Source organism: Micromonospora sp. NPDC018662, assembly GCF_044391475.1.
Lineage (GTDB): Bacteria > Actinomycetota > Actinomycetes > Mycobacteriales > Micromonosporaceae > Micromonospora.
In genome coordinates this window covers 431,990-488,527 of sequence record NZ_JBISAC010000005.1, presented here as the reverse complement: position 1 = coordinate 488,527, position 56,538 = coordinate 431,990, and the positions used below count along the sequence as shown (strand labels likewise).

At 73.6% G+C, this 56,538-nt stretch carries 43 protein-coding genes and 1 CRISPR repeat array (1 of these 44 running past the window's edge); of the genes, 30 read left to right on the top strand and 13 right to left on the bottom strand.

Annotated features, from left to right (window positions below):
- Window positions 1-59 precede the first annotated feature (59 nt).
- Window positions 60-3,490: a CRISPR direct-repeat array (repeat unit 37 nt; unit sequence CCAGCGTCGGCGGTCCGCCGTCGGCGAGGATCTCAAC).
- Window positions 3,491-3,868: 378 nt separating this feature from the next.
- The 3 genes from ACH495_RS18740 to ACH495_RS18730 form a co-directional block, all read right to left on the bottom strand.
- Window positions 3,869-4,318, bottom strand: a complete 450-nt coding sequence (locus ACH495_RS18740; RefSeq protein WP_396858976.1) for a hypothetical protein — start codon at window positions 4,316-4,318, stop codon at window positions 3,869-3,871.
- Between the two features lie 186 nt (window positions 4,319-4,504).
- Window positions 4,505-4,783, bottom strand: coding sequence for a hypothetical protein (locus ACH495_RS18735; RefSeq protein ID WP_396858975.1), 279 nt, complete (start codon window positions 4,781-4,783; stop codon window positions 4,505-4,507).
- A gap of 194 nt (window positions 4,784-4,977) precedes the next feature.
- Complete coding sequence (locus ACH495_RS18730) at window positions 4,978-5,466, bottom strand: DUF1772 domain-containing protein (protein WP_396858974.1); 489 nt, start codon at window positions 5,464-5,466, stop codon at window positions 4,978-4,980.
- 71 nt (window positions 5,467-5,537) lie between these two features.
- On the opposite strand from ACH495_RS18730, the gene ACH495_RS18725 reads away from it, so the two are divergent.
- A complete protein-coding gene (locus ACH495_RS18725) occupies window positions 5,538-6,470 on the top strand; it encodes an AraC family transcriptional regulator (protein WP_396858973.1) in 933 nt (310 codons plus the stop codon).
- A 39-nt stretch (window positions 6,471-6,509) separates the two neighbouring features.
- On the opposite strand, the gene ACH495_RS18720 is transcribed toward ACH495_RS18725, so the two are convergent.
- Window positions 6,510-7,577 (bottom strand): glycerophosphodiester phosphodiesterase family protein, encoded by a 1,068-nt coding sequence (locus tag ACH495_RS18720; protein ID WP_396858972.1) that lies wholly within the window; start codon window positions 7,575-7,577, stop codon window positions 6,510-6,512.
- A 152-nt stretch (window positions 7,578-7,729) separates the two neighbouring features.
- The gene (locus ACH495_RS18715; RefSeq protein ID WP_396858971.1) at window positions 7,730-9,964 is read right to left on the bottom strand and encodes a DUF4153 domain-containing protein; all 2,235 of its coding nucleotides are present in this window, start codon (window positions 9,962-9,964) and stop codon (window positions 7,730-7,732) included.
- A gap of 163 nt (window positions 9,965-10,127) precedes the next feature.
- Between ACH495_RS18715 and ACH495_RS18710 the strand changes: the two genes are divergently transcribed.
- The 7 genes from ACH495_RS18710 to ACH495_RS18680 all read left to right on the top strand — a co-directional run bounded on the left by ACH495_RS18710 (window position 10,128) and on the right by ACH495_RS18680 (window position 22,221).
- The gene (locus ACH495_RS18710; protein WP_396858970.1) at window positions 10,128-11,027 is read left to right on the top strand and encodes a lytic polysaccharide monooxygenase; all 900 of its coding nucleotides are present in this window, start codon (window positions 10,128-10,130) and stop codon (window positions 11,025-11,027) included.
- Between the two features lie 113 nt (window positions 11,028-11,140).
- Window positions 11,141-12,433, top strand: coding sequence for a hypothetical protein (locus tag ACH495_RS18705; RefSeq protein WP_396858969.1), 1,293 nt, complete (start codon window positions 11,141-11,143; stop codon window positions 12,431-12,433).
- Between the two features lie 471 nt (window positions 12,434-12,904).
- A complete protein-coding gene (locus ACH495_RS18700) occupies window positions 12,905-15,355 on the top strand; it encodes a glycosyltransferase (protein ID WP_396858968.1) in 2,451 nt (816 codons plus the stop codon).
- Window positions 15,352-16,995, top strand: a complete 1,644-nt coding sequence (locus ACH495_RS18695; protein ID WP_396858967.1) for a glycosyltransferase family 39 protein — start codon at window positions 15,352-15,354, stop codon at window positions 16,993-16,995. Before ACH495_RS18700 ends, ACH495_RS18695 begins: the two co-directional genes overlap by 4 nt.
- On the top strand, window positions 16,992-18,365 hold the full coding sequence (locus ACH495_RS18690; protein ID WP_396858966.1) for an alkaline phosphatase family protein: 1,374 nt from the start codon (window positions 16,992-16,994) through the stop codon (window positions 18,363-18,365). The genes ACH495_RS18695 and ACH495_RS18690 overlap by 4 nt, the downstream gene beginning before the upstream one ends.
- Complete coding sequence (locus ACH495_RS18685) at window positions 18,362-20,563, top strand: hypothetical protein (RefSeq protein WP_396858965.1); 2,202 nt, start codon at window positions 18,362-18,364, stop codon at window positions 20,561-20,563. Before ACH495_RS18690 ends, ACH495_RS18685 begins: the two co-directional genes overlap by 4 nt.
- Before the next feature lie 65 nt (window positions 20,564-20,628).
- Window positions 20,629-22,221 carry a DNRLRE domain-containing protein gene (locus tag ACH495_RS18680; protein ID WP_396858964.1) on the top strand — a complete coding sequence of 531 codons (1,593 nt, stop codon included), beginning with the start codon at window positions 20,629-20,631 and terminating at the stop codon, window positions 22,219-22,221.
- Window positions 22,222-22,231: 10 nt separating this feature from the next.
- On the opposite strand, the gene mgrA is transcribed toward ACH495_RS18680, so the two are convergent.
- Window positions 22,232-23,230 (bottom strand): L-glyceraldehyde 3-phosphate reductase, encoded by a 999-nt coding sequence (mgrA, locus tag ACH495_RS18675; protein ID WP_396858963.1) that lies wholly within the window; start codon window positions 23,228-23,230, stop codon window positions 22,232-22,234.
- A gap of 66 nt (window positions 23,231-23,296) precedes the next feature.
- Between mgrA and ACH495_RS18670 the strand changes: the two genes are divergently transcribed.
- The 9 genes from ACH495_RS18670 (at window position 23,297) to ACH495_RS18630 (ending at window position 33,010) form a co-directional block, all read left to right on the top strand.
- A complete protein-coding gene (locus ACH495_RS18670) occupies window positions 23,297-24,265 on the top strand; it encodes an aldo/keto reductase (RefSeq protein WP_396858962.1) in 969 nt (322 codons plus the stop codon).
- A 6-nt stretch (window positions 24,266-24,271) separates the two neighbouring features.
- Entirely contained in the window at window positions 24,272-24,769 is a 498-nt protein-coding gene (locus ACH495_RS18665; RefSeq protein ID WP_396858961.1) for a hemerythrin domain-containing protein, read from the top strand.
- 60 nt (window positions 24,770-24,829) lie between these two features.
- The gene (locus tag ACH495_RS18660; protein WP_396858960.1) at window positions 24,830-26,080 is read left to right on the top strand and encodes a sensor histidine kinase; all 1,251 of its coding nucleotides are present in this window, start codon (window positions 24,830-24,832) and stop codon (window positions 26,078-26,080) included.
- On the top strand, window positions 26,077-26,727 hold the full coding sequence (locus ACH495_RS18655) for a response regulator (RefSeq protein ID WP_396858959.1): 651 nt from the start codon (window positions 26,077-26,079) through the stop codon (window positions 26,725-26,727). Before ACH495_RS18660 ends, ACH495_RS18655 begins: the two co-directional genes overlap by 4 nt.
- 73 nt (window positions 26,728-26,800) lie before the next feature.
- Window positions 26,801-27,859, top strand: a complete 1,059-nt coding sequence (locus ACH495_RS18650; protein ID WP_396858958.1) for a hypothetical protein — start codon at window positions 26,801-26,803, stop codon at window positions 27,857-27,859.
- A gap of 71 nt (window positions 27,860-27,930) precedes the next feature.
- Window positions 27,931-29,379 (top strand): magnesium chelatase, encoded by a 1,449-nt coding sequence (locus ACH495_RS18645; RefSeq protein WP_396858957.1) that lies wholly within the window; start codon window positions 27,931-27,933, stop codon window positions 29,377-29,379.
- 2 nt (window positions 29,380-29,381) lie between these two features.
- Complete coding sequence (locus ACH495_RS18640) at window positions 29,382-31,334, top strand: VWA domain-containing protein (protein ID WP_396858956.1); 1,953 nt, start codon at window positions 29,382-29,384, stop codon at window positions 31,332-31,334.
- A 523-nt stretch (window positions 31,335-31,857) separates the two neighbouring features.
- Complete coding sequence (locus ACH495_RS18635) at window positions 31,858-32,412, top strand: hypothetical protein (RefSeq protein WP_396858955.1); 555 nt, start codon at window positions 31,858-31,860, stop codon at window positions 32,410-32,412.
- A gap of 121 nt (window positions 32,413-32,533) precedes the next feature.
- Complete coding sequence (locus tag ACH495_RS18630) at window positions 32,534-33,010, top strand: hypothetical protein (RefSeq protein WP_396859011.1); 477 nt, start codon at window positions 32,534-32,536, stop codon at window positions 33,008-33,010.
- On the opposite strand, the gene ACH495_RS18625 is transcribed toward ACH495_RS18630, so the two are convergent.
- The gene (locus tag ACH495_RS18625) at window positions 32,975-34,012 is read right to left on the bottom strand and encodes a GlxA family transcriptional regulator (RefSeq protein WP_396858954.1); all 1,038 of its coding nucleotides are present in this window, start codon (window positions 34,010-34,012) and stop codon (window positions 32,975-32,977) included. The genes ACH495_RS18630 and ACH495_RS18625 overlap by 36 nt on opposite strands.
- Before the next feature lie 53 nt (window positions 34,013-34,065).
- Between ACH495_RS18625 and ACH495_RS18620 the strand changes: the two genes are divergently transcribed.
- Complete coding sequence (locus ACH495_RS18620; protein ID WP_396858953.1) at window positions 34,066-35,349, top strand: MFS transporter; 1,284 nt, start codon at window positions 34,066-34,068, stop codon at window positions 35,347-35,349.
- Window position 35,350: 1 nt separating this feature from the next.
- Here the strand turns inward: ACH495_RS18620 and ACH495_RS18615 are convergent, their stop codons facing one another.
- A complete protein-coding gene (locus ACH495_RS18615) occupies window positions 35,351-36,064 on the bottom strand; it encodes an RICIN domain-containing protein (protein ID WP_396858952.1) in 714 nt (237 codons plus the stop codon).
- A gap of 57 nt (window positions 36,065-36,121) precedes the next feature.
- Window positions 36,122-36,406 carry a DUF427 domain-containing protein gene (locus tag ACH495_RS18610; RefSeq protein WP_396858951.1) on the bottom strand — a complete coding sequence of 95 codons (285 nt, stop codon included), beginning with the start codon at window positions 36,404-36,406 and terminating at the stop codon, window positions 36,122-36,124.
- Window positions 36,407-36,488: 82 nt separating this feature from the next.
- Here ACH495_RS18610 and ACH495_RS18605 point away from each other — a divergent pair, with 82 nt between their 5' ends.
- From ACH495_RS18605 to ACH495_RS18560, 10 genes are all read left to right on the top strand, one after another.
- The gene (locus tag ACH495_RS18605; RefSeq protein ID WP_396858950.1) at window positions 36,489-37,874 is read left to right on the top strand and encodes an FAD-binding oxidoreductase; all 1,386 of its coding nucleotides are present in this window, start codon (window positions 36,489-36,491) and stop codon (window positions 37,872-37,874) included.
- Complete coding sequence (locus ACH495_RS18600; RefSeq protein WP_396858949.1) at window positions 37,871-39,214, top strand: class I SAM-dependent methyltransferase; 1,344 nt, start codon at window positions 37,871-37,873, stop codon at window positions 39,212-39,214. The genes ACH495_RS18605 and ACH495_RS18600 overlap by 4 nt, the downstream gene beginning before the upstream one ends.
- Window positions 39,215-39,336: 122 nt before the next feature.
- Window positions 39,337-39,570, top strand: coding sequence for a zinc-ribbon domain-containing protein (locus ACH495_RS18595; protein ID WP_343443311.1), 234 nt, complete (start codon window positions 39,337-39,339; stop codon window positions 39,568-39,570).
- 256 nt (window positions 39,571-39,826) lie between these two features.
- Window positions 39,827-40,897, top strand: coding sequence for a hypothetical protein (locus ACH495_RS18590; protein WP_396858948.1), 1,071 nt, complete (start codon window positions 39,827-39,829; stop codon window positions 40,895-40,897).
- A 55-nt stretch (window positions 40,898-40,952) separates the two neighbouring features.
- Window positions 40,953-42,425, top strand: coding sequence for a hypothetical protein (locus ACH495_RS18585; RefSeq protein ID WP_396858947.1), 1,473 nt, complete (start codon window positions 40,953-40,955; stop codon window positions 42,423-42,425).
- A 92-nt stretch (window positions 42,426-42,517) separates the two neighbouring features.
- Window positions 42,518-44,071, top strand: coding sequence for a glycosyl hydrolase (locus tag ACH495_RS18580; protein WP_396858946.1), 1,554 nt, complete (start codon window positions 42,518-42,520; stop codon window positions 44,069-44,071).
- 140 nt (window positions 44,072-44,211) lie between these two features.
- Complete coding sequence (locus tag ACH495_RS18575) at window positions 44,212-46,437, top strand: trypsin-like serine protease (RefSeq protein ID WP_396858945.1); 2,226 nt, start codon at window positions 44,212-44,214, stop codon at window positions 46,435-46,437.
- Window positions 46,438-46,643: 206 nt separating this feature from the next.
- A complete protein-coding gene (locus ACH495_RS18570; protein WP_396858944.1) occupies window positions 46,644-48,911 on the top strand; it encodes a putative bifunctional diguanylate cyclase/phosphodiesterase in 2,268 nt (755 codons plus the stop codon).
- A gap of 55 nt (window positions 48,912-48,966) precedes the next feature.
- Window positions 48,967-49,725 (top strand): MerR family transcriptional regulator, encoded by a 759-nt coding sequence (locus ACH495_RS18565; protein WP_396858943.1) that lies wholly within the window; start codon window positions 48,967-48,969, stop codon window positions 49,723-49,725.
- Window positions 49,726-49,751: 26 nt separating this feature from the next.
- Window positions 49,752-50,036: a putative quinol monooxygenase gene (locus ACH495_RS18560; RefSeq protein WP_396858942.1), complete on the top strand. Its 285-nt coding sequence runs from the start codon at window positions 49,752-49,754 to the stop codon at window positions 50,034-50,036.
- Window positions 50,037-50,230: 194 nt separating this feature from the next.
- Here the strand turns inward: ACH495_RS18560 and ACH495_RS18555 are convergent, their stop codons facing one another.
- Together ACH495_RS18555 and ACH495_RS18550 are read right to left on the bottom strand one after the other, a co-directional pair.
- On the bottom strand, window positions 50,231-51,748 hold the full coding sequence (locus ACH495_RS18555; protein WP_396859010.1) for an SLC13 family permease: 1,518 nt from the start codon (window positions 51,746-51,748) through the stop codon (window positions 50,231-50,233).
- Between the two features lie 22 nt (window positions 51,749-51,770).
- Entirely contained in the window at window positions 51,771-53,312 is a 1,542-nt protein-coding gene (locus tag ACH495_RS18550; protein ID WP_396858941.1) for a gluconokinase, read from the bottom strand.
- 211 nt (window positions 53,313-53,523) lie between these two features.
- Between ACH495_RS18550 and ACH495_RS18545 the strand changes: the two genes are divergently transcribed.
- Window positions 53,524-54,678 (top strand): hypothetical protein, encoded by a 1,155-nt coding sequence (locus tag ACH495_RS18545; RefSeq protein ID WP_396858940.1) that lies wholly within the window; start codon window positions 53,524-53,526, stop codon window positions 54,676-54,678.
- Between the two features lie 21 nt (window positions 54,679-54,699).
- Here ACH495_RS18545 and ACH495_RS18540 read toward each other — a convergent pair whose 3' ends face one another.
- On the bottom strand, window positions 54,700-54,969 hold the full coding sequence (locus ACH495_RS18540) for a hypothetical protein (RefSeq protein ID WP_396858939.1): 270 nt from the start codon (window positions 54,967-54,969) through the stop codon (window positions 54,700-54,702).
- A 108-nt stretch (window positions 54,970-55,077) separates the two neighbouring features.
- On the opposite strand from ACH495_RS18540, the gene ACH495_RS18535 reads away from it, so the two are divergent.
- Complete coding sequence (locus tag ACH495_RS18535; RefSeq protein WP_396858938.1) at window positions 55,078-56,355, top strand: phosphotransferase family protein; 1,278 nt, start codon at window positions 55,078-55,080, stop codon at window positions 56,353-56,355.
- Here the strand turns inward: ACH495_RS18535 and ACH495_RS18530 are convergent.
- Window positions 56,352-56,538: the final stretch of a helix-turn-helix domain-containing protein gene (locus ACH495_RS18530; protein WP_396859009.1), read on the bottom strand. 674 nt of this gene lie beyond the right edge of the window; the window shows 187 of its 861 coding nt (coding positions 675-861); its start codon lies off the right edge, out of view; its stop codon occupies window positions 56,352-56,354. The two genes, ACH495_RS18535 and ACH495_RS18530, sit on opposite strands and share 4 nt — an antisense overlap.

The following is a 56,538-nucleotide window of genomic DNA, read 5'->3' as shown; positions in this document are numbered from 1 at the left end:
GCCGTCGGCGAGGATCTCAACATCGAGGATCACGTCGTGCCCGCGTTCAAGCGCGGCGTCCAGCGTCGGCGGACCGCCGTCGGCGAGGATCTCAACTGTGACTTCATCGACCCGCCTGCCATCCGATCGTGTACCAGCGTCGGCGGACCGCCGTCGGCGAGGATCTCAACATCGAGGATCACGTCGTGCCCGCGTTCAAGCGCGGCGTCCAGCGTCGGCGGACCGCCGTCGGCGAGGATCTCAACCCGTTCAACAGGTCGCGGGTACGCCGCCACTCCGCCTGGCCAGCGTCGGCGGACCGCCGTCGGCGAGGATCTCAACCTCATCTCGACGCGCACGTCTCCGTCGTCGCGGATGGGGCAGCGTCGGCGGACCGCCGTCGGCGAGGATCTCAACTGAGTCTCCGGCGGCACGTAGCCGCGTAGCGTCACCTCCAGCGTCGACGGACCGCCGTCGGCGAGGATCTCAACAGCCCGAAGGGAGAGGAGGTGTTCGAGGCGCTGCGGCCAGCGTCGGCGGACCGCCGTCGGCGAGGATCTCAACGGGCTTCCCGGGCCGATGCTGCCGGTCGCCGCCGCAGCCAGCGTCGGCGGACCGCCGTCGGCGAGGATCTCAACCCCCTCTCGGACCCGTACCCGCAGACGTCGGCAGCGCCCAGCGTCGGCGGACCGCCGTCGGCGAGGATCTCAACGACTTTCGCAGCACCAGGCGGATGCCGCGCGGGAAGTGCCCAGCGTCGGCGGACCGCCGTCGGCGAGGATCTCAACCAGCCGGGCCCGCACCTCCGCCGCGTGCGCCGCGGCGCCAGCGTCGGCGGACCGCCGTCGGCGAGGATCTCAACGGGCGTTCACGGCGACGAAGCGGCGCGGGCCGGGCCGCCAGCGTCGGCGGACCGCCGTCGGCGAGGATCTCAACCCGCCGCACGGCTGGCCGATGTGGACATGGTCGAGGCCAGCGTCGGCGGACCGCCGTCGGCGAGGATCTCAACGACAAGCAGATGTCGGCGGTCAGCGCGGCCACCCACCCAGCGTCGGCGGACCGCCGTCGGCGAGGATTTCAACATCACGACGCCGACGAGGCCGGGCAGCTGGGTGGGCAGCCAGCGTCGGCGGACCGCCGTCGGCGAGGATCTCAACACCGACTACCACCACCACGAGCGCGGCCCGTGCGACCTCCAGCGTCGGCGGACCGCCGTCGGCGAGGATCTCAACGCCGGCCGGCGGTCCGATGTGCAGCTCACCGGCGACGGCCAGCGTCGGCGGTCCGCCGTCGGCGAGGATCTCAACGCTTTCCGCCACGCCGACGTCCTGCGCCGCCTGGCCAGCGTCGGCGGTCCGCCGTCGGCGAGGATCTCAACGACTGGCTGATCGGGAAGACCGTGCCGGCCAGCAACCAGCGTCGGCGGTCCGCCGTCGGCGAGGATCTCAACGCGATCACGACCGGCGATGACGTCGCGGCATGGGGGGCCCAGCGTCGGCGGTCCGCCGTCGGCGAGGATCTCAACCGGTCTGCTGCGGCGTCCAGCACACGCCCTAGCAGCCAGCGTCGGCGGTCCGCCGTCGGCGAGGATCTCAACAGCACGTTCCGTGACGGCAAAACACCCCGTAGAACTTCCAGCGTCGGCGGTCCGCCGTCGGCGAGGATCTCAACCGCGAGCACTCGCGGCAGCTCAACGACCACCGCACCGGCCAGCGTCGGCGGTCCGCCGTCGGCGAGGATCTCAACGCTGTCCGGCCGGACGAGCCGCTCACCGGGCCGGGCCCCAGCGTCGGCGGTCCGCCGTCGGCGAGGATCTCAACCTGGACGGACTGGCCGAAGCGGAGTTCGTGATCGGACCCAGCGTCGGCGGTCCGCCGTCGGCGAGGATCTCAACACACCGCCCTCGACGCCCTCGACGAGGTCGACCGGGCCAGCGTCGGCGGTCCGCCGTCGGCGAGGATCTCAACTGAGTCGAGGCATGGCAAAGAGCCCCGACGGGCGGGGCCAGCGTCGGCGGTCCGCCGTCTGCGAGGATCTCAACAGGAACCGCACCACCGGCATCCGGCTGTGCGTCAACCAGCGTCGGCGGTCCGCCGTCGGCGAGGATCTCAACTCTCCGTCGTCGGACTGCTCAACCTGGCTGGATTCGACCAGCGTCGGCGGTCCGCCGTCGGCGAGGATCTCAACGGCGTCGAAGAACGGGTCGGAGGCTTGCGCGAAGCCAGCGTCGGCGGTCCGCCGTCGGCGAGGATCTCAACCTGACGCCGTCGACCGGACGCCCTCGGCGATCCACCAGCGTCGGCGGTCCGCCGTCGGCGAGGATCTCAACCTCCCAGAAGGCTTTTTGATCTCCGCCGACCTCCGCCCCCAGCGTCGGCGGTCCGCCGTCGGCGAGGATCTCAACGGCGGTGGCGCCGGTGCCTCGGTCGCCGTCCAACCCCAGCGTCGGCGGTCCGCCGTCGGCGAGGATCTCAACAGGTCCCGCCACGGCGTGATCAGCTCGCGGAGCTGACCAGCGTCGGCGGTCCGCCGTCGGCGAGGATCTCAACTTGCTGTCCGCGTCGCGGCGCTCCGAGTTCCCCGTCTCCAGCGTCGGCGGTCCGCCGTCGGCGAGGATCTCAACTCCGGGTGGGCGGCGACGCGCAGCTGCGGTGACCTCCAGCGTCGGCGGTCCGCCGTCGGCGAGGATCTCAACGCCCATCACCCGCACGAACTCGTTGACCGCGATCTCCCAGCGTCGGCGGTCCGCCGTCGGCGAGGATCTCAACTCCTGGTAGCGAAGAGTGCCCGGCGAGGTGCCGGCCCCAGCGTCGGCGGTCCGCCGTCGGCGAGGATCTCAACCTGAATACGGCAGAGGGGTCGGGGGCGCTCACCGCGCCCAGCGTCGGCGGTCCGCCGTCGGCGAGGATCTCAACTGGGCGAACCTGGGCATGGGCCGGCCCCAGGAGCTGCTGCCAGCGTCGGCGGTCCGCCGTCGGCGAGGATCTCAACATGCGCGGATGCCCATGCGGCTCCGAGGACGGGACCCAGCGTCGGCGGTCCGCCGTCGGCGAGGATCTCAACGGGATCTCTGCGGGCCCGGTCGACCCGGCGCAGTTCCACCAGCGTCGGCGGTCCGCCGTCGGCGAGGATCTCAACAGGTTGCCCTTGCCGAACGAGAAGTGCGCCTCGCCGCCAGCGTCGGCGGTCCGCCGTCGGCGAGGATCTCAACGGGGCCTGGTACACCGGTGACACGTCCGAGCTATCGAACCAGCGTCGGCGGTCCGCCGTCGGCGAGGATCGCAACACCGTGTCGACCGAGGAACTACACCCGGGGGGTGGTGGGCTGCGCCCGCCCTCCGCGGCGGGCGAGGATCGCAACTCGACGTACTGATTGGTGCCGTAGAAGAACGGGACCACCGCTGCGCCCGCTCTCCGCGGCGGGCGAGGAGCGCAACGCCTGGCCACGATGCAACTGACGTATAGGCCGCGCGGGCTGCGCCCGGCCTCCGCAGTGGGCGAGGCCCGCAACGAAGTCCACTCGTCTCACAGCTGTCTCACGAACGGCCCGGGAAGGCCCGACAGATGCCGGCGTAGCTCGACGGTCAGGATGGCGTTGACCTGCACTGATCGACATGCGCCGGTGTCGGCCGGCACCCCCCGATACGCCTACCAGGCCACTGGCAGTGTGGGGGTCAGGGGTTCGAGTCCCCTCGGCTCCACCCTTGGAACATCAGGTCAGCGGCCTGGTCGAGCAATCATCGACCAGGCCGCTGATCTCGTTCCGGCTCGGTGTCCCACCCCGCCGGCCTTCGATCAGGCTCCGGGAGACGGGCAAGCTTTCCGGGCGGATCACCGGGAACATCGCCGACTCGGACCTTGCTGCCCCAGCCGGCCCGACGAGCCTGCATCAGGTGTCGTACTCGCCGCTGTCCCAGGGTGCGGTGAAGGCCATGTAGTCGCCGGGCTCCAGGATGACCCACCATTCTTCGTCGTCCTCCTCAGGTGATTGAGGGATGAGGCCGAAGGTCGTACCGAACCGATCAGTCGTGAACGGTGCGACTTCGATGCGGCCGAACGTGACCTCGCCGAGTTCCTTCAGCCGGGCGTCGTACGTGGCCCGGCACGCCGCGTGGTCCATCCGAGCCCTGGGACCGAAGGCATCGATCCGGGCCTCCAGGAACCGGCCCTCGGTGCTGAAGAGGTAGAGGGCGACGAACTCCTGACCGTTGTCCTCCCGAGTGGCGGGCACGAACGGCGTGGTGAGGAAGAACTGCCTCCCATCGGTGGTGTGCCCCACATGCATGGCGTGATGGTCGTCGTGGTCGATGGCAAGGCGACTCGGCGGACTGCCCCTCATCCATTCTTCCTCTCCCTGGCGGACGGTCTGAGCCGTCGTGATGGTCTGCCGGAATCCTGTCGTGCAGGTACGACACCTCTGCTCCGAGCACGTGCCGACTCAGCCAACTGCTCGCGTCCGGCCGATCCGTACCAAGATCTCGAGGCAGTTCGACGATCGGTCGGTCGCTGGCCACCGCCACGATGATCATCGGGGCGTCGCCGGCACACCGGTTGACGGACATCGCCACCCGTCGGCGGTCACCGGGCCCCACCCGGCCGGGTCCCCGTGGCAGTCGGCGTCGCACAACGACCGGAACAGCGGCGGCATCGGCTCGCCGGCCTGGGCGCGGAACAGCGGCACCCGCATCGAGACCGGCCGGTGGGGACCCCACCGGCGCGCCAACTCCCGAAGGACGAGGGCCAGGTTCTCCGTCGCGGCCTCCTCCGTGTCGGTCCAGGCCCTCCCGTACCCGCCGGTCAGCACGCCGCTCTCCCAGATCGGCCTGATCCGGAAGCCGTCGCCGCCGGTGGCGGCCCATTCGCCGGTCTCCGGGTCGCCCTCGCTGACCGTCGGTCGCCCACGGTGAGGTCCACGGCGAGCAGCGCCTCGATGTCGGAGACGGCCAGGTCTGGGGAGAAGGCCACCTCTCGCATGGCGTTCATCCTCCGCCCTCGGGGTCACCCGGTCGAGCGGCCGGTGACCACCAGCGCACAGCAGAGCGCGCCGAAGCCGGCCGTGGCCGCCAGCGCCCGGACCACGTTCCAGGCCACCCAGGTGGCCTCGAACCGCTGTCGCGCGGCGTGGAGGTCGGATGTGCCGGCCGCCGCGAGCGCGTCGTTCAGCGGCACGTTGACCGCCGCGGTGACCGCGAACATCACCAGGTAGAGGGCGAGCCCGGCGAGGATCCACGGCAGCGCCGGGCGACCCGCGTCGCGCCAGGCCAGGATCGCCGCCAGCGCGGCGAGCAGCGGCGTACCGAGGAAGATCAGCAAGAAGAGGCCGTTGACGATGGTCACGTTGATCCGCTGCATCGCGTCCACGAAGGTGCGGTCGTCGGCGCCCCGCAACGCCGGCATCACGGCGTAGGCGAAGGCGGCGAAGAGCCCGGCCATCAGGCCGGCCCCGACCGTGGCCCCGATCAGGGAAAGGTGCTGCACGAGTCGCATGCGCCCATCCAACCGCCGACCGGTGGGACGGCCCATGGCCAGGACGCGCGATCCTGTGTGTAATCGTCTCCGTGGACGCCGTCGCCGGGCTGCTCGACGGGCCGCGGGCCCGGGGCGCCTTCCTGCTCCGCTCGATCCTGACGCCGCCCTGGTCCATGCTGATCCGGGACGAGGCGCCGCTCACCGTGGTCGCCGTGGTGCACGGCGACGCCTGCCTGGTGCCCGAGGAGGCCGCGATGACGCGGCTCGGCACCGGGGACGTGGCGGTCGTGCGCGGCCCGGCTCCGTACACCGTGGCGGACGACCCGGCCACGCCGCCGCAGGTGGTCGTCCACCCCGGCCAGCGCTGCACCACACCCGACGGGCGCGAGCTGTTCGAGATGACCGGGCTGGGCGTCCGCACCTGGGGCAACGGCCCGGACGGGCGGACGGTGCTGCTCACCGGCACGTACCCGGTCCGGGGCGCGGTCGGCCGGCGGCTGCTGGACGCGTTGCCGCCGCTCGCGGTGGTCAGGCGCGCGTCCTGGGACTCGCCGCTGGTGCCGCTGCTGGCCACCGAGATCGTCAGGGACGACCCCGGCCAGGAGGCGGTGCTGGACCGCCTGCTCGACCTGCTGCTCATCGCCGCGCTGCGGGAGTGGTTCGACCGGCCGGGGGCGGCGGCGCCCGCCTGGTACCGGGCGTACGCCGACCCGGTGGTCGGCCGGGCGCTGCGGATGCTGCACCACGACCCCGCCCGGCCGTGGACCGTGGCGTCGCTCGCCGCCGAGGTGGGGATCTCCCGGGCCGCACTGGCCCGGCGCTTCACCGGGCTGGTCGGTGAGCCGCCGATGTCGTACCTCACCGGGTGGCGGCTGGCGCTCGCGGCGGACCTGCTGCGGGAACCCGGGGCCACCGTCGGCGCGGTGGCCCGCCGGGTCGGCTACGGCAGCTCGTTCGCGCTGAGCGCCGCGTTCAAACGCCGGTACGGCGTGAGCCCCCGCCAGCACGTCGACCGGCCCTGAGCCGGCCGGGAGGGCGTGCCCCCTCCCCGGCCGACCGGCTCAGCGGGCCCGGTACGCCTTCGGCAGCCGCATGCCGCGCTCGGCCATGAGCTGCCGGACCCGGTTCGGGTAGTCGGTGATGATCCCGTCCACGCCCAGGTCCATCAGCGCCGCCACGGTCGGCATGTCGTCACAGGTCCACGGGATGACCTTGAGCCCGCGCGCGTGCGCGTCGGCGATCATGCGGGCGTCCGGATAGAAGCGGAAGGACGGGTCGGCGATCGTGCCGTTCTGCGGGAACCCGTAGTTGGGGGAGAGCGCGGTGACGCCGGGGATCGCGTCGGCGGCCCGGACGACGTCGCCACCGAAGTCGTCGGCGTCGAGCCCTCCCAGCCACGGCGAGGCGCCCGGCTGCCCGACCTGGAGGAAGTCGTAGTTGGTCAGCGCCACCAGCGGCCAGCGCGGCGCCAGCCGGTGCATCACCCGCAGCGCGCCCCAGTCGAAGGACTGGATGGTGACCTGCCGCTCGATGCCGGAGCGGCGGATCTCCTCGAACACGCGGCGCACGAACAGTTCGCGCGGCGCGGTCTGCTCGGGCGCGCCCGCCTCCACCTTGGTCTCGATGTTGAGCGTGATCCCGTACGCGCGGTAGCGCTTCACCAGGTCGAGCACGTCGCGCAACTCGGCCATCCGGACCCCGGCGATCCGCTCCTGCTCCGGGAAGCCGGGCAGTTGCTGGTAGCCGCAGTCCATGGTCTTGACCTGGGCGAGGGTCAGGTCCTTGATGTACTTCCCGACGTAGGGATATGTCGGGTCGCCGGGCCGGACCGGGGCGGTGTCCCGGCACTTCTGCGCGTTGACCTGCCGGTCGTGCGTGACGACGACCTTCTCGTCCCGGGTGACCTGGGTGTCCAACTCCAGCGTGGTGACGCCGAGGCGCATCGCCTTGGCGAAGCCGGCCAGGGTCTCCTCGGTGGTCATGCCGATGCCGCCACGGTGGGCCTGGAGGTCGAAGTGGGTCCGCTGCGGCGGCACCCCGGGCCGGGTCGCCGGGCCCGCGTGGGCGGCTGTGGGCACGGCCAGCACCGCGCCGGCGACCAGTGCCGTCATGACCTGACGGACGGACATGGAGGAACCTCCGCTACCTCGGTTGATGATGCGCAGCCGAAGGTAGGTGCTCCAGACGGCGGCAGCCGTGGCGACCAGGTGTGGGGAGGATGAACGGTCGTGGGCCGGTCAGTCCCGGCCGGGCCGCCCGCGTGGGGCGACCCGGCCGGGCGTCAGCGGGGACGCCGGGTCTTCGGCAGGTCGAACTGGTCCGCCCGGCGGCAGTCCTTCGGGCCGCCGACCGCGGCCGGGCCGACCCGGTCGAGGGCCTGGCGGGCCCGCTGCCGGCCCAGGTTCCAGGCGTACCAGGGGTCGGGCTGGTCGAGGTCGTCCGCGATCCAGCTCAGCGTGCAGCGGCGTACCGGGTCGGGCAGCTTGGTGAGGGCGGGCGTGGCGTCGGCGGACAGCGCCCGCAGGTACCAGGCGTCGATCTTGCCGGTCTGCTCGTACCGGAGGGTGTTGCGCCGGGCCGCGTAGTCCTCCGGGTTGAGCACCGCGAGACCGAGCAGCATCGCCACGGCCAGCGCCACTGTCGTGCCGGGGATCCACCCGCCCCGCCACCGCACGCCCGCCGCCAGGATCATCAGGAAGACCGCGCCGAGCAGCAGCTCGAACGCCATCACGAAGATCCGCTCGCCGGTGAAGCTGTAGACCTTCTGGTAGGTCCACATCCGGGACAGCGCCGACACCACGATCACCACACTCAGCGCGCTGAGCAGCCCGAGCAGGACGCGCAGCAGGATCCGCTCGACCGGCCGCTCCCGGCCGGCCCAGCGGCTCACGCCGCCGAGCACCGCCACGGTCAGCAGCGTGACGAAGAGCAACTGCCAGAAGCCGCTGCGGGCGTACTCCGCGTAGCTGAGCCCGGCGACCTTCTGCACGTGCCGCTGACCGCCGAAGAGCACGGTGAACTGCACCACCACGAAGCCGGCGAAGAGCAGCGTCAGCGCCCCGATGGCCGGTGCCCACTCCAGCACGCCGAGCCGCCGCTCGCTCGGCCGGTCCACCGTGGACAACTCCGGCGGGGCGGCCAGCGTGTAGACGGCGGCGACCGCGATCAGCCCGCCCACCGCGGCCAGGAACAGCCCGCGGAACACCGGGCCGAGGCCGACCTCGGGCACGACCGTGTCGAGCGCCTCGGAGAACGCCGCGTCGGCCGAGGCGAGCAGGCTGCCGAAGACCACCAACACTGCCACGGTGGCGACCACCGAGACGGTGACCTTGCGGACCGTCCCGGTCTCCGTCGAGGCGGCGAGGTGCCGGCGTACCCAGGGCAGGCCACGCAGTGCCGCGAACGGCGTGGCGACCAGGCCGAACAGGATCGAGCGGACCAACCGGCCGCCGATGATCGCCAGCGTGGCGCAGCCCAGCGCGCCGAGCACGCAGAACGTCACCAGCCACCAGGCGTTGCGGAACGCCGGCACGGCGAGCAGGGCCAGGGACGCCGCCGCCCAGCCGGCCCGGATCAGCCGGTCGGTGCGGGGCAGCGCGGCGGTGCGGGTCCGGACCGCGAGCAGCACCCCGAGCGTGAGCGTGAGCCAGCCGAGGAACCAGCCGATGCCGACCCGGCTCAGCGGTACGAAGATCGCGCTGCCGAGCGCGCCGGCCAGCACCGCGAGCGGCACCGCCCGCCCGGTGGCCGGCTTCGGGCCGGGCCAGCGCGCGCCCAGGAACGAGGTGCGAGGTGTCCGAGGCAGGGGCGTCCAGCCCGGCGCCGGCGGGTAGGTGCCCCACGGGCGTACGTCCTGGTGCCCCGGTCCGGGCGCAGCTCCACCGTGGACCGGGGGAAAGACGTGCCCGGTGGGCGCCGTCGGGGCACCCTGGTCGCCCGTCGGGGCGGCCGACACCGCCAGGGCGGCCGGCGCGCCGGGGGCCGTCGGGGTGGCGGCCGGCGTGCTCGGGGCAGACGGCGTGCCGGCCGGTGCGACGGCGCCCGTCGCTGGCGGCGTGCCGGGCGCCGGGGCGGGCCCGGTGGTGGTCGGCGTCGTGGCCGGGACGCTGCCCGGCGTCGGCGCACCGCCATCCGGTCCCGCGCCGTCCGGTCGCGTCGGACCAGACGTCGGCGGCGTGGCGCCCGGCAGCTCGGCCGGTGCGGTGGTGGTCGGGTTCTCCACGGCCGGCGGCGCGGCCTGGGCGGGCACGCCGGAAACGCCGGCCGGTGCCGGCTGGCCGGCGGCCGGGACCAGCGGCACGAACAGCATGTAGCCCTGGGTGCCGGGCGGCACGGTGACCGGGATCGCCCAGGCCGGTTGGCCCTCCGCGCCGGGCCACGGCACCGGGGGCGGCGCGCCCTCCGTCGAGGGCAGCACCAGCAGGTACGGCTGGGCGGCGGGCGGGACGTCGCCCGTCGGGGACCCGTCCGCCGGGGCGGGACGGGGCGGCTCGGAATGCTGTGCCGGCTCGGGCAAGGCGCGCTCCTCGATCACAGGGTGCCGTCACTGTAGGGCCCACCCTGCCCGCTCCGCCGCCCCGGTTGTCCGTTCGGTCGGGCGAGCCTGACCGGTCGTGGCAGCGGTGCGGATCGAACCTTTGTCGCCTCCGGCCCGTACCAGTGCGCGGGAGGTCGATCACATGGGCACACGTCGCGCGCTCGTCGCGTTCGCCGTCGTCGGCGCGACGCTGCTGCTCACCGCCGTGCCGGCGAGCGCCCACGGCGCGCCGACCAGCCCGATGAGCCGGGGGGCGGCGTGCGGGCCGGAGGGTGGTCGGGCGGAGACGCCGGCCTGCCGGGCCGCGATCGCCGCCGGCGCGGCGGTACGGGAGTGGGACAACATCCGGGTGGCCCGGATCGACGGGCGGGACCGGGAACGCATTCCGGACGGGGAGCTGTGCAGCGGCGGGCTCTCCGCGTACCGGGGGTTGGACCTGCCCCGCACCGACTGGCCGGCCACCACGCTCACGGCCGGCGCCCGGCACACCTTCCGCTACCGCACCACGATCCCGCACCGGGGCACGTTCCGGTTCTACGTCACCACCGCCTCGTACGCCCCGGACCGGCGGCTGAACTGGGCCGACGTGGAGCGGAAGCCGTTCCTGTCGGTGACCGACCCGCCGATCCGCGACGGCGCGTACGAGATGCCGGGGCGGCTGCCGACCGGGCGTACGGGCCGGCACCTGATCTACGTGATCTGGCAGAACTCGAACACCCAGGACACCTACTACTCCTGCTCCGACGTGATCTTCCGAGCGGCGTCGCGTACCACCCGGCCGGCCGCTCCGGCGGCGAGCGCGGCGGCTCCCCGTACCCTCTCGGAGCCGGCGACCTCGGACGCGCCGGGGGTGCCGGTCGCGGCGGTGACCGACAGCGGCCCGTTCTCCCGGCCGTTGGCCGTCGGCGCGGCGGCGGCGGTGGTGGTCGCCGCGCTGCTCGCGGCCGTGGTCGGCCGGCGGATGCGGCGGGCCGGCGGCCCACCGCCCGGGCGGCCGTGCGGGGTCCGCAACCACCGCGCCGGGCGGCGCCGGATCTGGTGAGGCCGGGCCGGCGCACCTGAACCGCCGCCCGTCCGCGTAGTCACCCGACCGGTCGCTCCCGCGTTGCCCCCTTGTCGAACCAGGCAGGGCAACGCAGAGGAGTGTCGATGTTCATGCGTCTCGCAGTGCTACTCACGGTGCTGGCCGTGGCCGCGCCGACCGGCCCGTCCGCGTCGGCGGCGTCACCGGCCGTGGCCGCCGGCGACTTCTCCCTGACCGTCGCACCCGCCGCCGTCACGGCGGTGGCCGGGCATCCGGCCCGGGCGACTGTCGACACGGCGACCACCAGCGGGGCGCCGCAGCCGGTGACGCTGCGGGTGACCAACCCGCCCGCGGGCGTCTTCGCCACCGTCACGCCGGCCACGGTGACGAGCGGCGCCTCGGCCACGGTGACGGTGCAGACCTCCGTCTCCGCCCGCGCCGGCACCTTCACGCTCGTCGTCGAGGGCGTCGGCGGGGCGCTGCGGCGGCAGGCGCCGCTGCGGCTGGTGGTGCGGACGCCGACCACCGTCCGGGCCGCCTTCTACTACCCGTGGTTCCCGGAGGCGTGGCACCAGGGCGGGCTGGACCCGTACACCAACTACCTGCCGAGCCGGGGCCGCTACACGGTGGACGAGACGGTGGTCCGGGACCAGGTGGCGGACATGCGGTACGGCGGCATCACGGTCGGCGTCGCCTCCTGGTTCGGTCGGGGCACCACCACCGACCGGCACTGGCCGGCGCTGTTCCGGGGCGCCCGGGACAGCGGGTTCGCCTGGGCCCCCTACTACGAGCCGGAGGGGAGGGGCCGGCCCACGCCCGACCAGATCGCCGCCGACCTGCACTACCTGCGGAGCACGTACGGCGGGGACCGCTCGGCGCTGGCCGTGCTGCCCGGTCGGGGCATGGTGGTCTTCGTCTACAACGCCCACGACCTGACCACGGCCGACGGCTGCGAGACCATAGGCCGCTGGATCCGCGCCCGGTCGCTGCTCCAGCAGCTCTGGGGCGAGTCCATCTATCTCAGTCTGAAGGTGTTCTCCGGCTACCGCGGCTGTGCTGGCAGCGTCACGGTGGACGCCTGGCACCAGTACGCCCCGGCCCACGCCGAGTCCGACTTCAGCACGGCGCCCGGCGGCGCGTACACCGTCTCGCCGGGGTTCTGGAAGGCCGGGCTGCCCTACGGGCGCTCGCCGTTCCTGGCCCGGAATCTGGACCGGTGGCGGGCCGGGGTGGCCCGGATGACCGCCTCCGGCGCGTTCTGGCAGCTCGTCACCACCTGGAACGAGTGGGGCGAGGGCACCGCGATCGAGAGTTCGGTGGGGTGTCGGGGCGCCGCGCCGGCGGGCGCCCTCTGCGCCTGGAGCGACCGGTCCGACTTCCTCGCCGCGCTGCACGCCCAACCGCCGACCGTGACGTCCGGATGACGGCGGCCGGCGGCGTCGACCGCGTGCCACCGCCGGATCGACATTGCGTTCCGCTGTCCAATTAACGCATCGCCGCCCCGGTGCCGGGGCGTCGCGGTTCATCACTGCGCCATTGTTGCGACGAGGTTCGTTCGCGGCGGTGGCGCAGTTTTTCGAGTGGCGCGACGCGTGGCGCGCGGCAAGGTGAATGACCTGCGCGCATCGCCCCTGAGCTGGGAACGTGCCTCATCTATGTGTGAACCATTGCGGTCGGCTTCGCTTATTGGTCATGTCGGTGTGCTGACGTTTCAGGAACTGGAAGTCCGCTGTTAACCCTCCGTACTCTTTGCGTATCCGAGCCGCCACCCCGTACTGCGGGTTCGTCCCTTGCTGGGCTCCGGGGAAAACAATTCGTTTCTCCGGCGGACGGTTCTGCATCAGTGCCCGTCATCACCGTGGCTCACGCCGCTCGTGCCGACCGTGGGGGTTGTCATGAACAGAGTCGGATCCGGAGTTCGCGACCGGCGAACCGAGCCGGAGGCGCAGCTCCGCGAGCTGCGCGCGGCGGACGAGGGCCGCCCGCCCCGGCTGACAGTCATCGTGCCGACTCGTAACGAGGCAGCGAACATCCCGCTCCTGCTGGCGCGGCTCGGCCCACTGCTGGCGCCGCTCGACGCCGAACTCCTCGTGGTGGACGACAGCGACGACGGCACGCCGGGCGTGCTCACCCGGGTGGCCGGGGAGGCGTCGATCCCGGTACGACTGCTGCACCGGCCGCCGCACGCCCGCGCCGGCGGTCTGGGCGGCGCGGTCCTGCTCGGCACCGCGCACGCCCGCGGCGAGTGGGTGCTGGTGATGGACGCCGACCTCCAGCACCCGCCGGAGGCGGCGGCGATGCTCGCCCGGATCGCCATGCGGCACGACGTCGACGTCGTCATCGGCACCCGGTACGCCGGCAACGGCTCCTCCGGCGGCCTCGACGGTCCCCTCCGGACGGCCACCTCGTCCTGGGCGACCCGGTTGGTGAAGGGCATGTTCCCGCGCCGACTGGCGACGGTGAGCGACCCGATGAGCGGGCTGTTCGCCTTCCGCCGTGCCGCGGTGCGCCTGGACCGGATGAACCCGACCGGCTTCAAGGTGCTGCTGGAGTTGCTGGTGCGGCACCCCGGCGCCCGGGTCGCCGAGGTGGCGTACGACATGGCGCCCCGGCACGACGGCCGGTCGAAGGCGTCCGTGCGGGAGGGCGTGACCTTCCTGCGGCACCTGGCCCGACTGCGGGGCCGCCGCCTCGTCGGGCAGATCCGGCGGAGCCCGCGCACCCGTGTCGAACGCCTGCGCGAACTGGGCCGGATGATCGCGTTCGGCATGGTCGGTCTCTCCGGCATGGTGGTGAACACCGCCGTGCTCTGGTTCTGCTACGAACCGGCCCGGATGCACCACCTGGTCGGCGCGGCGCTGGCCACCCAGGTCTCCACCTCGTGGAACTTCCTGCTGATCGACAGCCTGATCTACCGGCGGAACCGGCACAGCTCGTTCGCCGCCCGCGCGGCCCGGTTCTTCCTGCTCAACAACGTGTTGCTGCTGCTGCGGCTGCCAGTGCTCCAGGCGTTGGTCTGGGCGGGCGTCGGCATCCTGGTCGCCAACGCGGGCACCCTGGTGGCGCTCTTCCTGGTCCGGTTCCTGGTCAACGACCGGGTCATCTACACCGCCGTGGACAAGGCCCGGCGCGACCCGGTGCGGCTGCTGGTAGCCGGCGCCTCCGAGGCGCGCAGCACCCCGTCGCGCCGCCGCTACCAATACCTCAAGTACCGCTACGACGTCGCCGGCGTGGTCACCATCGGCTCGCAGATCATGCTGCCGGAGCTGGAGTTCTTCCGGGCCCAGTGGGTGCCCGACTCCGAGGTGGACATCGCGGTGCGGGTCAGCGACATCGGCGGTCGCGGACCGCAGCGTCGCGCGGCCATGACCCAGTACGCCGACCAGTCCGTGCTGCGCTACGAGGAGCAGCTCGGCCGGTGGGGCGCGAACTTCCGCATCCAGCTCGGCCCGCCGATCGAGATCCAGGTCGGCCCGCTGCTGGCCCACTCGCCGCACGTGGTCTACACCAACATCATCGAGGCGCTGCTCCGGTTCGTCATGGTGGCCCGGGGGCACATGCTGCTGCACTCCGCGTGCGTCACGCTCGACGGCGTCGGGGTGATGCTCTCGGCGCTGACCGACACCGGCAAGACGGCCACCGTGCTGCGGCTGCTGCGTGACCACGGCGGCCTCTTCCTCTCCGACGACATGACGATCGTCCGGCCGGACGGGGTGGCGACCTGCTTCCCCAAGCCGCTCACCATCAGCGCGCACACGCTGCGGGCGGTGCAGGCGCAGGACCTGACGCCCGCCGAGTGGCGGCGGCTGCAACTCCAGAGCCGCCTGCACTCCAAGGGCGGTCGGTCCCTGGCGTTGACGCTCAGCCGGTTCAACCTGCCGATCATGGGGATCAACGCCCTCACCCAGTTGCTGATCCCGCCGCCCAAGTACAGCGTCGACCGCCTGGTGCCCTGCCGGATCGGCACCACCACCCGGGTCGAGGAACTGTTCGTCATCGAGCGCGGCAAGCCGGACATCACCGAGCTGGGCGCCGCCGACACGCTCGACCGCATGATCGACAACACCGACGACGCGTACGGGTTCCCGCCGTTCCGCTACCTCGCGCCGTCCATCACCATCGACGGCCAGGGGTACGTCCAGCTCCGGGCGCGGGAGCGGGAGATCCTCGCCAGCTTCCTGTCCCACGTCCGCAGCCGGGTCGTCGTCTCGGACACCTTCGGCTGGGCCGACGAGATCCCCCGGCTGCTCCGGGAGGAACGTGCCGGTCGGGGTGCCCCGATGGTGCCCGCCCAGCCGTGGCCGCGCTGGCGCGGCGACCTGACCGTGGCGGGAGAGCCGGCGTGAGCGTGAGCCATCCGGCCCTCACCGACACGCTGCCCGAGCAGCGCACGGGCGACGAGCGACGAACCGGGGGCCGGAAGTGGCCGGGGTCCGCGCCGCCGGCCTGGCTGCCGGCACTGCGTCGGCCCCGGTGGAAGGTGGCCGGTGGACTGACCGCTGTCGCCGTGCTGGCGCTGTTCGTCAGGACGTGGCAGATCGACGCGTTCGGCTTCAACAGCGACGAGGCGGTGTACGCCGGGCAGGCCGCCTCGCTCGCCGGCAACCCCCGCTACACCGAGTACTTCCCGGTCTTCCGGGCCCACCCGATGCTCGTCCAGGCGCTGCTCTCGCCGTTCTTCCGGGTCGGCGAGGTGGACGTGGCCGGGCGGCTGGTCATCGTCGTGCTCGGGGTGCTGACCGTGCTCGCGGTGTACCCGCTGGGCGCGCGGCTCTACAACCGGCGGGTCGGGCTCGTCGCGGCGCTGCTGCTGGCCGTGATGCCGTACCACGTGGTGGTGACCCGTCAGGTGCTGCTGGACGGGCCGATGGTGCTGCTGGCCACGCTCACGCTGTACTGCATGGTCCGGTTCGTCCAGCGGCAGGACGCGCTCTGGTACGTGGCCACCGCCGCGATGCTCGGCGTCACGATGCTGGCCAAGGAGACCAGCATCGTGCTGGCCGGCAGCGTCTACGCGTTCCTGGCGCTCACCCCCGGCGTACGCCGGCCGGTGCGGGCCACGCTGCTGGCGCTGCCGGTGCTGGCGCTGGTCTTCGCCACCCATCCGGTCTCGCAGGCGTTGGCCGGCCGCACCGAGACCGGGCGCAACTATCTCGTCTGGCAGTTGTTCCGGCGACCGAACCACCCGATGTCCTTCTACCTGGAGAACGTGCCCTCGTCGATCGGGCTGCTGGTGCTGCTCGCCGCGTTCGGGGGCCTGTGGTGGGCCCGCCGGCAGCGGAGCTGGCGGGAGACGCTGCTGCTGTCCTGGATCGCCGTCCCGGTGGTGTTCTTCCAGCTCTGGCCGGTCAAGGGTTTCCAGTACCTGCTGCCGGTCGTGGTGCCGGTGGCGGTGCTCGCCGCGCGGGCGCTTGCCGTCCTGCCGGTGCCGGCCCGGCTCGTGGCCGTCCCCCGGCGGGTGATGCCCCGGGCCCGCGTCCACCTGGTGGTGCGGCTCGCGGCCGTCGCCGCGGTCGCGCTGAGCCTGCTCGGGCCCGCCTGGCGGGCGGTGAGTCAGCAGGGTGGGACGCACTTCCTGGCCGGTTCCGGCGGCGTGCCGGGCGGCCGGGAGGCCGGCCGGTGGTTGACCGATCACACACCGGACGGGTCGGTGATCCTCACGCTCGGCCCGTCCATGTCGAACATCATCCGCTACTACGGCCAGCGGCAGAGCTACGGCCTGTCGGTCAGCCCGAACCCGTTGCACCGCAACCCGTCCTACGTGGCGCTGAACAACCCGGACGGGTGGCTGCGCAACAACAACCTGCACTACATCGTCTGGGACTCGTTCTCCGCGCGCCGCTCGACGTTCTTCGCCGACCGGCTGGCGACCCTGGTGCGGCGCTACCACGGCCGGATCGTGCACACCGAGTACGTCGGCGCCGCCGACTCCTCCGGTCGCGACGTCCCGGTTCCCGTGATCATCATCTATGAGGTGCGGCCATGACCCGTCGGATCGATTCCGTCCTCCGGCGCCGGGCGTCGCGGCTGTCGGCCGTCGCCGTGCTGCTGGCCCTGTCCGCGGTGGCGGTGGCGCCGGCCGCCGCGTCGGCCGCCCCGGCGACGCCGACCGCACCGACCACGCCGATCGAGAACCTGGTCTTCCTGATGCAGGAGAACCACACGTTCGACAACTACTTCGGCACCCGGCCCGGGGTGGACGGCATCCCGAAGGACGTCTGCATGCCGATGCGGTCGGACCTGCCGGAACCCTGCGTCAAGCCGTTCCACATCGGCAAGCTGGGCGCGATCGACCTCGACCACTCCGCCGACGCGTTCGCCCAGCAGTACAACGGCGGCCGGATGAACGGCTTCGTGGAGGGGGTGAGCAGGGCCGGCAAGGACGGCCGGATGGCGATGGCCTACTACGACGACCGCGACCTGCCGTACTACTGGAACCTGGCCGACGAGTACGTGCTCTTCGACCGGTTCTTCAGCTCCTCGCACTCCGGCAGCATCCGCAACCACATGTACCGGGTCACCGGTGGCCCGGGTGCGGCCGGCAAGGCGGAGACCATCCCGGCGGCCGGCTGGGGGAACATCCCGACCATCTTCGACCGGCTGGAGGCGGCCGGGATCAGTTGGAAGTTCTACGTGCAGAACTACGACCCGACGATCACGTTCCGGTCCCGGGTCGAGGAGGAGGACATCGACCGGGGCGCGCAGGTCATCTGGGTGCCGCTGCTGGGGTACGCCCGCTACGTCGACGACCCGCGCCTGTTCTCCAAGATCGTCGACCTGGACGAGTACTACGCGGACGCGGCGAAGGGCGACCTGCCGGCGGTCTCCTTCATCGCGCCGGCCGGCAACAGCGAGCACCCGCCGGGCAACATCGGCGCCGGCCAGAACCTGGTGCGGGCGCTGCTGACGCAGCTCATGCGGTCCCCCGAGTGGTCCTCGTCGGCCTTCATCTGGTCGTACGACGACTGGGGCGGCTGGTACGACCACGTCACGCCGCCGAAGGTCGACCGGTACGGCTACGGGTTCCGGGTGCCGGCACTGCTGGTCAGCCCGTACGCCCGGCGCGGACGGGTCGACTCCACCACGCTCGACTTCACCTCGGTGCTCAAGTTCATCGAGATCAACTGGCGGCTGAAACCGCTCGCCAGCCGGGACGCCAGGGCGAACACGTTCCTCGACGCGTTCGACTTCGACGCGCCGCCACGCCCCGGCGTCCTGCTCAGCGCCGAACGCACCCCGGTCGCACTGAAACGGCCCGACCCCCGGCCCGTCTACGGCGCGTACGCCACCGCGTTGCTGCTCGTCGGCGCGCTGGTCGGCGCGGCGGCGGTACGGGGACGGCGGCGGTCCCGGTGAGCGCCGCCCGCCGGCTGCTGCCGCCGCTGATCCTGGTGCTGCTGGGCGTCCTGCTCACCCCGGTCGCCGCCACGGCCGCACCCCGCTCCGCGCTGCCCGGCACGCTGCACCTGCAGATGGTGCCGCCGATCCGGGGCGTGCCGGTCGCGGTCGACGGCAACACCGGCCGCTCGGACGCCAGGGGCCGGGTGAACATCCGGGTGAAGAACTTCCTCGGGCTCGACAAGCGGCTCACGGTCGGCTCGGCGACGGTCGGCGGCGACCGGAAGGTGATGCTCGACCGCATCCGGGGCAGCCTGGACCACGGCGTACGGGACCGGATCGTCGAGGTGGGCCTGCGCACCGTCCGGCGCGTCAGTTGGCGCTACACCGACCGGTTCGGATCGCCGGTGCCGACCCGGCGGGCGACCGCGATGCGGCTGCGCAGCAATACCGGCGAGATCATCGAGCTGGCCGGCGACCAGTTGACGAAGCCGCTCTGGGTCGCCGAGAGCCGCACCCAGCAGGGACCCCGGGGCCTCGCCTCGAAACGCCTCTACTACGTGGTGGACGCCGTGATGGTGGACGGCACCTCGGTGGTCAACCGCGCCGGCCAGAAGTTCGTGCCCTGGGACCGGCAGGCGTGGGTGGTGCAACTGCTCTTCTTCAAGGTGTCGTTCACCGCCTCGGACATGTTCTTCCCCCGGCGGGCCGGCAGCGGGATCCAACTCACCCGGGCCGACGGGCGGGTCCAGCACCTGGGGTTCGACCCGGACGGCACCGTGCTGGTCCCCGACCTGCCCCGCGGCACCTACACCCTGACCGTGCGCGGCGGCGGCCTCTCCTTCGGCCGGCCGGTGACCATCAGCCGGGACCAGGAGGTGACGCTCACCGTGATCAGCGTCGTCGACCTGAGCCTGGTGGCGGTGGGCGTGCTCGGGGTCGCCGTCGGGCTGGTCCTGCTGGGCCGCCCGCACCTGCGCCGCCCGTTCCGGGCGCTCCGCCGCGCCGCGCGCCGGCGGCCCGGCCGGCGCCGTTGGCGGCCACGTGCCGCCGCCGGCCTGGTGCTGGTGCTGGTGCTGCTGACGGTCGCCGCGGCGAGCCTGCCGGCGGGCCGCGCGTCGGCCGCGCCCGCCCGTTCCGGGCCCGGGCCCGCGGCGACCCCGACGTCGTCGCCGGTCCCGGTGCTGGCCTACTACTACATCTGGTTCAACCCGAGCTCGTGGAACAGGGCGAAGAGCGACTACCCGGTGCTCGGGCGCTACTCCAGCGACGACGAGGAGATCATGCGGCGGCACGTCCGGATGGCCAAGGCCGCCGGAATCACCGGCTTCCTGGTCTCCTGGAAACACACCGAGCAGCTCGACGAGCGACTCGCCGCGCTGGTCGAGGTCGCCCGCGCCGAGAGCTTCCGGCTCGGCATCGTCTACCAGGGCATCGACTTCAGCCGTAAGCCGTTGCCGCTGGCCACGGTTCGGACGGACCTGGCCCTCTTCGCCGAACGCTACGCCGCCGACCCGGTCTTCGGGATCTTCGACCAGCCGGTGGTGATCTGGAACGGCAGCGACCGCTACTCCGCCACCGAGGTCGCCGACACCGTCCGTCAGGCCCAGGAGAAACTCCAGGTCCTCGGCACCGCCAAGAGCGTCTCGGTGGTGAACAGCCAGTCGACCCTCGACGGGCAGGCGTACTACTGGTCGTCCGCCGATCCGCTCGTCGACCGCAGCCGGGACAAGCTCACCGCGATGTCCCGGGCCGTCCACCTGCGCGGCGGACTGTGGATCGCCCCGGTCTCGCCCGGCTTCGACGCCCGCCAGATCGGCGGGAGAAGGGAGGTGCCCCGCCGGGACGGCGAGACCCTGCGCGCGTCGTTCGCCGCCGCCCGGCTCTCCCAGCCCGACGCCCTCGGCGTCATCAGCTGGAACGAGTTCACCGAGAACACCTACGTGGAACCGAGTGAACAGTGGGGCAGCAGATACCTGGAGGTGCTGGCGGACCTGCTCGGCGTCGCCCCGCATCCCGACGCGCAACTGGACAGCAGCACCGCCGAGGGCGACGACTGGGGCCTGCCCGCCTGGGCCGCGCTGATCCTGGCGATCGGCGCGGTGGTCCTGGTGCCGCTCTGGCTGTACCGCCGTCGACGGCGTGGGCGAGCCGCCGCCTCGCCGTCGACCCCATCCGGCGCCGCGCGGTCCGAGGAGGCGCCGCTCCACCACTGACCGGGCGACCCACCATCGATGTCGCGGCCGGCCCGGGCCACCCTCCACACCGTTCTGGAGGAGCAATGACAACTCGATCCCGATCCCCGCTCCGTCTCCTGGCGCCGGCCCTGGTCCTGGTCCTGGTCGGCCTCGCCCCGCCCGCCACCGCGGCGCACGCCGCCACCCGGGCCGATCCGCACGCCACCACCGCGGCGGAGGTCGCCAGGGCGGCCGCGGCCGTGACGCTCACCCCGGCCGCCGACGCCTGGGTGGATGCCTCCCATCCGACGGTCAACGCGGGCCGGACCGCCTCGCTCCGGGTCGACGCCGTGCCCCGGCAGGTCGCCTACCTGCGCTTCGACGTCACCGACGTCGACTCGGACCCCACGGCGGTACTGCGTCTCTACGTCGAGACCGCCAGCAGCACCGGGGTGGACGTCCACCCCGTGTCGAACCACACCTGGGACGAGAGCACGATCACCTACGACAACGCCCCACCCGTCGGCGAGACGACCGTCCGCAGCGGACCGGTGGGCGCGGACACCTGGGTGTCGATGAACGTCTCCTCGCTGGTCACCGGCAACGGGCCGGTGACCGTGGCGCTCACCACCACCAACGACACCGGGCTCCGGGTGACCAGCCGGGAGGGCGTCAACAAGCCGCAGCTACTGACGCCGGCGCCACCCAACCCGTCGCCGTACGTGGTGACCAGGACCGGGTCGGCGACCTACCGGGCGGCCTCCGACGTCACCGGCGAGACCTACACCGGCAGCCTCAAGACCGTGCTGGAGAGCGCCGTGGTCGAGCTGAACCGGCTGGGCGGCGGCACGGTCCGGTTCGGCGCCGGCACGTTCGACTTCGGCGCCGAGTACATGAAACTGGAAGGCATCCGGCGGGTGACCTTCGTCGGCGCCGGCATGTACGACACGCTGATCCGCAACGACAACTCGTCGGCGGGGGACACCGAGCCGTTCAACACCAAGGGGTGGGACGGCGTGATCGTCCGGGACCTGGCGGTCTCGGCCGGCGGGGCGTTCCGGAGCACCAGTGACGCGCTCGACTTCGACGACGGCAACAACATGCTCGTGGAGCGGGTGCGGGTGACCGCGTCCCGGGGGCGGGGCATCGTGTTCGACGGCAAGAACCAGACCTGGACGTCGATGGGCAACACGGTGCGGGACTGCGTCATCAGCGGCGCCCAGAGCGACGGCGTCGAACTGCTGGCGACCAGCGGCGACACGGTCACCGGCTGCACCATCACCGACGTGGGCGGGCACGGCATCCAGGTCAACCGCGCCTCGTCCACCGCCGACCAGCCGAACAAGACGGCCGACCACAACGTCATCAGCGACAACGTGATCAATCAGGCCGGGCAGGACGGCATCAACATCAACAGTGGCACCGACAACCGGATCCTCGACAACGAGATCACCAACAGCTCCGACGACACGCCGAACCGGGACGGCATCCGGGTCACCACCGCGACCGGGATCACCTGTGTCGACACCGTGGTCAGCGGTGACGTGGCCATCGACGACCAGACCGTCCGGACGCAGCGCTACGGGCTCTACGTCACCGAGGGCTGCAACGCGACAGTGGTCGGGCCCGCCAACACGTTCACCCCGAACCGGGTGAGCGCGGTCCGGGACGCCGGCAACGGGACCATCTTCCAGTAGGGCCCCGACGTCACCCGGCACCGGCGAGGATCTGGTCGATCTCGGCCAGGTCCTCGCCGACGAGGTCCAGGTCGTCCAGCGCGGCGACGTTGCCCGCCAACTGCTCGACGCTGCTCGCGCCGATGATCAGGCTGGTCATCCGCGGGTCGCGCAGCGCCCACACCAGGGCGAGCTGGGCCAGGCTCTGGCCCCGCCGCCGGGCCACCTCGGCGAGCGCGCGGATGGTGGCCATCCGCGCCTCGTCCAGGTCGCTCTCGTTGAGGAAGACGCTGGTCCGCACGCGCGAGTCGGCCGGGATGCCGCCCAGGTAGCGGTCGGTGAGCAGGCCCTGGGCCAGCGGGCTGAACGCGATGCACCCGGCGCCGACCTGGTCCAGCGTGTCCAGCAGGCCGTCGGACTCGGTCCAGCGGTTGAGCATCGAGTACGACGGCTGGTTGATCAGCAGCGGGGTGCCCAGGTCACGGAGGATCTCGGCGGCCCGGGCGGTCTGCTCCGAGTCGTAGTTGGAGATGCCGACGTAGAGCGCCTTGCCCGAGCGGACGACCGCGTCCAACGCGCCCATCGTCTCCTCGAGCGGGGTGTCCGGGTCGAACCGGTGCGAGTAGAAGATGTCCACGTGATCCAGGCCCAGCCGGCGCAGCGACTGGTCCAGCGACGAGATCAGGTACTTCCGGGAGCCCCACTCGCCGTACGGGCCGGGCCACATCAGGTAGCCGGCCTTGCTGGACACCACCAGCTCGTCCCGGTAGGGCTTCAGGTCGGTGGCGAGCAGCCGGCCGAACACCTCCTCCGCCGCGCCCGGCGGCGGGCCGTAGTTGTTGGCCAGGTCGAAGTGGGTGATGCCGAGGTCGAAGGCGCGGCGGACGATGTCGCGCTGCCGTTCGAAGGGTCGGTCCGGCCCGAAGTTGTGCCACAGCCCGAGGGAGATGACCGGCAGCTTCAGCCCGCTGCGGCCGCTGCGCCGGTAGAGCATGGAGTCGTAACGGTCGTCGCTGGCGAGGTAGGTCACCCGGTCATTCTGCCTCCCGCCGGTGAACCGGCGTGCGGCCACCGCGACGCGGGTAGCGTCGGGGCCATGCGTTTCGTGCGGCTCGACGCCCCCAAGCCCATTTCCAAGATCGGCCTCGGCACGTGGCAGTTCGGCTCCCGCGAGTGGGGCTACGGCCCCGACTACGAGCGCCGGGCGGCCGAGATCGTGCGGCGGGCGCTCGACCTCGGCGTCACCCTCTTCGACACCGCCGAGCTGTACGGCTTCGGCCGCAGCGAACGCATCCTCGGCGCGGCGCTCGGCGACGACCGGGCGAAGGTCGTGGTGGCCAGCAAGATCTTCCCGCTGCTCCCGGTCGCCCCGGTGGTGCAGCAGCGGGCGGTCGCCTCCGCCGCCCGGCTCGGCGTCGACCGCATCGACCTCTACCAGGTGCACCAGGCCAACCCGGTGGTCGCCGACACCACCACCATGCGCGGCATGCGCTCGTTGCAGGACGTCGGGCTGGTCGGCGAGGTCGGGGTCAGCAACTACGACCTGCGCCGGTGGCGGTTCGCCGAGGCCGCGCTGGGCCGCCGGGTGCTGAGCAACCAGGTCCGCTACAGCATGATCGACCGCGGTCCGGAGGAGGATCTGATCCCGTACGCGGAGCAGGCCGGCCGGATCGTCATCGCGTACAGCCCGTTGGCGCAGGGGTTCCTCTCCGGCCGCTACGACGCCAGCAACCCGCCGGCCGGGGCGGTGCGCCGGGCCAACCCGTACTTCCTGCCGGAGAACCTGGCCCGCGGCACCGAACTGATCGCCACGCTGCGCGAGGTGGCCGACGCGCACGACGCCACGCCCAGCCAGATCGCGCTGGCGTACGTGCTGCGGCACCCGAACGTGGTGGCCATTCCCGGCGCCTCCGGGGTGGAGCAGATGGAACGCAACGCGGCCGCCGCGGACATCGACCTGGCCGACGACGAGTACGCCGCGCTGGTCGCCGCCGCGCACGCGTTCCGGCCGGTCACCGGCCTGGCCGCGGTGCCAGGGATGATCCGCGCCCGAATGGGGAAGTGAGCGGAGATGGACGACATCACCGCACTGATCCTGGACGACCACGCCGCCTTCCGGCGCGGCTTCGCCCGACTCGACGACGCCCGTGACCCGGCCGAGATGCTGGCGATCTGGGAGGCGCTCGCCCTGCACCTGGACGTCCACGCCGAGGCGGAGGAGGCCATCCTCTATCCGCACCTGGTGAAGCACGGCGACGACGGCGAGGACGAGACCGCCGACGCGATCGGCGACCACAACAAGATCCGGGACGCGATCGCCGAGGCCAAGCTGCACGAGGTCGGCTCGGACGCCTGGTGGGCGGCGGTGGGCACGGCCCGCAGGGAGAACAGCGAGCACCTGGCCGAGGAGGAGGACGAGGCGCTGCCCGACTTCCGCCGGCACGCGAGCGTGGAGCTGCGGGCCGAGCTGGGGGCGCGTTGGCTCACCTTCTACGGCGAGCACAAGAACGGCCGGGACCTGCCGTTCCGCGACAAGGACCCGCAGCAGTACGTGCGCGAGCACCGCTGAGCGAACGATCTCCCCGGCGCGGGGGAGTCGCGCGGCGGGCGGCGGCGGGACAATGACCGGATGACGGTCCGGGGGGTGCTCGCGCCGCTGGTGCGCGGCACCACCTGGCGGCGGGCCGTGTTCCTGCTGCTCGGCGGCGTGCTCGCGCTGCCGTACGCGCTGCTGGTGGTGGCGTTCGCGCAACTGCTCACCACGACGGAGGTGCCGCGCCCGCTCGGCTTCGGGCTGCTGCTGGTCGGCGCCGGGCTGGCCCTGGTGCCGGTGTTCCTGGCCGGCAGCCGGGCGCTGGAGATCGCCGCCGCCCGGGCGCTGCTCGCGGTCGACCTGCCGGAGCCGGTGCCGGGCCACCGCGTCGACCGGGAGACCCGGCTGCGGGCCGCCCTCTGGATCGCCATGCACCTGGGCACCGGCGCGGCCGTGCTGTTCGCCGCGATCAGCGCGTTCCCGATGGCGCTCGTCTTCGTCGTCGGGTTGACCGGGATCGACACCGGGGCCGGGCCGGGCGAGCGCTTCGGGCCGCTCGACCCGTCCCGCCCGGTGCCGGCCGGGCTGGCCGGGGTGGCCGTCCTGGTAGCGCTCGGTTACGCGGTGGCCGGGCTGGGCGCGCTCGCCGCCTCGATGGCGCCGGTGCTGCTCGGACCGGCCCAGGCCGAACGGATCGCCGCGCTGGAGGCCCGCGCGGTGCGGCTGGCCGAACGCAACCGGCTGGCCCGGGAACTGCACGACTCGGTGGGGCACGCGCTGACCGTGGCGACGCTCCAGGCCGGCGCCGCGCGGGAACTGCTCGACACCGACCCGGAGTTCAGCCGGCGGGCGCTGCGGGCCATCGAGGAGACCAGCCGGCGGGCCATGGACGAGCTGGACCAGGTGCTCGGGCTGCTGCGCGAGACCGACGCCGGGCGGCCACCCGCGTCGACCGCGCCGCACCCCACGCTGGCCGGGCTGGACGGGCTGGTCGCCGCCGCCCGGGCCGGCGGGCTGGTCGTCGAGTCAACCGTCGGCGGGCCGCTGGACGCGCTGCCCGCGGTGGTGTCCCGCGAGGGCTACCGGATCGTGCAGGAAGGGCTGACCAACGCGGCCCGACACGGCCGGGGGCCGGTGACGCTGCGGGTCGCCGTACCCCCGGACGGGCTGGAGATCGAGCTGGTCAACCCCGTGCGCGGCGGCACCGGCCCGACCGGCGGCGGACGCGGGCTGGACGGCATGCGGGAACGGGTGCTGCTGCTCGGCGGGCGGCTCGACGCCGGCCCGGAGGGGGACCGATGGCGGGTCCGGGCCACCCTGCCGGCACCGAGGAAGGAGACCGGGTGACCATCGACGTGCTGATCGTCGACGACGACGAGCTGATCCGGGTCGGCCTGCGGGCCATCGTCGACGCCCAGCCGGACCTGCGCGTCGTCGGCGAGGCGGCGGACGGCGCGGCGGTGCCGCCGCTGGTGGCCAAGCTGCGGCCACGGGTGGTGCTGATGGACGTGCGGATGCCGGCCATCGACGGCATCCAGGCCACCCGCCGGCTGCTCGCCGCCTCCACCGACCCGCCGCGCGTCCTGGTGGTCACCACGTTCGCGAACGACGAGTACGTCTACGAGGCGCTGCGCGCCGGCGCGAGCGGCTTCCTGCTCAAACGGGCCCGCCCGGCCGAGGTGGCGGAGGCGATCCGGGTGGTCGCCGCCGGTGAGTCGCTGCTCTTCCCCGCCGCGATCCGGCAGCTCGTCGGCGCGTACGGGCGGCACGGCGGGGACCGGCTGGCCGCCGCCCGGCTGACCGAGCGGGAGGCCGAGGTGCTGCGACTGATGGCGGCCGGGCTGTCCAATCCGGAGATCGCCGCCCGGCTGGTGGTCGGCGGCGAGACGGTCAAGACGCACGTCGGGAACGTGCTGGCCAAGCTCGGGGTGCGGGACCGGACCCAGGCGGTGATCGCCGCGTACGAGTCGGGGTTCGTGGTCCCGACCGGCTGAGTCCCCCGGGCGGGGGAGTCGCCTCACCCGGCACCGGGAGGATCCCGGGTCGTCGGGAGCCGAGGCTCGAAGCATGACCGCCGCACTGCTCGTACCGACCCGTCACCGGTCCCGGACCGCGCCGCTCGCCGCCGGCTGGCTCGCGCTCTGGGGCGTGCTCGCCCTGATCTCCACCGTGACCGGCGCCGGCTATCCGTTCGGCGACCACGACCGGGACCGCGACGTCAACCTGCTCCGCCTGGTGCCGGTGTCGGTCGGGCCGGCGCTGTTCGCGGCGCTGCTGCTCAGCGCCGCGGTCGTCGCGCTGGCCATGGCCGGTCCGGTCGCCCACCCGTCCCGGCCGCTGCGCGCGCTGCTGCTCGGTTACGGCTGGGCGGTCGCGTTCGTGCTGGCCGTGGTGGTGCCGGACACCCGGGTGCTGATCACGCTGGGCTACGCGCCGATCCTGCTCGTCGGCGCGCCGTTCGGCTGGCCGCCCGTCGACTACGCCGACGTGTTCACCTGGACGCTGCTGTGCAAGACCGCCGCGATGGCCGGTGGGGTGCTGCTCGCCCTGGCGGTGCTCGGCTGGCAACGCCGTACCGCCGGGGCCTGTGCCGCCTGCGGCCGCGCCGACGCCGACCGGGGCTGGACCACAGCGGCCGCCGCGGCCCGCTGGGGCCGCTGGGCGGCCTGGACCGCCGCGGTCATCCCCACGGGGTACGCGCTCACCCGGCTCGCCTGGGCCGCCGGCATCCCGCTCGGCATCTCCCGCGACTTCCTCGACGAGATGCACGACAGCGGCATCGTCTGGGCCGGTGCCGGGCTGGGCGCCTTCGCGCTGGCCGGGGCGGTGCTCACGCTCGGGCTGGTCCGCCCCTGGGGCGAGCGGTTCCCCCGGTGGATGGTCGGCCTGGCCGGCCGCCGGGTGCCGGTGTCGCTCGCCGTGGCGCCCGCCACGCTCGTCGCGCTGGCGGTCACCGCGGGCTCCCTCGGGCTGGTCACCGCCCCCCGGTTCTGGGAACTGACCGGCGGGCTCAGCCTCACCACGCTGCCGATGCTGCTCTGGCCGCTCTGGGGTGTCGCGCTCGGCGCCGCCACGTACGCCTACCTGCTGCGCCGCCGCGGCGTCTGCCGGCGCTGCGGGCGCTGACCGCCCCCGGTGGTCGGTCCCGATCACGGGGCGGGACCGACCACCGGGCGGTGCGGGAAATCTGAGCTAGCGTGGTGCGGGTGAGCGCTCACTCTGAGGTTTCCCCGGTTCCGCCGGCCGAGCTGCCCGCCACGCTCGGCGCGTTGCGCGCCGCCGGCCACCACTACCGCACGGTCAAGCAGGAACTCCGCGACAACCTCCTCGCCCGGATGCGGGCCGGCGAGGAGCGCTTCCCCGGCATCGTCGGCTACCAGGACACGGTGCTGCCCGAGGTCGAGCGGGCGTTGCTCGCCGGCCACGACATGGTGCTGCTCGGCGAGCGCGGGCAGGGCAAGACCCGGCTGATCCGCTCGCTCGGCGGGCTGCTCGACGAGTGGACCCCGGTGCTTCCCGGCTCGGTGCTCAACGAGCACCCGATGCACCCGCTCACCCCGGCCAGCCGGACCCGGGTGGCCGAGGCCGGCGACGACCTGCCGATCGGCTGGCTGCACCGCTCGATGCGCTACGGCGAGAAGCTCGCCACGCCGGACACCAGCGTCGGTGACCTGATCGGCGACGTCGACCCGGTGCGGCTCGCCCAGGGGCGTACGCTCGGCGACCCGGAGACCATCCACTTCGGTCTCGTGCCGCGCACCAACCGGGGCGTGTTCGCCGTCAACGAGCTGCCCGACCTGGCCGAACGGATCCAGGTGGCACTGCTCAACGTGCTGGAGGAGCGGGACATCCAGGTCCGCGGCTACCAGCTCCGGCTGCCGCTGGACCTGCTGCTGGTGGCCAGCGCCAACCCGGAGGACTACACCAACCGGGGTCGGATCATCACCCCGCTCAAGGACCGCTTCGGCGCCGAGATCCGGACCCACTACCCGCTCGACCTGGAGCTGGAGCTGGCGTTGATCCGGCAGGAGGCCGACCTGGCCGCCACCGTCCCGGAGCACGTGCTGGAGGTGCTCGCCCGGTTTGCCCGCGAGGTACGCGAGTCGCCGTCGGTGGACCCGCGCTCCGGGGTGTCCGCCCGGTTCGCCATCGCCGCCGCGGAGACCGTGGCCGCCGCCGCGCTGCGCCGCTCCGGGCTGCTCGCCGGCACCGGCGCCCCGGAGGCGCCGGTCGCGCGCGTCGGCGACGCGGTCTCGGTGACGTCGACGCTGCGCGGGAAGGTGGAGTTCGAGAGCGGCGAGGAGGGGCGCGAGATCGAGGTGCTCGCGCACCTGCTGCGGACCGCCACCGCGGAGACGTTCCGGGCCCGGCTGGCCGGGCTGGACCTGTCCGGCTTCACCGCGCTGGTCGCCGAGGGCGGCGCCGTGGAGACCGGTGAGCTGGTCTCCGCCGCCGAGCTGCTGCGCCAGGTCGGCACCGTGCCGGGGCTGGCCAAGGTGCTCGACCGGCTCGGTCTCGGTGACGCGCCCAGCCCGGCGGAGGCCGCCGCCGGCGTCGAGTTCGTCCTCGAGGGGCTGCACCTGACCCGCCGGCTCGGCAAGGACGTCACCGAGTCCGGGCGCACCGTCTACGGCGGCCGGGGCTGACCGTGGCCGGCAACCGGTTCCGGTACGGCCAGTGGCGCGGCGGGCCCGACCCGCTCGCCCCGCCGTACGACGTGCGTGCCGCGGTGGACGCGGTCGGCGCGGAGGTGCTCGGCGGCGGCAGCCTCCGGGAGGCGCTGCGGGACCTGCTGCGGCGCGGTCCGGACGGGCGCGGGGGCCTCCAGGACCTGGCCGCCCGGGCCCGTCGCCTGCGTCGGGAGGCGCTGCGCCGGGGCGACCTGGACGGCGCGGTGACCCGGGCCCGGGCGCTGCTCGACCAGGCGCTCGCCGCCGAACGGGACGAGCTGCGCGGGCGCGACGGCGACGAGGCCCGGTTCGCCGAGGCGGTGCTGGACAACCTGCCCCGGTCCACCGCGCGCGCGGTTTCCGAGCTCTCCGGGTACGACTGGGCCAGCGCCGAGGCACGTCAGACGTATCAGCGGATCCTCGACGGGCTGCGCGGCGAGGTGTTGGAGCAGCGCTTCGCCGGCCTGCGGGACGCGGCGCGGGCCGCCGCCGACCCGGACGCCCAACGGCAGCTCGGCGAGATGATGCGTGATCTCAACGACCTGCTCGCCCGGCACGCCCGCGCCGAGGACACCACCGACGCGTTCGCCGAGTTCATGCGCCGGCACGGCGAGTTCTTCCCGGAACGCCCACGGGACGTCGAGGAGCTGATCGACGTACTGGCCCGCCGGGCGGCGGCCGGGGAACGGCTGATGCGGTCGCTGTCGGACCGGCAGCGTGAGGAGCTGGCCGGGCTGATGCGCCAGTCGCTCGGCGACCGGCTCGCCGGTGAGCTGTCGCAGCTCGACGCGCACCTGCGGTCGCTGCGCCCCGACCTGGAGTGGCAGCGTGGCGAACGGGTCCGCGGCGACCAGCCGCTCGGCTACGGCGAGGCGACCGGCGCGCTCGGCGAGATCGCCGAACTCGACGAGCTGCTGGACTCGCTCGACCAGGACCAGTCCGGCGCCACGCTGGACGACGTGGACGTCGACGCGGTGGCCCGGACGCTGGGCCGGGACGCCGCCGACGACGTACGTCGCCTGCGCGACCTGGAGCGGGAGCTGCGCCGTCAGGGCTGGGTGACCCGGGACGCGGACGGGCTCACGCTCAGCCCGAAGGCGCTGCGCCGGCTCGCCGGCACCGCGCTGCGGCGGGTCTTCGCCGACCTGACGGCCGGGCCCCGGGGCCAGCACGACCTGCGTTCCGCCGGCGCGGCGGGCGAGGTGAGCGGCGCGTCCCGCCCCTGGGAGTACGGCGACGAGCAGCCGCTGGACGTGGTGCGCACGCTGACCCGCGCGGTACGCCGGGCCGGCCCGGGGGTGCCGGTGCCGCTCGCGGTCGAGGACTTCGAGGTGATGGAGACCGAGCGTCGGGCGTCGGCGGCGGTGGCGCTCTGCGTCGACCTGTCGTACTCGATGATCTCGCAGGGGCGGTGGGGTCCGATGAAGCAGACGGCGCTGGCGTTGTCGCACCTGATGGCCACCCGGTTCCCGCAGGACGCGCTGCAGATCGTCGGCTTCGGGCGGGAGGCGATGCCGCTCACCCAGCAGGAGTTGGCGGCGGCGGAGCCGGACATGGAACAGGGCACCAACCTCCAGCACGCGTTGCGGCTGGCCGGCCGGCACCTGCGGCGCCACCCGGGCGCCGAGCCGGTGGTGCTCGTGGTGACCGACGGCGAGCCCACCGCGCACCTGGACCCGGAGGACGGCGAGGCGTACTTCAACTGGCCCCCGCTGCCGGAGACGATCGAGGCGACCATCCGCGAGGTGGACAAGCTGACCCGGTTCGGCGCCACGCTCAACCTGTTCATGCTCGGCGACGACCCGGGGCTGCGCCGGTTCGTCGACGCCGTGGCCCGCCGTTCGGGCGGCCGGATGTTCACCCCCGACCTGGACGACCTGGGCGAGTACGTCGTCTCCGACTACCTCCGCGCCCGCCACGGCCGCCGCTGACCCGGGGTCGTCCCCGCTCGTTCCCGTGGACACCGCCCGTTCTCGTCGATCTTGGACTTATGGTGCCAGGGAATGTCGGTTTGGCCGGATATCGGAGGTGCCACAACTCCAAGATCGCCATACCGTTCCAGTCGTGGCCTTGGGGGGCGCTATGGGGTGCCTGGGCGGGTCGGGGGCGCGCGTGTTGTTCATGAAGCGTTCCGGGTGGCCGGGATGTCGGGTTCGGGAGTGGTGGGCGGCACCCTGGCGGCGGAATCGTCGGCGGGGGTTCGGCGTTGTATCCCCGTGAACGGCTGAGGAAGGCGAGCGCACCGCGCCGCCGACCCCGCCCCCGAGAGAGATCGCCGTGACCGATGCGGCGCGCACCCGGGAATGGCGGTGGCCGCCCGGTCGTTACACACACTCCCGGCGCCGTGACGGAGCCCCGCGCCCCGCGAGCAGTCGGATCCCCAGTCTTTCTTGAGCGCCTGACGGTGCCCGCGCACCCGCCCCCGGGTGTGTCGACCCCCGAATGGAGCCCCCCATGAACACGATTCTGCGTAAGAGCATCCTGGGTGTTGCTGGTCTGGCTTTCACCGGTGGTGTGTTCGCCGGTCCGATCGCCGCGCACGCCGACACCCCCGCCCACGCCGCCACGAGCAAGCCCGTCGCCGTCGCCACGGTGCAGGGTGAGCAGTCCACCATCACCCTGAACGATGAGCAGACGGCCAACGCCAAGGCGATCATCGCCGCGACGAAGAAGGCCGGCCTGCCGGAGCGGGCCGCAGTCATCTCGATCGCCACCAGCCTGCAGGAGTCGAAGCTGGAGAACCTCGGCCACCTCGGCGACAAGAACGACCACGACTCGCTGGGTCTGTTCCAGCAGCGCCCGTCCAGTGGTTGGGGTAGCCCGGAGCAGATCACCGACCCCGAGTACTCGACGCTTGCGTTCCTGAAGGGGTTGAAGCAGGTCGACGGCTGGCAGGACATGCCGGTGACCAAGGCCGCCCAGACCGTGCAGGTCTCGGCCTACCCGGACGCCTACGCGCAGTGGGAGAAGCAGGCCACCGACCTGGTCGCCCAGCACTGGACCAAGTAAGACCACCGAAGGCCGGCACCCCGAACCACGGGGTGCCGGCCTTCGCTCGTCCGGGTGAACCGGGTCGGGTAGCCGGGGCGCGGCCGGTGGCGGGAGGGGTTGGATGCGTGGCATGGATGAGGTGGACGCCGCCGACCTGCGACAGGCGTACGACGAGCTGCTCGCGGAGGTGGACGCGGGCGGGTTCGGGCCGCCGCCGGAGGGTGAGTTGAGCGCCGAGCAGATCGTCGCGCACCTCGCCGCCAACGACGAGCTGATGAGCGAGGCGACCGAGGCGGTGCTGGCCGGGTCCCCGTTCGCGTACTACGACGTGGACACCATCCACCGGCCGCAGCTCGACGCGTTGGTCTCCGAGTGCGGCGGGCTGGACGGGCTGGCGACAGTGCTGCGGGCCACCAGTCAGAAGCTCTGCGCGTTGGCCGCGCGGCTCGGCCCGGCGGCGGAGACGCCCGTGGAGACCGTGCTGCGGGAGGGCTTCGACCTGGACGTGGACGAGTCGCTGCCCTGGGGGCGGGCGCTGGACCTGCACGTCCGGGTGCACCTGCCGCTGCACCTGGCCCAGCTACGCGCGCTGCGCCGCCAACCCCACCTGGCCTGACGGCGCCGCGGGGGGTACGCGGAAGGTGCCGCGGTAGGCGGTCGGGGACACCCCGACCCGGGCGTGGAAGTGCTGACGCAGGGCGGCGCTGGTGCCGAAGCCGGCGTCCCGGGCGATCCGGTCGACGCTCAGGTCGGTGGTCTCCAGCAGCACCCGGGCGTGTTCGGTGCGCTGCCGGAGCAGCCACTGCGCCGGGCTGAGGCCGGTCTCCGAGCGGAAGTGCCGGGTGAACGTGCGGACGCTCATCCGCGCGTGCGCGGCCATCTCGCGCAGCGCGACCGGTTCGTGCAGGCGCGCCCGGGCCCACTCCCGGGTGGCCGCGGTGCCGGTCTGCGCGGCCCGGGGCACCGGCCGCTCGATGTACTGGGCCTGGCCGCCGTCCCGCCACGGCGGCACCACGCAGCGCCGGGCCGCCCGGTTGGCGACCGCGCTGCCGTGGTCGGTACGGATCACGTGCAGGCAGAGGTCGATGCCGGCGGCCACCCCGGCCGAGGTGAGCACCGACCCGTCGTCGACGAAGAGCACCTCGGGGTCGAGCCGTACCCGGGGGTGCAGGCGGCGGAACCGGGCCGCGTACGCCCAGTGGGTGGTGGCCGGCCGTCCGTCGAGCAGGCCGGCGGCGGCGAGCACGAACGCGCCGGTGCAGATGGACATGATCCGCGCGCCCCGCTCGTGGGCGGCGCGCAGCGCGGTCGCCACCTCGGCGTCCACCGTGCCGGCGGTGAGCGGCGGGCCCGCGTGGATGCCGGGGACGATCACCGTGTCGGCGGTGGCCAGCAGGTCGAGGCCGTGGTCGGGGAGCACCTGGAACCCGGCGGTGCTGCGCACCGGGCGACCGCCCGGCGTGCAGGTCGTGACCGCGTAGAGCGGGGTCTGGTCGGCCGGGCGGGCGGCGCCGAAGAGCTGGGCCGGGGTGCCGAGATCCAGGGCGACCACGCCGTCCAGGGCGAGCACGGCGACGCGGTGCGGCAGCGTGACGGGCATGGCCCGATTATTACGCACGATGGCTTTCCGGCCACTCGCCCCACCGCACCCGGCAGTCCGAGACTCGATGGGTGAAAAGACTGCACCCGGCCTGGCTCGTCGCCGGCGTCGCCTTCGTCGCGCTGGTCGGCGCCGCCGGCTTCCGGGCCACCCCCGGCGTGCTGCTGCACCCGTTGCACGCCGAGTTCGGCTGGCCGCTCGCCACCATCTCCGCCGCCGTCTCGGTCAACCTGCTGCTCTACGGCCTCACCGCGCCGTTCGCCGCGGCGCTGATGGACCGGTTCGGCATCCGTCGGGTGGTGGCCGGCGCGCTGCTGCTGGTGGCGGCCGGCAGCGGGCTGACCGTGGCGATGACCGAGAGCTGGCAACTCATCCTCTGCTGGGGCGTGCTGGTCGGGCTGGGCACCGGCTCGATGGCGCTGGCGTTCGTGGCGACCGTCACCGGGCGCTGGTTCGTCCGCCGCCGGGGCCTGGTCACCGGCGTGCTCACCGCCGGCGGGGCGGCCGGCCAACTGGTGTTCCTCCCGCTGCTCGCGGTGCTGGTGCGCGACCACGGCTGGCGCACGGCGGCACTCGTCGTCGCCGGGGCCGCGCTCGCCGTCGTACCCCTGGTGGGGTGGTTGCTGCGCGAGCACCCGGCGGACCTGGGCCGGCCGGCCTACGGCGCGACCGCTGTCGTGCCGCCGGTCCGGCCGGCGGGCGGCGCGGCGGGACGCGCGGTCGGCGCGCTGACCGCCGCCGCCCGGACCCGGCCGTTCTGGTTGCTCGCCGGCGGCTTCGCGATCTGCGGCGCGACCACCAACGGGCTGGTCGGTACGCACTTCGTGCCCGCCGCGCACGACCACGGCATGCCGGAGACGACCGCCGCCGGCCTGCTCGCGCTGGTCGGGCTCTTCGACATCGCCGGGTCGGTGGCCTCCGGCTGGCTCACCGACCGGGTCGACAGCCGGTTGCTGCTCGGCGCCTACTACACGTTGCGGGGCGGGTCGCTGCTGGTGCTGCCGAGCCTGTTCGCCGGCCGGGCCGAGCCGAGCATGCTGGTGTTCATCGTCTTCTACGGGCTGGACTGGGTGGCCACCGTGCCGCCGACGGTGGCGCTGTGCCGGGAGTGGTTCGGCGCGTCCGGCGCGGTGGTCTTCGGCTGGGTGTTCGCCGCGCACCAGGTGGGCGCCGCGCTGGCCGCCACCGGGGCCGGCCTGGTCCGGGACCGGCTCGGTGACTACGCGGTGGCCTGGTACGTGGCCGGCGTGCTGTCGATCGGCGCGGCCGGGCTCTCCCTGCTGCTGCGCCGACGCCCGACGTTCACGCTGCCCGTGGCGGCGGCCGGCCGGCGGGCCTGGAGCTATCGGGGCTGAGTCAGCCGAGCGCCCACTGCTGCTCGGCGGCGCCGCCGCACGGCGCCTGTTCCAGCTCCCGCCCGGCCTCGGTGCCCGCGTCGTCGACCTGCGCGCACTTGCCGCTGTGCACGGCGACCAGCAGCACCGGGCCGCCGCCGGTCGGGTTGAGCTTCCACTGCTGGTTGGCCTGCCCGTTGCAGGACCACTGCTGCACGTCGGCGCCGTCGTCGGTGCTCGCCTCGTTGACGTCGAGGCACTTGCCGCTGGCGGCGTTGACCAGCAGATAGGTGTCCGGGGCGACCGGCGTGACCACCCACTGCTGCTCCGGCCCGCCGGTGCAGTCGGCCAGCGCGGCCTGCGCGCCCTCCGGGTCGTCGCCGGTGACGCCGACGCAGCGCCCGGACGGCACGCCCCGGATCACCCTCGGCGTGGCCACCGGCGCGGCGGGCGTCTCCGGCGTCGCGCTCGGCGACGGTGACGGCGGGGCCTCGGTCGTCGGCGGCGTCGTGGTCGGCTCGCTCTCCGCCGGGGTCGGCGCGGCCGCCGCCGGCACCACCGGCCGGTCGGCCCCGCCGCCCAGCACGCCGGTGGCGAAGAACGCCCCCAGGAGTACGCCGACCAGGCCGACGCCCAGCGCGACCCGCATCAGCGGGTCCCGGGGCAGCCGGACGCCGCCCCGGGCGGGGCGCGCGCCGTAGACGGTGCCGGACGGGTCGCGGTGCGGATCGGCCATGGGGGCATCCTGACCCACCGGAGCCACCGAGGGCCAGTCGCCCCGGCGGCCGGTGACTCAGTCGACGACCCGGACGTCCTTCCAGAACGCCACCCGGTCCCGCACCATCTCGGCCCCGGACTTCGGCTCCGGGTAGTACCAGACCGCGTCCGGGCTGGTGGCGCCGTCGTGTTCGAGCGTGTAGTAGGAGGCGGTGCCCTTCCACGGGCAGACCGTGTGCGTGTCGGACGCGCGGATCAGGTCGTCGCGCAGGGCCGCACGCGGGAAGTAGTGGTTCCCCTCGACCAGCACGGTGTCGTCGCTCTCCGCGACGACCAGGTCGTTCCAGACGGCTTTCGGCATGTCGTCCACGCTATGTCGCGGCCCGCCCGCCGGCCACCGTGGACGTCCCACGAATTGTCGGACCCGGGCGTAAGGTGATCTCATGCGAGCTGTCCGTGATCATGAACGGGCGGTGGACACGCTGCGGCGCTCCTACGCCGCGGTGCCCGCCGGTGAGACCGTGCGGCTGGCCAAGCAGACGTCGAACCTCTTCCGCCCGCGTTCCGCGCCGCGCGCGCCGGGCCTGGACGTGACCGGCCTGACCGGGGTGCTCGGCGTGGACGCGACGGCCCGCACCGCCGACGTGCAGGGCATGTGCACATATGAGGACCTGGTCGACGCGACGCTGCCGCACGGGCTGATGCCGCTGGTCGTGCCGCAGTTGCGCACCATCACGCTGGGCGGCGCGGTGACCGGCCTGGGCATCGAGTCGACGTCGTTCCGCAACGGCCTGCCGCACGAGTCGGTGCTCGAGATGGACGTGCTCACCGGCGCGGGGGAGCTGGTCACCACCCGGCCCCGGGGCGAGCACGCCGAGCTGCACCGGGCGTTCCCCAACTCGCTGGGCAGCCTCGGCTACGCCACCCGGCTGCGCATCGAGCTGCAACCGGTCGGCCGGCACGTGGCGCTGCGCAACATCCGGTTCACCCGGCTGGAGGAGCTGGTCGACGCGATCGGCGAGGTGGTCGACAAGGGCGCGTTCGCGGGCGAGCCGGTCGACGCCATGGACGGGGTGATGTTCAGCCCCGGCGAGTCCTACCTGGTGCTCGGCACGTTCACCGACGAGGCCGACGGCCGCCCGTCCGACTACACCGGCCAGGAGATCTACTACCGCTCCCTGCGCCGCCGCACCCGCGACGTGCTGACCGCTTACGACTATCTCTGGCGGTGGGACACCGACTGGTTCTGGTGCTCGTCCGCGTTCGGCGTCCAGCACCCGGTGGTCCGGCGGCTCTGGCCGCAGCGTTACCGGCGCAGCGACGTCTACCACAAGATCGTGCGGTTCGAGCACCGGCACCGGGTGGCCGCCCGGGTCGACAAATGGCGGGGCCGGCCGGCGCGCGAGCGGGTGGTGCAGGACGTGGAGATCCCGCTGGCGCGCACGCCGGAGTTCCTGCGCTGGTTCGCGGGGCACGTGGGGATGAATCCGGTCTGGCTCTGCCCGCTGCGGCTGCGGGAGCCGGCCGGCCCGGGATCGGCCCGGGCATGGCCGCTGTATCCGCTCCAACCGGGCGAGACCTATGTGAACATCGGTTTCTGGGGCAGCGTCCCGATCGCGCCCGGCGCCGCCGACGGCGACGTCAACCGGCGGATCGAGCACATGGTGTCGGAGTCGGGCGGGCACAAGTCGCTCTACTCCGACGCGTACTACGACCGGGCCGCGTTCGACCGGCTCTACGGCGGGGAGACCTGGCGTGCCGTGAAGGACCGCTACGACCCGGAGCACCGACTCACCGGACTGTACGAGAAGGCGGTATCCCGAGCATGAGTCTGACCGACCGAACACCGGGGGCGGCGAGCGCCCCGGCCGGGCCGCCCTCGGGCGGCCGGCGCACCGCACCGACCGTCGCGGACGTGATCCGCGCGGTGACCACCGGCGACCTGCCCGTCCGGGTCACCGGATACGACGGCAGCGCGGTGGGCCCGGCCGACGCCGGGATCACCCTGGCGATCCACACCGAGCGGGGCCTGTCCTACCTGCTCACCGCGCCGGGCGACCTGGGTATGGCCCGGGCCTACGTCAGCGGCGACCTGGGCCTCGACGGCGTGCGCCCCGGCGACCCGTACGAGGCGTTGCGGGTGCTCAAGGACGAGATGCCGCTGCGGATGCCGCCGGTGGCCGACGCGGTGGCGCTGGTCAAGGGGCTGGGCTGGGAGCGGTTGCGGCCCCCGCCGCCCCCGCCGCAGGAGGCGGCGCCGCGCTGGAAGCGGGTGGTGAACGGGCTGCGCCACTCGCGGGCGCGGGACAGCACCGCGATCTCCCACCACTACGACGTGTCGAACGCCTTCTACGAGAAGGTGCTCGGGGAGTCGATGACGTACACCTGCGCGGTCTTCCGCAGTCCGGGCGACACGCTGGAGGAGGCGCAGCGGGCCAAGTACGACCTGGTCGCCGGCAAGCTGGCGCTCCAGCCGGGGATGCGGCTGCTGGACGTCGGCTGCGGCTGGGGCGGCATGGTCCGGCACGCGGCCCGGGAGTACGGCGTGCAGGCGCTGGGCGTGACGCTGTCCAAGGCGCAGGCGCAGTGGGCGCAGGCCGCGATCGAGCGGGAGGGGCTGGGCGACCTGGCCGAGGTGCGGCACCTCGACTACCGGGACGCGCCGCGTGAGCAGTTCGACGCGATCTCCTCGATCGGGTTGACCGAGCACATCGGCGTGCGCAACTACCCGGCCTACTTCGGCGCGTTGCGGTCCCGGCTCAAGCCGGGCGGGCGGCTGCTCAACCACTGCATCACCCGGGCCGACAACCGCGCCCCGCACCGCTCCGGCGCGTTCATCGACAGGTACGTCTTCCCGGACGGCGAACTGGCCGGTCCGGGGCGGCTGATCAGCGAGATCCACGACGCCGGGTTCGAGGTGCACCACGAGGAGAACCTGCGCCAGCACTACGCGCTGACGCTGGCCGGCTGGTGCCGCAACCTGGTCGAGCACTGGGACTTCTGCGTGAACGAGGTCGGCCCGGGCACCGCGCGGGTGTGGGGCCTCTACATGGCCGGTTCCCGGATGGCGTTCGAGCGCAACGGCATCCAGCTGCACCAGGTGCTCGCCACGCACAACGCCCCGCAGGGGGCCAACGGCTACCCGCTGCGCCCCGACTGGACGCCCTGACCCGCACCGACGGAAGGCCGCGCGGACCGCGCGGCCTTCCGTCGCCCTGTGGAACGACACGCCTCCTCCCGTAGAGGCGGGGCCCCCGCTTAACACATGCCGCGGCTGGGTAATGGCGGGCGATGTTCTTCATCTTCGGGCTGCGGACCAAGGTCACCCGGTCCGGCGTCGTCACCCAGGTCTGCCGGCACTGCGGCAACCAGGCCGCACAGGTGATCACCCGGCGGGCCACGAAGTTCAGCCTCTTCTTCGTCCCCCTGATCCCGGTGCGCACCCGGTACGCGCAGCAGTGCACGTTCTGCGGCGCCCAGTACGACATCTCCCGCGCCGAGGCCGAGCGCCTCCCGGTCGGCTGACCGTGACCCGCTTCCTCTGCTGGCTGATGGGGCGGCCGATGGTGACGCCGCCCGCCGTACCGGTGCACACCGCCGCCCGCCCACCCTGCACGCCGGGCCGTCGGCACCGTCGCCGCAACCGGCCGACGGCGGGCGCGCTGTCCCCGCGCTCCCCGTGGAACCGCTCCGCCGGCCGCTGACTGCTCTCGGAGTGTTAACAAGGGGCCCCGCCTCTACCGAAAGCGTTAAGCGGGGGCCCCTCCTTACACTTCATCGGGTGAAAGATCGGCTGAGGGAGATTCGGGGTGGCGGGGCGCCGCGGCGGCACAACGCCCGCACCATCGCGGCGTTGACCGGCAACCCCGGCTGCACCCGGCGCGCGGTGCTGGACGGCGCCGGGGCGGACAAGCCGGCGCTGGCCGAGCGGCTGGGCTTCCCGGCCCGGTTCGGGCAGTCCCGCTTCGCCATCACCCGGGGCAACGCGTTCGAGGCGCAGGTCAAGGCGGACGGCGGGGTGGAGCTGCTGCGCCTGGTGGCGGAGCGGCTCGGCGTACCGGTGCCGGCGGGCGCGACCTGGACGGACCTGGGCGGCGACGACGACCGGCCGGAACGCTCCCGGGCGGCGTTGACCGCTGGTGGCGACGGCCCGGCGCTCTTCGACCATCCGCTGCTCGGCCTGGACGTGGCCGGTCGGCGCGTGCACCTGGAGCCGGACCTGGTCGCCGCCCGGCTGGCCGGCCGGTTCCACGTCGTGGAGATCAAGTCGTTCCCGGTGATCGACGGGCAGGCCGACCCGGCCAAGGTGGCCGCCGCCGCGATCCAGTCCGCCGTGTACGTGCTCGCGCTGCGCGAGCTGCTCGCCGCCGAGGGGCGCGACCCGGAGCTGGTCTCGCACGAGGTGGTGCTGATCTGCCCGCGAGACTTCGGCAGCCGGCCGGTGGCCAGCCTGCTCGACGTCCGCCGGCAACTGCTGGTGCTGCGCCGGCAGCTCGCCCGGATGGCCCGCGTCGACGACCTGCTGGCCACCCTGCCGGCCGGGTTCACCGTCGATCCGGCGGCCGACCCGGCGATCCTCACGGCCGCGCTGCACCAGGTGCCGGCCCGCTACGCGCCGGACTGCCTGGCCGCCTGCGAGCTGGCCTTCTTCTGCCGGCACGAGGCGCGCGGCCAGACCGGGGCGCTGGGCCGGCCGGTCCGGGAGGCGCTCGGTGGCGTGCCGGAGGTGACGGACGTGCTGGCGCTCGCCGAGGGCGTCCGGGCGCCCGAGCCGGAGCAGGCGGAGGCCGCCGCGCTGCTGCGGGCCGCCGCGCGCCTGCGCGCCGACGCCCTCACCGGAAACCCCGCATGAGTACGCCCCGAAGCGCGCGTCCGGCGGCGCAGGTGCGTCGAGCGGGGGAGCTGCGGTGAGCACGCTGCGGGCGCTGGCCCGGGCGCAGGCGGTCGCCGCCGGGCGGGCCCAGCCGGTGGCCACGGTCCGGCACCTGCACCTGTCGGACCGGCCGCTGGTGCTGGTGCCGCTGGCGCTGGCCGGTGAGGCGAACGCCCCGCTGGCCGCGCTGGTCGGCGCCGCGCCGGACGAGGCCCGGCTGCTGGTGGTGCCGCAGCCCCGCAACCGGGACCAGCGGTTCGCGTTCGCCGCCGAGCTGGCCGGTGTCCTGCTGCCCTACCTGGACTCGTTCCGCGGCGTGACCGAGGCGGTGGCGGTCGACCGGGGCCGGGACGTCCGCCACCGGTACGTCGACGCGCCGCAACTGCTGGTGCCGAACCCGGCCGGGATCACGTTCCTGCGGCTGTTCGGCCGGTCCACCCGGTTCCGACGCCCGGACGGGGACCATCCGGTGCACCCGTCGGTGCCGCTGCTCGGCCGCTGGTTGACGTTCTTCGCCGAGCGGGCCGAGCAGCCGGGCTCGGCGGCGCTGCTGGCGATGACCGACGCGCTGACGTTGCACTGGGCGACCGGGCAGAGCGCGGTGGAGGATCTGCACCTGCCGGCGGTGCTCGGCTGGCTCGACCCGCCGCCGGGGTCGACCGGGGCCGAGGCGGCGCTCCGGGCCGAGGATCCGGCACTCGTGCCGCCGGCCGGTCCGGCCACCGACCCGGACTTCGACAACCACCGGCTCGCCCCGGCGATCGAGGCGTACACCGGGGCCGCGGACGATCCGGCGGCCCGCGCGTCCGCGTACGACGAACTCGGTGACCTGGTGCGCGGCCAGCTCGCGCCCACCTGGGAGCTGATGTGGCGCGGCGTCGGGCGGCTGCGGGCGTTGCCGCCCGGCGCGCGGGTGGCCGGCCGGTGGGCCGGTGACCGGGACGCGTTCACCGCGTACGCCGAGCACGTCGACGCCGGCGGCGGTCCGCAGCCGCGCCGGGACGGCGCGGTGGCCGCGGCGCTGCGGTTGCAGCGGCTGGAGCGGGCGCTGACCGCCTGGGCGGTGCAGCGGGCGTACGACGATCCGCTGGTGATGGCCGAGCACCGGCTGGCCGGGGAGGCGTTCGTGGGCGAGGTGACGCTGGCGGACCCGAAGCGGGTGGACGACTCCGGCCGGCGGCCGGTGCTGCGGCCGCGGATCCAGGTGGTGACCGTCGAGCCGGTGCCGATGCCGGTGGGCGCGACGCTCTGGTCGCCGGCCCGGCCGGGGCAGAAGGCCACTGTGGTGTTCGTGACCCCGGGCGGGGACGGCAAGACCGCTGTGGTGCTGGAGCTGTCCGGCGGGATGGGGCGCGGGCTGACCGCGCCGGCCGGCAGCGTGCCGGAGGTGGGGGAGCGGATCTGCCTGACCAGTCTCTCCGACGGCTACCTGCCGGGCGGCGCGTTCCCGACGCCGGAGGAGACGCCGTGGACGCACGGCGGACCGCCGGACCAGCACGAAGAGTAGCCGTATCAATTCATTCACATGCTTGAAACTTAATCGGTTCAGTAGTGCACTGGGTGGCAGCCACACCACCTCCCGAACCGAAAAGGTGACCCATGGGAAGCACCAGGTTCCGCCTCGCGGCGACCGCCGCCGCCACCGTCCTGGCCGCCGCCACCGCACTCTCCGTCGTCGCGCCGGCCGAGGCGCACACCGTCTCCCCGGCCAACACCAACGCGTCCACCTCGACCCGCAACGTGCTCAACTGGCTCGCCCACCTGCCCAACCGCAGCAGCAACCGGATCGCCTCCGGCTTCTTCGGCGGCTACAGCAACAGCGGCTTCTCACTCAGCCAGACCGAGGAGCTGCGCGCCGCCACCGGCCAGTACCCGGCGATCCTGAGCTGTGACTACGGCTCCGGCTGGGCGACCAACAACGACATCACGGCGCTCGTCGACTACTCCTGCAACTCGGCGCTGAAGTCCTGGTCCGCCAGCGGGGGCCTGGTCACCATCAGCGTGCACCTGCCCAGCCCGGCCAACGCCAACGGAGGTGGGCTGAACACGCCGATGGGCAACTTCGCCGACCTGCTCAACCCGTCGACGGCGGCCGGCGCCCGCTGGCGTCAGCTCCAGGACAAGATGGCCGCCGGCCTCCAGGACCTGGAGAACGCCGGGGTGCCGGTGCTGTTCCGGCCGTTCCACGAGGTCAACGGCGACTGGTTCTGGTGGGGCAACCGCGACCCGAACACGTTCAAGCAGGTCTGGCAGCAGACGTACACCTACCTGACCGGCACCAAGGGGCTGGACAACCTGCTCTGGGTCTACTCGGCCGACTTCAGCCGGGGCAACCGCACCGCCTACTACCCGGGCGGCTCCTACGTGGACATCGTCGGGATGGACGCGTACGACGACAACCCGCAGGTCTCCGGCATCCAGTCCGCGTACAGCGAGCTGGTCGGGCTGGGCAAGCCGTTCGCGTTCGCCGAGATCGGGCCGGACAGCCAGGGCTCGTTCGACTACGGGCGCTGGGTCACCGCGTTCCAGCAGAGCTACCCGAAGACGTCCTACTTCCTGGCCTGGAACGACGGCTGGGGCCCGGCCCGGAACCAGGGCGGCAGCACGCTGTTCAACAACTCCTGGATCGCCAACCGCGGCGAGGTCGACCTCGGCACCGTGACCGAGCCGGGTGGCGGCGGCACCACCCCGCCCCCGTCCGGCGGCACGCTGCTCAACGGGTTCGAGTCCGGCACCGAGGGCTGGACCGGGGCAGGCGTCACCGGCGGGCCGTGGCAGGTGACCGAGTGGGCGTCCCAGGGCACCCGCTCGCTCAAGTCCGACGTCAACCTGGCCGCCGGCGCCGCGTACCTGAAGAAGAGTGCGACCACCAGCCTGAGCGGGCGCGGCACGCTGCGGGCCACCGCGCGGGTCGCGCCGTGGGGCAGCTTCGGCACCGGGAGTCAGGCGAAGCTCTACGTCAAGACCGGCGCCGGCTGGCAGTGGTTCGACGGCGGCACCGTCGCGGTGACCTCGGCCGGCGTGCGCCTGTCGCTGTCGCTGGCCGGCGTGGCCAACGTCGGCGACGTGCGCGAGATCGGCGTGCAGTTCGTGCCCGGCAGCGGTGCGAGCGGCACCTCGGCGATCTATGTGGACGACGTCACCGTCGAGTGACGACCGTCCGGTCCGGTCCGGCTGGTTGTCGCTCTTGGGCGCTAATGTTCCGGCGCGCTACACGCCGTGTGGCGGCGGGCTAACATCCAGCGGGACCGGACCGGGACCCCGGTCCGCGCCCACGAACCACGGGGGATTCGTTGTCAGTTCACCATGCCCGCCGATGGGGAGCCGCTCTCCTCGGCGTCGTCACCGTCTCGACGTTGCTGGGCGGTGGGACCGCCTCGGCCGTCAGTGGCGCCACACCGGTGCCCGACGGCACCTACGCCTTCACCGCCAAGATCACCTTCGGCGATCTGCGCGCCTGCACCGGCGCGTTGGTCGACCCGAACTTCGTGGTCACCGCGAAGACCTGCCTCACCGACGGCACCGGCCCCATCACCGCCGGCGCCCCGACCCGACCCACCACAGTGGTCGTCGGGCGCACCGACCTGACCAGCACCGCCGGCCAGGAGCGCGGCGGCGTCGCGGTCCTCCCGCACCCGGACCGCAACCTGGCGCTGCTCCGGCTCGCCAACCCGGTCACCGGCGTCACCCCGGTCGCGCTCGCCACCGCGGCGCCCGCCGCGGCCGAGACGCTGACCGTCGCCGGGTACGGCCGGACCGCCACCGAGTGGGTGCCGAACCGCCTGCACGCGGCCGACTTCACCGTGCAGGGCGTCGGCGCGACCACCGCCGACGTCACCGGCGCCTCGGCCGGGGCCACCATCTGCCGGGGTGACGCCGGCGGCCCGGCGTTCCGCGTCGTCGCCGGTACGCCGCAGCTCGTGGCGATCGGCAACACCTCCTGGCAGAAGGGCTGCCTCGGCGAGACCGAGACCCGCGACGGCGCCACCGTCACCCGGCTGGACGACCTGACCGCGTGGATCCGCGAGCAGACCGCCGACGTGCAGATCTTCGGCGTGACTGCCGCCGGTCAGCTCACCTACGGCGTCGTCGACGCGGCCAGCGGCGAACTGCGCGCGAACCGGGTGTCGACGGCGACGCTCGGCTTCACGCCCAAGGCGATGGCCACGCTGAACGAGAACACCATCCTGACCATCGACACCGCCGGCCAGATGTACCGGGTGGACGTCACCGGTGTCGACCCGGTGGCCTTCAGCGTGGTTCCGCTGACCGCCGGGTGGAGCCCGTACATCCACCTGACGTACGACGGCTACGGCTCGCTCTACTACATCGACAGCCGGGACGGGAAGCTCCTGCGGCGCACCGTGACCGCCGCGAAGCCGGACAGCGCCGGCCTGACCCCTGCCATCATCGTCGCCAACGGCGGTTTCACCCAGGTGTCGCTCACCTCGCCCGCCCCGGGCCGGGTGATGGGCAACGTCGCCACCGGCGCGCTGGTGTCCTACCGGATCAACGGCGCGGCAGCCGCCGGTGAGGCGTTCTACGCGAGCACGCTGGCGACCACCGGCTGGGCCGGCTACACCCACGTGTTGTCGCCGGGCGGCGGCTGGTACTTCGCCCGCACCTCCACCGGGGGCCTGGACCGTTTCCGTGACGCGAACCCGGTCGACGGCAGCGGCACCGACGTGACGAAGCTCAGCACGCCGGTCAGCACCAGCGGCTGGAACCAGGTGCTGCTGTCGGCCCGCCCCTGGACCGGCCTCGTGTCGGTCTTCGGCGTCAAGTCCGACGGCCGGATCTCCTACACCGCGCTCGACCCGGTCACCGGCGCCAAGGTGGTGAACACGGTCTCCGCCGCCACGCTCGGCTTCACCCCGAAGGCGCTGGCCACGCTCAACTCGGACACGCTGCTGGTCACCGACGGGGGCACCCCCTACCGGGTGGACGTCACCAGCACCCAGCCGCTGACGTTCACGCGTACCGCCATCACCAGCGCCACCGGCGCCGCGGCGACCGGCTGGACCCACGACCGCCTGGTCTACGACGGGTTCGGCACGCTGTACGGCATCGCCGGCGGCTCGGTGCTGCGCCGGTACACCGTCACCAAGGCCAAGCCGGCAACCGCCGCCGACTTCGTGTCCGTGGCCGTCTACAACAGCGGCGGCGGCTTCAACCTGCCCACGCTGGCGACCGTCGGTAAGGACCGGATCATCGGCACCACCATCGACAACAAGCTCGCGATGTACAAGATGGCCGCGGGCACCTCGCCGTGGGCCCGCTACGACCTGGCCGGCAGCGGCTGGGGCGGGTTCACCTCGATGTTCTCACCGGGCAACGGCGCCTACTACCGTCGGGACGCGAACGGCGTGGTGACCGGCTACCTGGACGTCACCCCGTACGACGGCAGCGGCACCGATCTCGCACCCTTGGCGCCGACCGGTACGGCCAGCGGCGGCTGGGACGCGATCCTCTCCGCCCAGTCGTACGACTCCTGGCCGGACAGCACCCGCCGCTGGTGATCGGCGCTGGGCTCCGATGAGGACGCGGGCCGTCTCCACTTCGGTGGGACGGCCCGCGTCATGTCCGGTGACCGACCCCGGGCGACTCTGGCGGCGGCCCGCGGCGCTGACTAGGCTTGCGCCGTTCGTCGTCCGCCGTCCGGTCCTCGTCGCGAGGGCGCACGCCTGGAAGAGAGCCGGAGCGCATCGTTGTCCCCCCGCACGACGTGAGCCTCGCCGCCGCGGCGCCGGCCCGTCACCCGCTCGCCGGCCGTGTCGGACTCGTCGCGGCCGCCGTCGTCGTACTCGGGGAAGTGCTCTGGCTGGTCGCCGCCCTGCCCGGTGCGGCGCTGGTCAGCGACCTCGGCGCGATGGCGGTGTCGACCTTGGCGGCGGTGCTCTGTGCCGGCGCGGCCCGCCGGCACCCGGTCGCGTTGCGGCGGTTCTGGTGGCTGCTCGCGGCCACCATGACCCTCGCCGCGCTCGGTCGTACGGTGTGGACGGTCGAGCGGCTCAGCGGGATCGACCTGCCGCACACGCCGCTGGTCGGTGGCCTCTTCACCGCCGGCATCGTCACCGGCACCGCCGCGCTGCTCTGCTCGCGGGCCGGCCCGCGCAGCCTGGTCGGTCAGGCCCGCACGCTGCTCGACGGCGTGATCGTCGGGCTGGCCCTGATCCCGATCGGCTGGGTGGTGGTCTTCCGCGACCTCGCCGACGCCGACCTGTCCGACCCGCTGCGCACGTTCGGGTTGCTCTACCCGATGTTCGACCTGATGCAGCTCACCATCCTGGTGGCGGTCGCCGGGCCGGGTCGGTCGATGTGGCGGGCGCTCACCGTGATCGGCGCGGGCCTGGCGATCCGGGCCGGCGCCGACGCGGTCTACGTCTCCCTGGTGGCGCACGGCAGCTACGCCCCGGGGCACCCGGTCGACGTCTGCTGGCCGCTGAGCTACCTGCTGGTCGGCCTGGCCACCCGCTATCCGGCGCCGGGCTGCGGCGACCGGGAGGACGACGCCGGCGAGTCGCCGCTGCCGCCGTGGTGGCGGGTCGCGCTGCCGTACCTGCCGGTGGGCGGCGCGATCGTCGCGGTGATGCTGTCCCGGCGGCCCACCGGGCAGACCCCGCACCTGGTCTTCGTCGGCATGATGGCGTTGCTCGGGGTGCTCGCGTTGCGGCAGGGGCTGGCCGCGAACGAGAACCTGCGGCTGGTCGCCCGGCTGCGCCGGCTCGCCTACTCCGACCAGCTCACCGGCCTGCCCAACCGACTGACCTTCATCCGGCGGCTGCGGCGTGCGCTGCGGGCGGGCGGGCCGGTCGCCGTGGTGCTGCTCGACCTGGACGGCTTCAAGCAGGTCAACGACCGGTTCGGGCACGCCGCCGGGGACCGCCTGCTCACCACCACCGCGGAGCGCATGCGGGACGCGATCGGCCCGGACGGGATGATCGCCCGGCTCGGCGGCGACGAGTTCGCGGTGCTGGTCGCCGGGGACCGCCCGGTGGCCCCGGAGCGGCTCGCCGTCCGGCTCCTCGCCGCGCTCGAGCCGCTGCCCGGCGAGGAGGACCTCGGCGTCCACCCGTCGGCCAGCATCGGCATCGCCGAGTACGGCCCGCAGCACAGCTCGCACACCGACCTGCTGCGCGACGCCGACATCGCCATGTACGCGGCGAAGGCGGCCGGTAAGTCCGCATGGCGGACGTGCACGCCGGAGCTGCGCGAGTCGGCGGTGAGCCGGGCCGAGCTGATCGCCGACCTGCGCCGCGCGGTCGACGAGGATCAGTTGCTGATGGAGTTCCAGCCCATCGTCGACCTGGCCACCGGCACGGTGCGCAGCGCCGAGGCGCTGGTGCGTTGGCGGCATCCGCGGCTCGGCGTGCTCACCCCGGCGCGGTTCCTGCCGCTGGCCGAGGAGACCGGGCTGATCCTGGCCATCGACCGCTGGGTGATCCACGAGGCGTGCCGGGCGGCCGCGACCTGGCGCGAGCGGGCACCCGAGGTGACCGTCGCGGTCAACATCGCCGCCGCCCACCTGTGCCGGCCGGATCTGATCGCCACCGTCACCGGCGCGATGGGCGCGGCCGGGCTGCCGCCGCGAGCGCTCACGCTCGAACTCACCGAGTCGGCGCTGATCGAGGGCAGCGAGGCGGTGCTCGACCGGCTGGCCCAGTTGCGCGACCTCGGCATCCGCATCGCGATCGACGACTTCGGCACCGGCTACTCGTCGTTGAGCTACCTGCACCGCATTCCGGCGACCGAGTTGAAGATCGACCGCTCCTTCGTGTCCCGGTTGGGCGCCGGCGACGCCCGCGCGTACGCCACCGTGGAGATGGTGAACCGGCTGGCCGGCGCGTTCGACCTGGCGGTGGTGGCCGAGGGGGTGGAGACCGGCGCCCAGCACGCGGCGGTCACCGCGATCGGCTGTCGGCAGGGCCAGGGCTGGCGGTACGGCCGGCCGGCCGCCCTGCCCGACCTGCTTCCCGCGCTGGTGACGAGTTGACTTGACCCTCACGCTGCGGGAGGCGGGAGCCTTGGTCGCGGAAGGGAGGGAACCCATGGCGTACACGGTGGGTCAGGTGGCGCGGGCGGCCCGGGTGACGGTCCGCACGCTGCACCACTACGACGAGGTCGGGTTGTTGCGGCCGAGCGGTCGGACCCCGGCGGGCTACCGTCGTTACGACGACGCCGACCTGGACCGCCTCCAGCTCATCCGCTACTACCGCGAGCTGGGGTTCCCGCTGGACGAGATCGCCGCGATCCTGGACGACCCGGACGCCGACCCGGCGGCGCACCTGCGCCGGCAGCACGAGCTGCTCTCCGGGCGGATCGGCCGGCTCCAGGAGATGGTGGCGGCGATCGAACGCGCGATGGAGGCGAGAAAGGTGGGGATCCAGTTGACGCCGGAGGAGCGGTTCGAGGTGTTCGGGGACTTCGACCCGGACGAGCACGCCGAGGAGGTCCAGCAGCGCTGGGGTGACACGGAGGCGTACCGGCAGTCGCAGGAGCGCGCCAGTCGCTACTCGAAGGAGGACTGGCTGCGCAACAAGGCGGCGAACGAGGACTGGGGGCGGCGGTTGGCCGAGCTGATGGACTCGGGCGCGCCGGCCGACGGGCCGGAGGCGATGGCGCTGGCCGAGGAGCACCGCCAGCTCATCACCGAGTGGTGGTATGACTGCCCCTTGGAGCTGCACACCGGGCTGGCCGACATGTACGTGGCGGACCCGCGGTTCACCGCGTACTTCGAGACGATCCGGCCCGGGATGGCGGCCTACCTGAGCGAGGCGATCCACGCCAACGCGATCAGCCGGGCCTGAGCCCGCCCTGATGGCAGGATGGCCTGATGTTCATCGTCGCCGGCACCCTCTACGTCGATCCGGCCTCGCGGGACGCCTACCTGGCGTCCTGCGAGGCGGCCGTCCGCGCGGCCCGCGCCGCGCCCGGCTGCGTCGACTTCGCGGTCAGCGCCGACCTGGTCGAGCCGGGCCGGATCAACGTGTACGAACGGTGGGAGTCCGACGAGCAACTGCTCGCGTTCCGCGGCTCCGGCCCGGACGCCGAGCAGGTCGCGGCGATCCTCGGCGCCGAGGTGCACAAGTTCCGCATCTCCGGCGTCGAGGCGCCCTGACCGCCGGCGGTCCCCGGGTAGCCCGGCGGTCCGTCGCCCCGGCCGGCGGGCGGGGGTGCTGTGGTCTCCCTTTCGAGCTGAGTCGTTGGTGATATCGCCAACGGCAGTGACCGACCGTGAGTCGTTCCTGCTCTCAGCTCGAAAGGGCGGTAGACAGGTCAGGCCCGCGCAGCCGGCCGGGGCGACGACGACGGCTAGACGAAGACGTCGAGCAGGAGGACGCCGAGGAAGCCGACCACCGAGATGATCGTCTCCATCACCGACCAGCTCTTGATGGTCTGCCCGACGGTCAGCCCGAAGTACTCCTTCACCAGCCAGAAGCCGGCGTCGTTGACGTGCGAGAAGAACAGCGACCCGCAGCCGATCGCCAGGGCCAGCAGCGCCACCTCGGGGCCCTGGAGCATGGCGGCCAGCGGCGCGACGATGCCGGCGGCGGTGATGGTGGCGACCGTGGCCGAGCCGGTGGCCACCCGGATGCCGACCGCGACCAGCCAGCCGAGCAGCAGCGGCGACAGGTTGGCGCCGGTGGCGGCGTCCGCGACCAGGTTGCCCACGCCGGCGTCGACGAGCACCTGCTTGAAGCCGCCGCCGGCGGCGACGATCAGCAGGATGCCGGCGATCGCCGGCAGCGAGCCACCCAGGAAACCCGAGACCTGGGTACGGCTGAAACCGTTCCGGTAACCCAGGAAGATCATGGCGAAGATGACGCCGGCGAGCAGCGCGACGATCGGGGTGCCGGCGATGTCCAGCGCCTTGCGCCCGGCGGTGTCCTTGCCGAGGGTCAGCTCGCCGATGGCCCGCAGCAGCATGAGCGCCACCGGCAGCAGCACGGTGACCACGGCGGCCCAGAGCGCCGGCGCGCGGCGGGCACGCGGTCCGGCCGGCTCGTCGATCGACGCGCCCGGCCGGCCGGCGCCGGGGTTGACCAGGTCGTCCTCGGTGACCAGGTCGCCGTCGGCGTCGACCCGGCCGGCGCCGGGGCGGGTGGGGCTGCGGTCCCCGGTCAGCGCCGCGTCGCGCCGGGTCGGCAGCAGCGACTCCGGTGCGGTGGCCGTTACGTACCGGGAGATGAAGTTGCCGAACACCGGGCCGGCGATGATCACTGTGGGAATCGCCACCAGCAGGCCGAACGCGAGCGTCTGGCCCAGGTTGGCGCCGAGCGCGTCGATCGCGACCAGCGGGCCCGGGTGCGGTGGCACCAGGCCGTGCAGCACCGACAGGCCGGCCAGCGCCGGGATGCCGATCTTCATCAGCGGCACGTCGACCCGGCGCGAGACAAGCAGCACGATCGGCACCAGCAGCACCACGCCGACCTCGAAGAACAGCGGCAGACCGATCAGTGCGGCGACACCGGCCATGGCCCAGGGCAGCGCCCCACCGGAGACCCGGCCGACCACCCGTTCGACGATGCTGTCCGCCCCGCCCGACTCGGCGAGCATGCCGCCGATCATCGCGCCGAGCGCGATCAGCAGGCCGACGCCGCCGACCGTGGAGCCGACCCCGCCGCTGAACGAGGTGACGATCTTGTCGGCGGAGACGCCGGCGACCACCCCCAGCACCGCCGCGCCGAGGATCAGCGCCAGGAACGGGTGCACCTTGCCCCAGGCGATGAGCAGCACCACCGCGGCGATGCCGAGCAGCGCGGCGATGACGAGTTGGGTGTTGCCGGCGTTCGTGAGTGGTTCCGCCGGTGCGGCGAGCACTGTGACCACGGCTATCACGACCTCTGTTCGGTCATTTGGGTGGGGCGGTGGGTGGTGGCTCCGGCGGCAGGCTCGGGGCCAGCCGTCGCAGCGACGCGAACGTGGGCACGAGCGCGTCGTACAGCTCGGAGAAGAGGGGGAGCAACGCCGCGTACGTGGCGGCGGCGGCGGGATCGGGCCGGACCGTCTCCTCGATGTGGACCAGGTCCGCGGCGACCTCGATGGACTCGATCAGGCCGAGCGCCTGCATGCCGAGCAGCGCGGCGCCGAAGCCGGACCCCTCGTGCCCGGCCGGGAAGCGCACCGGCATGCCCAGCGCGTCGGCCAGGATCTGCCGCCACAGCGGGCTGCGCGCGAAGCCACCGCTGGCGCGGACCTCGCGGACCTCGTTGCCGGCCGCGCGTACCGACGCGAGGACCAGCGCGAGCTGCTGGCAGACCCCCTCCAACGCGGCGCGCACCAGGTGGGGGCGGCCGTGCCCGTGGGTCAACCCGATGTACGCGCCGCGGGGCAGCGCGCTCCAGTGCGGGGCCCGCTCGCTGAGCAGGTAGGGCAGCATGATCAGCCCGCCGGAACCGACCGGCGCCTGCGCGGCCAGGTCCAGCAGTTCCTCCTCGGCGTGCTCGCCCAGCTCCGGGGCGAGCGCGTCGTGGGCCCACTGGAGCACGATCCCGCCGTTGTTGATCGCGCCGCCGACCACCCAGCGGTCCTCGGTCAGCGCGTAGCAGAAGACGCCGCCCAGCGGGTCCACGCCGGGGCGTTCCACCATCACCCGCATCGCGCCGCTGGTGCCGATCGAGCAGGCGACCACGCCGGGGCGTACCGCGCCGAGCCCGAGGTTGGCCAGCGGGCCGTCACCGGCGCCCACCACGAGCGGGGTGTCCGCCGGCAGGCCGGTGGCCCGGGCGGCCTCGGCGGTCAACCCCCGCAGCACGTGCGTGGTGGGGACGAGCTGGGGAAGCTGCTCCTCGGTGATGCCGGCGACGCGTAGCGCCTCGGTGTCCCAGGCCAGCTTGTGGATGTTCATCAGGCCGGTGGCCGAGGCGACCGAGTGGTCGGTGACCAGCGCCTCGGCGAGCCGCCGCAGGACGAGGTCCTTGATGCCGACCCAGTGCGACACCCGCTCGTGCAGCTTCGGCTCCTGCTCGGCGAACCAGACCAGCTTGGGCAGCGGCGCCATCGGGTGCACCGGGGTGCCGGTGCGCCGGTGCAACGCCAGCCCGGACGGCGCGGCCCGCAGCCGTTCGGCCTGCGCGCTGGCCCGGGAGTCGGCCCAGGTGATCGACGGGGTGAGCGGGTTGCCGTCGGCGTCCAGCCCGATCAGGCTGTGCATGGCGGTGCTGAACGACAGGCCGGCGACCGGCCGGCCGAGCTCGTCGACGACCGCGCGGATCACGCCGACCACGGCCTGGTAGATCAGCTCCGGGTCCTGCTCGGCCCAGCCGGGGTTCGGCTCCTCCAGCGGGTAGCCGATCGAGTGGCTGGCCAACTGCCGGCCGTCGGTGTCGAACGCGACCGCCTTGCTGCTGGTGGTGCCGATGTCCACGCCCACCACGACGGCCGGGTCGCCCACCGGTGCACCTCCACTAGCCGCCGGGGGCCGCGGTACGCCCCGCCCTGCGGCTGACGTTACCGACGTGTCCATCGGCCCGCACGGCGAAGCGGAGTGGCCGTCAATCAACCAAACGGACGAATTGGTGACTTTGGCGTGTCTTCGTACCCCCGGATCGCCGTTGACACCAGTGACACCCCGATTGGTGGGCTCGCGCGGCGGAGGAGTCGGCGTGGCGATGACTGATTCGACGGGTTCCACATGGCGTTACCGGTGGGCACACCGGCAGAACGAGCGGCGACAGCGGGCCTTCCGCGCGGCCGACGAGGCGTGGCGACGCCGCGACGACGAGCTGCGCCGCCTGCGTACGCTCGCGGTTTCCTTCCACGGGTCGGTGCGGGCCGGCGTGGGCCTGCCGATGGAGCTGGCCCCCGGCGAGGTGGTCTTCTGGACGCTGCCGGCCGCGCAACTGGTCGAGGTACGGCACACCGCCGTGCTGCCGGCCCCCGAACTGACCGTCGACCCCGACCCGCCGGTGCTGCGCCCGCGCCGCCCCGAGGGGGTGCGGGTGGTCGACGCCGGGCTGGCCGTGCTCACCAACCGGCGCCTGGCGCTGCTCGGCGGGCGTGGGCGGCGCGACTGGGTGTACGGCAGGATGACCGGGCTGTCCCACGACCCGGCCGCGCCGGTCACCCTGATCCAGGTGCTGGACCGGCGGCGTACCTCGGGGCTGCTGTTGCCCACCGGCGCGGCGGCCGACTTCCGGTTCACGCTCACGCTGGCCTTCGCCGACGCGATCGAGCAGCGCGCTGCGGTCGTCGCCGAGCTGGACGAGCTGCTCGACGAGCACGCCGAGTCGCGCCCGCAACGCCCGGCCGTGCTCACCCCGGCCCAGGCGCGGGCCACCACGCTGGTGCCCGGCGGCCGGCGGACCGTCGCGGTCGGCGCGGCGCTCGCGCTGGCCGTGCCGGCGCTGCTGGTCGAGGCCGACCCGCCCACCCGGGCCGGGTCGGAACGCGCCGCCGCCGCCACCCCGGCGGCCACCGGCACGCCCGCGCCGCCGGTCGTCGCCCCCGCCGTCCAGGTCCGGCCCAGCGTCGGCCCGGAGCCGCGCCGCACCGGGCCCGCGCCGCGCGACGCCGTCCCGCAGCCGGCCGCCGAGCGGCGCTGCGGCGCCCCGGTGAACCCCTTCGGGTACGACTTCTGCGGCGGCGACCGGATCCGCAAGCCGGCCGCCGGTGTCTGCGACTGGTTCGAGTGCGTACCCGGGTTCTGGTCCGGGCGGGGCTGGCTGGTGCAGTGCCGCGACGGCACGGTCAGCCGGACCGGCGGCCAGCGCGACGTGTGCGTCAACCATCGCGGCCCGCGCCGCACCCTCTGGGGCTGAGGTGTAAGGCGGGGCCCCCGGTTAACGCTTTTGGTATAGGCGGGGCCCCCGCTTAACACCGCGGCCCGACCGGGTACGCAGCAGGCCGTGCGACCCGACGATCAGCGCGCCGAACCCGAGCACGCCGAACAGGAACAGGGTGTGCCACGCCCAGGCGCCCTTGTCGCGGTGCCCGTCCAGGCGGTCGAGCAGGCGCAGCAGCCCGTAGCCGAGCAGCAGCGACGCGGCGGCCACCGCGACCGGCCGCAACCAGCGGCACACGGGACCCGTCCGGGGATCGAGAAGGCTCATCGCCTCAGCGTGTTCGCCGCCCGTCGCCGGGACATCCGGGAGCCGCCCCGCACCGCTCCCGGATCAATCCGCTCGCATCCCGGAGGGGGGCTCGACTAGCGTCCGGCCGTGTCCCGCACCGTGACAGTGGTCCTGGTCGACGCCGCCGGCCGGCCGCTCGGCGCGCTGCCTCCGTTCGACGTGCCGGACCCGTGGTGGCAGCAGGTCGCCTCCGTCGTCGACGGCGCCCGCCACCGGTACGGCGTCGACGTGGCCGTGCTGCGGCTGCTCGACGCCGACCGCCCGCACCCACCCGGCGGCCACGTCCGCTACCTGGCCCAGCTCACCGAGGTCTCGGCCGCCGTGGCGCCCGTCATGCCCCTGGAGCCGGCCGCGGTGGACCTCGCACCGCACCCACTGCGCCAGCCGTGGGCGGAGCCCGGCGGCCCGGCCCGCAGCGTCGCCTGGGCCACCGACGAGCTGCGCCGCCTCGGCCGCCCGGTGACCGCGGTGGCGCAGCAGCGCACCTGGAACCTCTCCGCGATCTGGCGCCTGGACACCCCACCGGGCCCGGCGTGGCTGAAACAACTCCCCCCATTCGCCCGCCACGAGCCCGCCGTCCTCACCTGGCTGACCACCCTCCCGCTCCCGGCCTCCCCCGCCTCCCCGGTCGATCAAGGAGTTTGCGTCCCCGTCGATCTTCCTGGCGACGCAAACTCCTTGATCAACGACGGCGGGGTCGGGCCGGGGGTGCTGGGGGTGGGTGGGGAGGGGTTGGTGCTGCTGGAGGACGTGGTGGGGGAGGACCGGTACGGGGCGGGGGAACGGGAGCGGGCGGCGATCTCGGCCGAGCACCACGCGGTGCAGGTGCGCGCCGTGGGGGCGGTGGACGGGCTGGCGGCGGTGGGGGTTCCCGACCTTCGCGGGGCGCGGCTGGCCGGGTGGATCCGGAGGTGGCTGGCCGGGCACGACGTGTCGGCCGCCGCGCGGCTGCTCGACGGGCTCGACGAACGGCTGCGGCGGGTCCGCGACTGCGGATTGCCCGACACGCTCGTCCACGGCGACCTGCACCCCGGCAACGTGCGCGGCGACGGCACCCGGCGCGTCGTCATCGACTGGGCGGACGCGTTCGTCGGCCACCCCGCGTTCGACGTGCTGCGCCTGGCCGAGGGCCTGGCCGCGCCGGCCGCCGCCCGGCTGGTCGACGCGTGGGCCGACCGCTGGCGGGCCGACGTGCCCGGCTGCGACCCGCGCCAGGCGGCCGACCTGCTCCGGCCGGTCGCACCGCTGCGGCTGGCCGCCGGGTACGCGATGTTCCTCGCCGGCATCGAGCCGAGCGAGCACCCCTACCACGCATTCGACGTGCCGGCCGCGCTGGCGCAGGCCGCCGCCGAGGCGCGACGCTAGACCCGGCGTACCGGGATCCACAGCTCCGCGTCGGCGGTGCCGCCGCCCTCGGCGATCCGCACCTGCGAGATCTCCGGCCCGGGGCGGATCTCGTAGGGATTCGACGGGAACCACTGGGTGAACACGTCCCGCCACAGGTGCTGCAGCGCCTGCGGGAACGCACCGGAGCTGCGGAAGACCGCC

Excerpts from the sequence above, each read along its gene's own strand:
- ACH495_RS18710 (WP_396858970.1), top strand. The coding sequence starts at position 10,128 with ATGGGCACACGTCGCGCGCTCGTCGCGTTCGCCGTCGTCGGCGCGACG.
- ACH495_RS18720 (WP_396858972.1), bottom strand. The coding sequence starts at position 7,577 with ATGTCCGTCCGTCAGGTCATGACGGCACTGGTCGCCGGCGCGGTGCTG.
- ACH495_RS18660 (WP_396858960.1), top strand. The coding sequence starts at position 24,830 with ATGACGGTCCGGGGGGTGCTCGCGCCGCTGGTGCGCGGCACCACCTGG.
- ACH495_RS18690 (WP_396858966.1), top strand. The coding sequence starts at position 16,992 with ATGACCCGTCGGATCGATTCCGTCCTCCGGCGCCGGGCGTCGCGGCTG.
- ACH495_RS18740 (WP_396858976.1), bottom strand. The coding sequence starts at position 4,318 with ATGAGGGGCAGTCCGCCGAGTCGCCTTGCCATCGACCACGACGACCAT.
- ACH495_RS18680 (WP_396858964.1), top strand. The coding sequence starts at position 20,629 with ATGACAACTCGATCCCGATCCCCGCTCCGTCTCCTGGCGCCGGCCCTG.
- ACH495_RS18650 (WP_396858958.1), top strand. The coding sequence starts at position 26,801 with ATGACCGCCGCACTGCTCGTACCGACCCGTCACCGGTCCCGGACCGCG.
- ACH495_RS18670 (WP_396858962.1), top strand. The coding sequence starts at position 23,297 with ATGCGTTTCGTGCGGCTCGACGCCCCCAAGCCCATTTCCAAGATCGGC.
- ACH495_RS18560 (WP_396858942.1), top strand. The coding sequence starts at position 49,752 with ATGTTCATCGTCGCCGGCACCCTCTACGTCGATCCGGCCTCGCGGGAC.
- ACH495_RS18615 (WP_396858952.1), bottom strand. The coding sequence starts at position 36,064 with ATGGCCGATCCGCACCGCGACCCGTCCGGCACCGTCTACGGCGCGCGC.
- ACH495_RS18605 (WP_396858950.1), top strand. The coding sequence starts at position 36,489 with ATGCGAGCTGTCCGTGATCATGAACGGGCGGTGGACACGCTGCGGCGC.
- ACH495_RS18665 (WP_396858961.1), top strand. The coding sequence starts at position 24,272 with ATGGACGACATCACCGCACTGATCCTGGACGACCACGCCGCCTTCCGG.
- ACH495_RS18730 (WP_396858974.1), bottom strand. The coding sequence starts at position 5,466 with ATGCGACTCGTGCAGCACCTTTCCCTGATCGGGGCCACGGTCGGGGCC.
- ACH495_RS18595 (WP_343443311.1), top strand. The coding sequence starts at position 39,337 with ATGTTCTTCATCTTCGGGCTGCGGACCAAGGTCACCCGGTCCGGCGTC.
- ACH495_RS18600 (WP_396858949.1), top strand. The coding sequence starts at position 37,871 with ATGAGTCTGACCGACCGAACACCGGGGGCGGCGAGCGCCCCGGCCGGG.
- ACH495_RS18705 (WP_396858969.1), top strand. The coding sequence starts at position 11,141 with ATGCGTCTCGCAGTGCTACTCACGGTGCTGGCCGTGGCCGCGCCGACC.
- ACH495_RS18565 (WP_396858943.1), top strand. The coding sequence starts at position 48,967 with ATGGCGTACACGGTGGGTCAGGTGGCGCGGGCGGCCCGGGTGACGGTC.
- ACH495_RS18635 (WP_396858955.1), top strand. The coding sequence starts at position 31,858 with ATGAACACGATTCTGCGTAAGAGCATCCTGGGTGTTGCTGGTCTGGCT.
- ACH495_RS18700 (WP_396858968.1), top strand. The coding sequence starts at position 12,905 with ATGAACAGAGTCGGATCCGGAGTTCGCGACCGGCGAACCGAGCCGGAG.
- ACH495_RS18610 (WP_396858951.1), bottom strand. The coding sequence starts at position 36,406 with ATGCCGAAAGCCGTCTGGAACGACCTGGTCGTCGCGGAGAGCGACGAC.
- ACH495_RS18540 (WP_396858939.1), bottom strand. The coding sequence starts at position 54,969 with ATGAGCCTTCTCGATCCCCGGACGGGTCCCGTGTGCCGCTGGTTGCGG.
- ACH495_RS18580 (WP_396858946.1), top strand. The coding sequence starts at position 42,518 with ATGGGAAGCACCAGGTTCCGCCTCGCGGCGACCGCCGCCGCCACCGTC.